Annotated in this window: 53 protein-coding genes (2 of these 53 only partly in view); 26 read left to right on the top strand and 27 right to left on the bottom strand. The window is 53.2% G+C overall.

The features are described from left to right. Positions 1-323 carry the beginning of a cytochrome c oxidase subunit II gene (gene coxB, locus ACFOSD_RS05330; protein WP_380692765.1) on the bottom strand. Its footprint begins 832 nt before the window's first position, so 323 of the gene's 1,155 nt are visible here — the first part of the coding sequence; the start codon lies at positions 321-323; its stop codon lies off the left edge, out of view. A 282-nt stretch (positions 324-605) separates the two neighbouring features. Between coxB and ACFOSD_RS05325 the strand changes: the two genes are divergently transcribed. The 8 genes from ACFOSD_RS05325 (at position 606) to ACFOSD_RS05290 (ending at position 9,262) form a co-directional block, all read left to right on the top strand. Next, positions 606-1,856 carry an MATE family efflux transporter gene (locus ACFOSD_RS05325; protein WP_380692766.1) on the top strand — a complete coding sequence of 417 codons (1,251 nt, stop codon included), beginning with the start codon at positions 606-608 and terminating at the stop codon, positions 1,854-1,856. 74 nt (positions 1,857-1,930) lie between these two features. Continuing rightward, entirely contained in the window at positions 1,931-2,497 is a 567-nt protein-coding gene (locus ACFOSD_RS05320) for a hypothetical protein (RefSeq protein ID WP_380692767.1), read from the top strand. A gap of 56 nt (positions 2,498-2,553) precedes the next feature. After that, the gene (locus ACFOSD_RS05315) at positions 2,554-3,435 is read left to right on the top strand and encodes an alpha/beta fold hydrolase (RefSeq protein WP_380692768.1); all 882 of its coding nucleotides are present in this window, start codon (positions 2,554-2,556) and stop codon (positions 3,433-3,435) included. After that, positions 3,374-5,344 carry a sensor histidine kinase gene (locus ACFOSD_RS05310; protein WP_380692769.1) on the top strand — a complete coding sequence of 657 codons (1,971 nt, stop codon included), beginning with the start codon at positions 3,374-3,376 and terminating at the stop codon, positions 5,342-5,344. The genes ACFOSD_RS05315 and ACFOSD_RS05310 overlap by 62 nt, the downstream gene beginning before the upstream one ends. A gap of 70 nt (positions 5,345-5,414) precedes the next feature. Then, positions 5,415-6,329 carry a glycine betaine ABC transporter substrate-binding protein OsmF gene (osmF, locus tag ACFOSD_RS05305; RefSeq protein ID WP_380692770.1) on the top strand — a complete coding sequence of 305 codons (915 nt, stop codon included), beginning with the start codon at positions 5,415-5,417 and terminating at the stop codon, positions 6,327-6,329. 45 nt (positions 6,330-6,374) lie between these two features. After that, positions 6,375-7,541 carry an ABC transporter permease gene (locus ACFOSD_RS05300; RefSeq protein WP_380692771.1) on the top strand — a complete coding sequence of 389 codons (1,167 nt, stop codon included), beginning with the start codon at positions 6,375-6,377 and terminating at the stop codon, positions 7,539-7,541. After that, entirely contained in the window at positions 7,538-8,485 is a 948-nt protein-coding gene (locus ACFOSD_RS05295; protein ID WP_380692772.1) for an ABC transporter ATP-binding protein, read from the top strand. The genes ACFOSD_RS05300 and ACFOSD_RS05295 overlap by 4 nt, the downstream gene beginning before the upstream one ends. Next, on the top strand, positions 8,486-9,262 hold the full coding sequence (locus ACFOSD_RS05290; RefSeq protein WP_380692773.1) for an ABC transporter permease: 777 nt from the start codon (positions 8,486-8,488) through the stop codon (positions 9,260-9,262). 92 nt (positions 9,263-9,354) lie between these two features. Here the strand turns inward: ACFOSD_RS05290 and cynS are convergent, their stop codons facing one another. From cynS to ACFOSD_RS05270, 4 genes are read right to left on the bottom strand one after another with little or no spacing between them, the layout of a single operon-like run. Next, the gene (gene cynS / locus ACFOSD_RS05285) at positions 9,355-9,795 is read right to left on the bottom strand and encodes a cyanase (protein ID WP_380692774.1); all 441 of its coding nucleotides are present in this window, start codon (positions 9,793-9,795) and stop codon (positions 9,355-9,357) included. Positions 9,796-9,835: 40 nt separating this feature from the next. Beyond that, complete coding sequence (locus ACFOSD_RS05280) at positions 9,836-10,711, bottom strand: ABC transporter ATP-binding protein (protein WP_380692775.1); 876 nt, start codon at positions 10,709-10,711, stop codon at positions 9,836-9,838. Between the two features lie 14 nt (positions 10,712-10,725). Continuing rightward, positions 10,726-11,556, bottom strand: a complete 831-nt coding sequence (gene ntrB / locus ACFOSD_RS05275; protein ID WP_380692776.1) for a nitrate ABC transporter permease — start codon at positions 11,554-11,556, stop codon at positions 10,726-10,728. Between the two features lie 2 nt (positions 11,557-11,558). Beyond that, positions 11,559-12,983 carry an ABC transporter substrate-binding protein gene (locus ACFOSD_RS05270; RefSeq protein WP_380692777.1) on the bottom strand — a complete coding sequence of 475 codons (1,425 nt, stop codon included), beginning with the start codon at positions 12,981-12,983 and terminating at the stop codon, positions 11,559-11,561. A 288-nt stretch (positions 12,984-13,271) separates the two neighbouring features. Between ACFOSD_RS05270 and ACFOSD_RS05265 the strand changes: the two genes are divergently transcribed. Continuing rightward, on the top strand, positions 13,272-15,152 hold the full coding sequence (locus ACFOSD_RS05265; RefSeq protein ID WP_380692778.1) for a sigma 54-interacting transcriptional regulator: 1,881 nt from the start codon (positions 13,272-13,274) through the stop codon (positions 15,150-15,152). Between the two features lie 7 nt (positions 15,153-15,159). Here ACFOSD_RS05265 and ACFOSD_RS05260 read toward each other — a convergent pair whose 3' ends face one another. The 3 genes from ACFOSD_RS05260 to ACFOSD_RS05250 are packed head-to-tail and all read right to left on the bottom strand — an operon-like array spanning position 15,160 to position 18,345. Next, a complete protein-coding gene (locus ACFOSD_RS05260; RefSeq protein WP_380692779.1) occupies positions 15,160-16,683 on the bottom strand; it encodes a cryptochrome/photolyase family protein in 1,524 nt (507 codons plus the stop codon). Continuing rightward, positions 16,680-16,841: a DUF2256 domain-containing protein gene (locus ACFOSD_RS05255; protein ID WP_380707533.1), complete on the bottom strand. Its 162-nt coding sequence runs from the start codon at positions 16,839-16,841 to the stop codon at positions 16,680-16,682. The genes ACFOSD_RS05260 and ACFOSD_RS05255 overlap by 4 nt, the downstream gene beginning before the upstream one ends. Beyond that, the gene (locus ACFOSD_RS05250) at positions 16,834-18,345 is read right to left on the bottom strand and encodes an FAD-binding domain-containing protein (protein WP_380692781.1); all 1,512 of its coding nucleotides are present in this window, start codon (positions 18,343-18,345) and stop codon (positions 16,834-16,836) included. Before ACFOSD_RS05250 ends, ACFOSD_RS05255 begins: the two co-directional genes overlap by 8 nt. An 88-nt stretch (positions 18,346-18,433) precedes the next feature. Here ACFOSD_RS05250 and ACFOSD_RS05245 point away from each other — a divergent pair, with 88 nt between their 5' ends. Then, the gene (locus tag ACFOSD_RS05245) at positions 18,434-19,708 is read left to right on the top strand and encodes an FAD-binding domain-containing protein (RefSeq protein WP_380692782.1); all 1,275 of its coding nucleotides are present in this window, start codon (positions 18,434-18,436) and stop codon (positions 19,706-19,708) included. Between the two features lie 5 nt (positions 19,709-19,713). Here the strand turns inward: ACFOSD_RS05245 and ppiC are convergent, their stop codons facing one another. From ppiC to rpmH, 7 genes are all read right to left on the bottom strand, one after another. Then, positions 19,714-20,058 carry a peptidylprolyl isomerase PpiC gene (gene ppiC, locus ACFOSD_RS05240; protein WP_449329088.1) on the bottom strand — a complete coding sequence of 115 codons (345 nt, stop codon included), beginning with the start codon at positions 20,056-20,058 and terminating at the stop codon, positions 19,714-19,716. Further along, entirely contained in the window at positions 20,059-21,318 is a 1,260-nt protein-coding gene (locus ACFOSD_RS05235; RefSeq protein ID WP_380692783.1) for an AMP-binding protein, read from the bottom strand. 25 nt (positions 21,319-21,343) lie between these two features. Further along, positions 21,344-21,721 carry a photoactive yellow protein gene (gene pyp / locus ACFOSD_RS05230; RefSeq protein ID WP_380692784.1) on the bottom strand — a complete coding sequence of 126 codons (378 nt, stop codon included), beginning with the start codon at positions 21,719-21,721 and terminating at the stop codon, positions 21,344-21,346. 148 nt (positions 21,722-21,869) lie between these two features. After that, positions 21,870-23,228, bottom strand: a complete 1,359-nt coding sequence (mnmE, locus tag ACFOSD_RS05225; protein WP_380692785.1) for a tRNA uridine-5-carboxymethylaminomethyl(34) synthesis GTPase MnmE — start codon at positions 23,226-23,228, stop codon at positions 21,870-21,872. A gap of 3 nt (positions 23,229-23,231) precedes the next feature. Continuing rightward, positions 23,232-24,911: a membrane protein insertase YidC gene (gene yidC / locus ACFOSD_RS05220; protein WP_380692786.1), complete on the bottom strand. Its 1,680-nt coding sequence runs from the start codon at positions 24,909-24,911 to the stop codon at positions 23,232-23,234. A gap of 57 nt (positions 24,912-24,968) precedes the next feature. Further along, a complete protein-coding gene (gene rnpA / locus ACFOSD_RS05215; RefSeq protein WP_380692787.1) occupies positions 24,969-25,373 on the bottom strand; it encodes a ribonuclease P protein component in 405 nt (134 codons plus the stop codon). A 6-nt stretch (positions 25,374-25,379) separates the two neighbouring features. Continuing rightward, positions 25,380-25,514, bottom strand: coding sequence for a 50S ribosomal protein L34 (gene rpmH, locus ACFOSD_RS05210; protein ID WP_380692788.1), 135 nt, complete (start codon positions 25,512-25,514; stop codon positions 25,380-25,382). Between the two features lie 456 nt (positions 25,515-25,970). On the opposite strand from rpmH, the gene dnaA reads away from it, so the two are divergent. From dnaA to gyrB, 4 genes are all read left to right on the top strand, one after another. After that, complete coding sequence (gene dnaA / locus ACFOSD_RS05205; protein ID WP_380692789.1) at positions 25,971-27,401, top strand: chromosomal replication initiator protein DnaA; 1,431 nt, start codon at positions 25,971-25,973, stop codon at positions 27,399-27,401. An 18-nt stretch (positions 27,402-27,419) separates the two neighbouring features. Further along, positions 27,420-28,520, top strand: a complete 1,101-nt coding sequence (dnaN, locus tag ACFOSD_RS05200; RefSeq protein WP_380692790.1) for a DNA polymerase III subunit beta — start codon at positions 27,420-27,422, stop codon at positions 28,518-28,520. 189 nt (positions 28,521-28,709) lie between these two features. Further along, on the top strand, positions 28,710-29,834 hold the full coding sequence (recF, locus tag ACFOSD_RS05195) for a DNA replication/repair protein RecF (protein WP_380692791.1): 1,125 nt from the start codon (positions 28,710-28,712) through the stop codon (positions 29,832-29,834). 3 nt (positions 29,835-29,837) lie between these two features. Further along, positions 29,838-32,246, top strand: a complete 2,409-nt coding sequence (gene gyrB, locus ACFOSD_RS05190; RefSeq protein WP_380692792.1) for a DNA topoisomerase (ATP-hydrolyzing) subunit B — start codon at positions 29,838-29,840, stop codon at positions 32,244-32,246. A gap of 20 nt (positions 32,247-32,266) precedes the next feature. Here gyrB and ACFOSD_RS05185 read toward each other — a convergent pair whose 3' ends face one another. The 8 genes from ACFOSD_RS05185 to def form a co-directional block, all read right to left on the bottom strand. Continuing rightward, positions 32,267-33,037 (bottom strand): lysophospholipid acyltransferase family protein, encoded by a 771-nt coding sequence (locus ACFOSD_RS05185; protein ID WP_380692793.1) that lies wholly within the window; start codon positions 33,035-33,037, stop codon positions 32,267-32,269. A gap of 214 nt (positions 33,038-33,251) precedes the next feature. Continuing rightward, the gene (glyS, locus tag ACFOSD_RS05180; RefSeq protein ID WP_380692794.1) at positions 33,252-35,330 is read right to left on the bottom strand and encodes a glycine--tRNA ligase subunit beta; all 2,079 of its coding nucleotides are present in this window, start codon (positions 35,328-35,330) and stop codon (positions 33,252-33,254) included. Further along, positions 35,327-36,274, bottom strand: coding sequence for a glycine--tRNA ligase subunit alpha (glyQ, locus tag ACFOSD_RS05175; protein WP_380692796.1), 948 nt, complete (start codon positions 36,272-36,274; stop codon positions 35,327-35,329). The genes glyS and glyQ overlap by 4 nt, the downstream gene beginning before the upstream one ends. Positions 36,275-36,380: 106 nt before the next feature. After that, positions 36,381-37,829 carry a TrkH family potassium uptake protein gene (locus tag ACFOSD_RS05170; RefSeq protein ID WP_380692798.1) on the bottom strand — a complete coding sequence of 483 codons (1,449 nt, stop codon included), beginning with the start codon at positions 37,827-37,829 and terminating at the stop codon, positions 36,381-36,383. A 15-nt stretch (positions 37,830-37,844) separates the two neighbouring features. Further along, positions 37,845-39,221: a Trk system potassium transporter TrkA gene (gene trkA, locus ACFOSD_RS05165; RefSeq protein ID WP_380692800.1), complete on the bottom strand. Its 1,377-nt coding sequence runs from the start codon at positions 39,219-39,221 to the stop codon at positions 37,845-37,847. 12 nt (positions 39,222-39,233) lie between these two features. After that, positions 39,234-40,529: a 16S rRNA (cytosine(967)-C(5))-methyltransferase RsmB gene (gene rsmB, locus ACFOSD_RS05160; protein WP_380692801.1), complete on the bottom strand. Its 1,296-nt coding sequence runs from the start codon at positions 40,527-40,529 to the stop codon at positions 39,234-39,236. Then, on the bottom strand, positions 40,529-41,473 hold the full coding sequence (fmt, locus tag ACFOSD_RS05155; protein ID WP_380692802.1) for a methionyl-tRNA formyltransferase: 945 nt from the start codon (positions 41,471-41,473) through the stop codon (positions 40,529-40,531). The genes rsmB and fmt overlap by 1 nt, the downstream gene beginning before the upstream one ends. Positions 41,474-41,525: 52 nt before the next feature. Further along, positions 41,526-42,029, bottom strand: a complete 504-nt coding sequence (gene def, locus ACFOSD_RS05150) for a peptide deformylase (protein WP_380692803.1) — start codon at positions 42,027-42,029, stop codon at positions 41,526-41,528. Between the two features lie 162 nt (positions 42,030-42,191). On the opposite strand from def, the gene ACFOSD_RS05145 reads away from it, so the two are divergent. The 4 genes from ACFOSD_RS05145 to ACFOSD_RS05130 all read left to right on the top strand — a co-directional run bounded on the left by ACFOSD_RS05145 (position 42,192) and on the right by ACFOSD_RS05130 (position 46,485). Further along, a complete protein-coding gene (locus ACFOSD_RS05145) occupies positions 42,192-43,250 on the top strand; it encodes a LysM peptidoglycan-binding domain-containing protein (protein ID WP_380692806.1) in 1,059 nt (352 codons plus the stop codon). A gap of 69 nt (positions 43,251-43,319) precedes the next feature. Continuing rightward, a complete protein-coding gene (gene dprA / locus ACFOSD_RS05140; protein ID WP_380692808.1) occupies positions 43,320-44,417 on the top strand; it encodes a DNA-processing protein DprA in 1,098 nt (365 codons plus the stop codon). Between the two features lie 107 nt (positions 44,418-44,524). After that, the gene (locus ACFOSD_RS05135; RefSeq protein WP_380692810.1) at positions 44,525-45,193 is read left to right on the top strand and encodes a potassium channel family protein; all 669 of its coding nucleotides are present in this window, start codon (positions 44,525-44,527) and stop codon (positions 45,191-45,193) included. Then, positions 45,163-46,485, top strand: coding sequence for a TrkH family potassium uptake protein (locus ACFOSD_RS05130; protein WP_380692812.1), 1,323 nt, complete (start codon positions 45,163-45,165; stop codon positions 46,483-46,485). The genes ACFOSD_RS05135 and ACFOSD_RS05130 overlap by 31 nt, the downstream gene beginning before the upstream one ends. Here ACFOSD_RS05130 and ACFOSD_RS05125 read toward each other — a convergent pair. Then, entirely contained in the window at positions 46,482-47,186 is a 705-nt protein-coding gene (locus tag ACFOSD_RS05125; protein ID WP_380692814.1) for a response regulator transcription factor, read from the bottom strand. The two genes, ACFOSD_RS05130 and ACFOSD_RS05125, sit on opposite strands and share 4 nt — an antisense overlap. After that, positions 47,183-48,277 (bottom strand): sensor histidine kinase, encoded by a 1,095-nt coding sequence (locus tag ACFOSD_RS05120; RefSeq protein WP_380692816.1) that lies wholly within the window; start codon positions 48,275-48,277, stop codon positions 47,183-47,185. Before ACFOSD_RS05120 ends, ACFOSD_RS05125 begins: the two co-directional genes overlap by 4 nt. A gap of 86 nt (positions 48,278-48,363) precedes the next feature. Between ACFOSD_RS05120 and ACFOSD_RS05115 the strand changes: the two genes are divergently transcribed. From ACFOSD_RS05115 to rph, 4 genes are all read left to right on the top strand, one after another. Continuing rightward, positions 48,364-48,912: an L-threonylcarbamoyladenylate synthase gene (locus tag ACFOSD_RS05115; RefSeq protein ID WP_380692819.1), complete on the top strand. Its 549-nt coding sequence runs from the start codon at positions 48,364-48,366 to the stop codon at positions 48,910-48,912. A 22-nt stretch (positions 48,913-48,934) separates the two neighbouring features. Further along, complete coding sequence (hemF, locus tag ACFOSD_RS05110; RefSeq protein ID WP_380692822.1) at positions 48,935-49,834, top strand: oxygen-dependent coproporphyrinogen oxidase; 900 nt, start codon at positions 48,935-48,937, stop codon at positions 49,832-49,834. Further along, the gene (gene aroE / locus ACFOSD_RS05105; RefSeq protein ID WP_380692824.1) at positions 49,831-50,661 is read left to right on the top strand and encodes a shikimate dehydrogenase; all 831 of its coding nucleotides are present in this window, start codon (positions 49,831-49,833) and stop codon (positions 50,659-50,661) included. Before hemF ends, aroE begins: the two co-directional genes overlap by 4 nt. Positions 50,662-50,737: 76 nt before the next feature. Then, positions 50,738-51,457, top strand: coding sequence for a ribonuclease PH (gene rph / locus ACFOSD_RS05100; protein ID WP_380692826.1), 720 nt, complete (start codon positions 50,738-50,740; stop codon positions 51,455-51,457). Between the two features lie 72 nt (positions 51,458-51,529). Here rph and ACFOSD_RS05095 read toward each other — a convergent pair whose 3' ends face one another. Further along, complete coding sequence (locus tag ACFOSD_RS05095; protein WP_380692828.1) at positions 51,530-52,708, bottom strand: peptidase C39 family protein; 1,179 nt, start codon at positions 52,706-52,708, stop codon at positions 51,530-51,532. 95 nt (positions 52,709-52,803) lie between these two features. On the opposite strand from ACFOSD_RS05095, the gene ACFOSD_RS05090 reads away from it, so the two are divergent. Then, positions 52,804-54,300 (top strand): RimK family protein, encoded by a 1,497-nt coding sequence (locus tag ACFOSD_RS05090; protein WP_380692830.1) that lies wholly within the window; start codon positions 52,804-52,806, stop codon positions 54,298-54,300. A gap of 2 nt (positions 54,301-54,302) precedes the next feature. Continuing rightward, entirely contained in the window at positions 54,303-54,917 is a 615-nt protein-coding gene (locus ACFOSD_RS05085; RefSeq protein WP_380694946.1) for a MarC family protein, read from the top strand. A 151-nt stretch (positions 54,918-55,068) separates the two neighbouring features. Here ACFOSD_RS05085 and ACFOSD_RS05080 read toward each other — a convergent pair whose 3' ends face one another. Next, entirely contained in the window at positions 55,069-56,091 is a 1,023-nt protein-coding gene (locus ACFOSD_RS05080) for a helix-turn-helix domain-containing protein (RefSeq protein WP_380692832.1), read from the bottom strand. A gap of 138 nt (positions 56,092-56,229) precedes the next feature. On the opposite strand from ACFOSD_RS05080, the gene ACFOSD_RS05075 reads away from it, so the two are divergent. Together ACFOSD_RS05075 and ACFOSD_RS05070 are read left to right on the top strand one after the other, a co-directional pair. Continuing rightward, on the top strand, positions 56,230-57,285 hold the full coding sequence (locus tag ACFOSD_RS05075) for an alpha/beta hydrolase family protein (protein WP_380692834.1): 1,056 nt from the start codon (positions 56,230-56,232) through the stop codon (positions 57,283-57,285). A gap of 167 nt (positions 57,286-57,452) precedes the next feature. Then, positions 57,453-57,671, top strand: the beginning of a protein-coding gene (locus tag ACFOSD_RS05070) for an extracellular solute-binding protein (RefSeq protein WP_380692837.1). It continues 1,626 nt past the right edge of the window; 219 of the gene's 1,845 nt are visible here — the first part of the coding sequence; its start codon is at positions 57,453-57,455; the stop codon falls past the right edge of the window.

Below are 57,671 nucleotides of genomic sequence, written 5' to 3'. Positions count from 1 at the left end.
ACCGCCATGCCCAGCAAAATAAGCAACGGAATGATGGTCCAAACCACTTCGAGTTTATGATTCTCATGCCACGTTTCTGCCACCGCGCCGCGTGATTTACGATGCGCCCACATGGCGTAGAACATGACACCAAAAACCAGCACGGCGATGATGCAGCAGATGATGAAGATCAACATATGCAGATTGAAGACGTCGTTACTGATTTCGGTGACCCCACGGGTCATATTCACCTGCCACTCAGCGGCGGCACCACCACTGAGCAGGCCAGCAACGATCAGTACCATCGCTGCTGTCAGGCTCCGGAATCGAAGTCGGTTTAACATGCTTTACCTCGGCTCGACACTTTTCTTAATTCTGACGGATGGCCTTTGAACGAATTCTCGACCGGTTAGGATACTATGACCGCGCAGTATATACGGGCTTGTTTTTATCTGACAGCCTTGCGCAGGCGCGCCATTTAAGCGTCTTGTCAACAAAAGGTCAACTTTCCTTTAATATTCAACGGCTTATTCTCTGCAATAGGAAGTGAAAAAATTTTCTACAGACGCGTTAAAAAAGCTCATGCCAAAAACCGGCAGCGTATTTGGTCCATTGCTTGGCCCTTGATGCTCGCGAATGTCAGTGCACCCTTATTAGGCTTGGTTGATATTGGCTTAATGGGCCATCAAACGGATAGCCGTTATTTAGCCGCCGTAACCTTGGGCGCTAATTTGTTTGCCGTGGTAGCTTGGGGTTTCAACTTCCTCACCATGGCGACCAGTGGCAGCACGGCCTGGGTGTTCGGGCGCAGTGGCCTAGCGGGCGCGGTTGCTTGGCTGAAACGCTTGGTTCCACCGACGCTTGGGCTTGGCTTGCTGTTGGTGATAGCAAGCAGTGCGCTAATACACTTGGGGTTAGCCTTTTACAGCCCTTCGGCGGAACTGGCTGCCGGCACTGAAGAATATCTGCACACACGGCGCTGGAGTGTGCCACTGGTCTTAATGAATCTATTGTTAGCCGGTTGGTTTGTTGGCGTCCAAAACACGCGCGTTAATTTGTGGGCAACGGTTTGTGCACAGGTTGTGAATATCCTGTTGAGCGTTATCTTTGTCTATGGCTTGAAGCTCGGTATTACGGGTGTTGCGCTCGGCAGCGCCTTAGGCGATGCGGCGGCGTTTACAATCTATAGTTACACCGCTTATCAACAGTTTAAACAGCATAAAAACACAGATTACGCACAGGTTGTCCCCAAACTGACGCATTACTTTGGACTGGCTATCTCCCTGATTGTGCGCACCTTGACGCTCCTGTTTGCGTTTAATTACTTCAATCGCCTCGGCTTGTCTTTCGGTACCGATGTTTTGGCGGCCAATGCCGTGCTGCTGAGTTTTCTTTTGGTGGTCTCGACGCTGTTGGATGCGTTCGCCAACGCGGCTGAAGCCTTGGTGGGTGAGGCCAAAGGCGCCCAGAATCGCTCGGCGCTGCACGATGCGGTGTTAGCGACGGGGGTTTGGTCGGGTCTTGGGGCGGTCATACTGTGTGTGGTCTTTCTGCTCGTTCATCAGCCGGCGATCGCGCTATTGACCGACCTACCGAACGTTCGAGCACCGGCTAATCAATACGCGATATGGATGATTACGTTGCCCTTATATACGTGGTGGGCCTATTGGTTGGACGGTGTGTTTATCGGCTTGCAGTGGGTGAAAGCCATGCGCAACATTTTACTGATCAGTGTGTTTGCGGTGTTCCTACCACTCAGTTGGCTCCTGTCCTTGCCCAATAATCATGCTATTTGGGCGCTTTTTGCCCTAATGATGCTGGTGCGCAGTGGCTTGATGGTGGGGTGGCTAAGGTATCGTTGGGCGGCCATTACATAATTTTACGGAGCCGTCCACGACAGTGGCACAGCCTTGACTATACTTCGTAGACGCGCCTGATTCCGAGAAAGCTCATGACCATCGCCGACATTGAACGCACCATATTGCTGGCCCGCATGTGTGACGAACAGCGAAACGAGGAACGCCTCGAACCGCGTGCCGATGTGGCCACCACAACCCATAACCATGCGGACTTTATTGCCCGCTACGTGAACCAACTACCGCGCTCGCTCAGTGCAACGGAGATGGGATTGCGAGCACTTGAACTGGAAGATACCGTCGAACCTATTCTGAATACCATTGAAAGCTTTTTTACCACCGGCTGTGAATTGAGCCAGCACGGCGGCTTAGCGGCGTTGCTGGACCGGGCCTACTTGGGCCACCGCTTATTGGAAGAACTCAATGACCATTTACACGTCCGCACCGGCACCTGGGTACTGCACACCGACATGACAGAAGCGAACGTGCAGGCGCACCAACTGCTGGGCGAGCCTTACGCCAGCGAATTGGACGATATTGTGCTGCAAGTGATGGATGCCTTCAGCCACGCGCTGTCCATTCAAACTGAGGTACCGATCTTAGATAGCGCTATAGAAACATTGAAACCCTTTGCAGTGTCGGGTGACCAGCGTCTAAAGTAGAGGGCCTATAGCAACCCCGACGATTGGAATACAGGACTTCTCATGAAGGACAACGCATGAAAGGCTTTGATTGGCAGTGGCACAGCGCCAGCAGCGCAACCCCCAAAGGCATGATGGTGATCTGTCATGGTATGGCTGAACATCATCGGCGATATGGCGCCATGGCCGCGTTTCTCAACCAGCATGGTTGGCACGTACTGACCTATGACCATCCCGGCCATGGCCCACAAGCCGATACCTTAGGGGATTTGGGTCAGGATGGCTGGGCGGCAATGAACAACCGCTTACAGAGGGTATTGGATTACGCCCTAGAGCAAGCACCTGCACTGCCACTGTGGCTGATGGGGCATAGCATGGGTTCGTTTACCGTCCTGGATCACGCCTGTCGCTTTTCACTGCCAGCACAATTGAAAGGCCTCATTCTGACCGCAACCGATTTGCCGCCGACGGCCGACACCTTGGCGTTACGGCAGGTGAGCGGTTTGCTGGCGCGCCTTTATGGCCCGACACACCGCAGTGCGTTACTGCAAAAACTTACCTTTGGCCGGTTTAACAGGGCGTTCAAGCCCAACCGTACCGAGCATGACTGGGTATGCGGTGACCCCGCCGTCGTCGATGCCTACGAGGCTGACCCGTATTGCGGGTTTCCCTGCAGCGTGGGGTTTTGGCATGAATTTTCCGCCGTATTGCAACGCTTAGGGCGTAAGTCACATCTCCAAAACTTACCCAAAGAACTGACCTGTATTTTATTGGCGGGCGGCAGAGACCCAGTAGGTCACTTTGGCAAAGGCCCACGCCAGTTGACGCAGCGCTTCCGTGCCCTTGGCTACAGTGCCGAATTAAAACTTTACCCCACCCTGCGCCATGAGATTCTGAATGAAAAAGATAATGCCTTGGTATGGGCGGATTTACAGCGCATGGCGGCGGATTTTACCTAAAGCCTGCCTCCTATTGCTGGCATTGTCGGCCTGGACGGCCAATGCGGATGTATACCTAACGCCAGACGTCGAACGGGTAGATTTACATCGGTTGGATGGTGGCACGTGGCACCCCGACTGGGTAAATGAGCCATCTTCGGAACCGCGCCTGCCGGGCGCGGGTGTACCGAACGCGGGGTTTTCAGCGGACATTTACCACTGGCACGCTACGCTGCACAACACCAGTGCGGAAACCCGTTGGCTACTGGTGATCCGAAACCCATCACTGGACATCGTGCGCGTTAGCCTCGATGGTCAGGACGCGGTACAGACCGGGGACTACCAAACACCCCGAGCACGCCCCTGGTTCAGCCATCATCTTGCTCTACCGTTGACCTTGGGGCAGCAATCCAGCGCACTATCCATTACCGCCACCAGTGACGATTGGCAGTTCTATCCCATGATGCTGGTCACCGAAAGTGGCTATCAACGTTATGTACAGCAAGAGATGCTGGCGGTCGGTACGGTGACCGGCCTGCTCCTAGCCGTGTTCCTCTTTAATCTCGTACAAACCCTGCTTAAAGGCCATTGGTCCTTCGTCTGGACGGCGGCAACGGCCTTGCTTTGGTCGCTTCATATTTGGTTTTGGTACGGCCTTGGGGCGTTGTGGCTTTGGCCAAATCAACCCTGGTGGCAGCAACATGTTTGGTACATCACCCTAATCGCCACAGCGTTGGGTATTCTGGCTTCCATGATCAGCGCTGTCGGCGAACGCTGGCCACGGGCTGTTCGGCCTTGGTTGAATACAGGTTTACTGGGCGGCGTGGGCGCGCTCACTTTACTCTTGCTGCTGGCACCAAAAGGCCTATTTTTAAGCATTCTCTGGGTTTGGTTTGCTGGTATGGTCGTGGCGCTGATCCTGTGCAGTCGTCGCTTACCGCGCATGCGAACGTTGCATACGATGTTGGGGGGTTATGCACTGCTGTCCGGGCTGTTTTTTGCCTACATGGCGTTTAGCCCTTACCTGATCAACAGCCATATGCTGACCTTGTTCTTATTTTTCTCTGTGATAACCGGCTTTCATTCGTTTGCCGTGTACTGGCAGTATCATACGAGAGAGCAGCAAGTGTGGCATGACTTACAAGTGCGCTCCCAGCGCTACGAGGATGAAGTCGACGAAGGGCGGGAACAACTGGCGCGCTACCGCAGTGCTTTACAGTCCGGTCGCTCGTGGCGTTATGCTTTCACGCGCAATTTAGCGCAACGGTTTGCCACCATCGAGCAGTCCATGGGGCAGCTGCGACAGTCTGTTTTGGCAGAAGAGCGCCAAGAACTGCTGAACTTAGCCGTACAAGCCAGCCACGAGGGGCAACGCTACATTCAAGATTTAGGTCAGCTCGAACAGGTATTGGTGGACGACTACGCCCCGGTCCTGACCCACCAACGCCTGACCGATTGGCTGGCCCAATTTAATGACTGGGTAGAGGAGCAAGATGTATCAGCCCGGGTATTCTTCCGCGCTGAAGCCTTGGGTCCTGCGGCTGATTTACCTACATTACAGCTACCCGGCGAAGCCTTGACCATTATCTGTCAACGCTTGCTGGACAATGCGTTTCAGCACACCAGCTCCGGATTCGTAAAACTGGTGGTGGAACAGGAAGCCTCGACCATGCACTCCGTTCGTTGTGCCTTTGAAGTTCGAGACTCCGGCAGTGGCATGAATGACGCGCTTTTAGGCGCCGTGCAGGCGTTTTGGAACCAAACGGCGAATGCCGACCAACAGCATTTGTTGGGCTCAGGCCTGACGATCGCGCTGACCTTGCTGCGGCGCCTGGATGCCTCTTTGCGCGTGCAAGCGGCTGAAAATGCCGGTACCAGCGTGCGCTTTTCTCTCGACTTAAACGCATCTACAAACCAAGACGACACGTAACCCGACTTTATTCACCGGAAGGCCTCTCCTATACTGGGTCAGCCAAACCGACAACTAAGAGGGACATACCATGTCCAGATCAACCCCATTGCTGACCTCAGCATTCGCCACCTTAACGCTGTTGACCAGTTCCATGACCTTTGCCGCTGACCCCGTGGTCGTATCCTCCAAAATCGATACCGAAGGCTCGGTCTTAGGCCATATCATCATCCAATCGCTGGAAGCAGCGGGCATCCCCACGACCAATCGCATTCAATTGGGCGGTACCCCGGTGATGCGGGCGGCTATTACGTCGGGCGAAATTGACCTCTATCCAGAGTACACCGGTAACGGGGCCTTTTTCTTTGATGAAGCCGACAGTGCTGTTTGGAAAGATGCCGATGACGCGTGGGCGCGCGTGCAAGAGCTGGACTACCAAGCCAACAACCTGATCTGGCTGCAACCAGCCAATGCGAACAATACCTGGGCCATGAGTGTCCGAGGTGACGTGGCGCGCGCCAACAACCTGCGCACACTGGATGACTTAACACGCTACCTTGCCAACGGTGGAACCTTCAAATTTGCCGCCAGTGCCGAGTTTGTTGAGTCAGCCAGCGCCTTGCCAGCTTTTCAGGCCGCGTACGGGTTCAACCTGAGTGCAGACCAACTGTTGGTGTTGTCTGGCGGCAATACGGCAGCCACCATGCGTGCTGCGGCGCAGCAAACCAGTGGTGTTAATGGCGCCATGACGTATGGCACCGATGGCGGCTTGGCCGCGTTGGATTTACTGGTCTTGGAAGATACCCGGGGGGTGCAGCCGGTCTATCAACCTGCACCGCTGATTCGTGCCGAAGTTCTGGCTGAATACCCGCAAATTGCGGAAATTCTGGAGCCTGTCTTTGCTGGCCTCAGCCTGGAAGTCCTGCAACGCCTGAACGGTAATGTGGCCGTGAACGGTGCCGATCCGGCACAGGTCGCCCGCGACTATTTAAACAGCCTGCGTTAAGCGTTTTGCTCAGGCAGGGCGCAGCGCCCTGCCTGAGGTTGCTTCATGACCGTTAAGAGTTCTGCATCCTCACCCGTTATTCCCGCCTTGTGTGTGGTCATGCTGCTGTGCCTGGTAACCTTCGACTATGCAGCCTTTCAAGCCAACCGCATCGTCGCAGGCGAAGGGTATCGCTTATGGGCAGCACTCGGTACACGTTGGGCCGGTCTGATCATCTTGGTAGTGGCAGGTATAGCGTTGTGCAGTCGGCTAACGCGCATACCACCAGCGGTACCCTATGTGTTGGTGGTGGTGTTACTGGTGCAAATGCCTTTCAGCCTCAGCTGGTTTGGTCAGCAGTATGTGTCCGACGCGCAGCCGTTTGCCCGCAGCGCCCCGGCGGCCGGTTTTTGGCTTAATCTCTTTTTCGCCCTGCTTCTCGCTTTGGAAGGGCATCGTCGCCTAGCACAGCGTCGGCTCGCCACCCTCGTCTCGACCGGCGTTATTCTGCTGGCTTGGGGGCTGTGTCTTCATTGGGGCTGGCTCGACAGTCTGGCGCTGGTGCGTGAATACCGCACGCAAGCCGGGCCTTTTCGCCAAGCGTTCAGTACGCACCTATTTTTGGTGCTCGGTGCGGTCGGGGCCAGTGCCCTGTTCAGCGCCTGTTTGACCGCTCTGGTTTTGCGCATGCCGCGCACCCAACAGGCCGTGTTCGCCGTACTCAATTTTTTTCAAACCATCCCCAGCCTCGCGTTGTTCGGCTTGTTGATTGCGCCATTGAGCGCTTTGTCCGCGCAGTTTCCTTGGTTACAAGCCTTAGGTATTCGGGGCATTGGCTGGGCACCGGCCATGATTGCGTTAATCGCCTACAGTCTACTGCCGATGGTCCGCAACACCACCGTAGCCTTGCAGGAAGTTAATGCCAGCGTGCTCGACTCCGCACGCGGCATGGGCATGAGCCCGCAACAGATATTTGTGCGCGTACGCTTGCCGTTGGCCTTGCCCGTTATAATTGAAGGCATTCGCATCACCACCGTGCAGGCTATTGGTCTGACCGCTGTGGCGGCCTTAATTGGCGCAGGCGGTTTCGGTACGTTTATTTTTCAGGGGCTAGGACAAGCCGCCATGGATTTGGTATTGCTCGGAGCACTGCCTACCATTGCTTTGGCCGTTCTGGCTGATGTCTTGTTGAGCACTCTGGCGCGCCTCACCAGCAGAGGACAACACCAATGATTGAGTTACAACAGGTCACCAAACGCTTTGGCATGACGGTAGCGGTCGATGCCATTGACCTGACCATAGAAACTGGCGAGCTCTGTGTGCTCGTGGGCACCTCCGGCTGTGGCAAATCCACCACGTTACGTATGATCAACCGGCTGATTCCGCACAGTGCCGGAGACATACGTATCGACGGTACAGCAGTAACCGACCTCGACCCCGTCCAGTTACGCCGCCGTATCGGTTATGCCATTCAAAGCACTGGACTGTTTCCGCATTGGACGGTCGCACAGAACATAGGCTTGGTTCCCCAACTCTTAGGCTGGCCGAAAGCCAAGATCCAGGCCCGGATTGAAGAGCTACTGGCGCTGCTCGGACTAGACCGCACCGAGTTCTGGACCAAGTACCCGCACCAGTTGTCGGGCGGACAAGCACAGCGGGTAGGGGTAGCGCGTGCGTTGGCCGGTGATCCGGACATTCTGTTGATGGATGAACCCTTCGGCGCACTTGACCCCATCACCCGTGAGAACCTGCAAGACGAGCTGCTGCGTATTCAACAGGCCGTGCGCAAGACCATAGTCTTTGTCACCCACGATATTGACGAAGCGTTAAAATTGGCCAACCGTCTGGTCATCATGGATCAAGGGAAGATTATTCAACAAGGCGAGCCTTGGTACGTATTAGAACAGCCGGCGAATGCCTTTGTGGAAAATCTGTTAGGAAAAGCCGATCGTGGCTTGAAACAGGCCAGCCTTACCTTGGTCACGGCGTTGATGGATACCTTGGATGAATCGTCCCGACAGAACAACCCACCACCTATTGATGCTACCGCAACGCTCAAAGACGCAATGTCCGCCATGCTGTGGCACCGTACCGACAGGCTGAACGTCGTCAACGCGCAGAAGGAGCTCATCGGACAGCTTCGACTCGACCGCATGCTGCGGCCGAAGGAGCGCTAAATGCTCGCGTCTGTAAAACCATGGCCTAACAAGCATAACCTGCAAGCCCTATGGGTTCCGGTCAGTTTGATGCTGCTCCTCGCTTGGGTGGTGTGGTCTATGCCAGGTTGGGAGCCCTGGTTTCAACAACTGCAACCGAATACTCGCACGGTGATCTACGAGCGCGACACCTTCGCCTATTTATTGTGGCAACATCTTCGCTTGGTGGCCATTGCCACCGTGGGCTCGGTGATGTTGGGCCTCGGCGCTGCCATTGTCGTCACCCGACCTTGGGGGCGTGATTTTTTGCCCTTGGTGAACCAAGTGGCTTCGATTGGCCAAACCGTGCCCCCTGTTGCTGTATTGGCGTTGGCCGTTCCCGTACTGGGCTTTGGCAATAACGCCACCATTGTGGCGTTATTGCTCTATGGTTTATTGCCCATTGTACGCAACAGCCTAGCCGGACTGAGCGGAGTAAACCCGGCGGTACTGGAAGCTGCACGCGGGATGGGTCTGTCGGCCAGCCAGATACTCTGGCGCGTGGAACTGCCCTTGGCGTCGCGGGTAATTTTAGCCGGCGTACGCACCACCGTGACCTTCGGTATCGCCACCGCCGCCATTGGTTCAACCGTGGGCGCCCGCACTTTGGGCGATCCCATTATTTCCGGTCTGGTCAACGGCAACAATGCCTATATTCTGCAAGGAGCCATTTTGATTGGATTATTGGCGATAACGTTGGATGTTTTACTCGGTACGCTGCATCGCTGGCTACCGGGTGAAAACATTAGCGCGTCTTAATGATTCGCCCTGAGTGCTTGATGCAACCGCTTCCAATGACGGCATCCCTGCCGCCGATGATTGGATGAAAGAGCACTGAAAAAGCAGTCTAACTACCAAGCCTTATACGGCAGGAACTTCCCGTTCAGCGTCAGTACTACGCGGTCACCCGCCGGGTTTTCTTCTTTGTCCACGGTCATGGTGAAGTCGATGGCACTCATGATGCCATCGCCAAATTTCTCATGGATCAGCGCTTTTAAGGTGTCGCCGTACACACCCACCACTTCGTACAACCGATACACCAAGGGGTCTTGCGGTACAGCGTTGTCCCACGCTTTATGCGGGCAAACTTGCAGGGCCTGTGCGACGTCTTTGTCCAAACCCAAGGCTTCACACAGCATAAAGGCTTTATCTTCCGTCATACTGTTCATGCCCAAGCAGGCAGAGGTGGTCCATACGGGCGACATGCCCACGGCCTCGGCCAAATGCTCCCACGTTAAGCCTTTCATTACTTTGGCTTCCAGAATGCGCGCCGTCATCAATTCTTTGTTCATGGTTAATTCCTCACGGTTATTCACAGTTTTATTAAATGGGCTAGACCAGCACCGGCTTGATGCGGCTGGCGCTGGGCGCTGATTGCAGGGTAGGGTCAACCTGATGCGGGCGGCCGTCGGCTTGTGGGCCAGCGGTTCCGCTGCGATTAACCAAGAAATCCACAAGATAGTTGCGTACTTGGGTGTAAGCCGGATCCTGAAAAATGGTCGCCCGCGTTCGAGGGCGTGGAATATTCACCTGCACACTTTCCGCAATGCGGGCGTGCGGGCCGTTCGACATCAGGAAAATTCGATCCGACAACAAAATGGCCTCATCCACGTCATGGGTGATCATGAACACCGTTTGCTGGGTGTCTTGCCAGATTTTTATCAGCTCGTCCTGAATCACCCCACGGGTAAGAGCATCCAGAGCGCCGAAGGGTTCGTCCAAGAGCAACAGTTCCGGCTGGGTGGCAAAGGCCCGGGCGATACTCACCCGTTGTCGCATGCCGCCGGACAATTGCGAGGGCTTGCGCTGCATTGCATGCTCCAAACCCACCATTTTGAGGTAACGCGCACTGTGGTCGCGTACTTGCTCTTTGGTCCAACTCGGGAACCGTGCTCGCACCCCGAACATGATGTTGTTGAGGGTGGTCATCCACGGTAACAAGCTGTAGTTTTGAAATACCACGCCGCGCTCAAGGCTGGGTCCTTTTACCTCTTTGTTGTTCATCAACACTAGGCCATCGGAGGCTTCATCCAACCCGGCCAGCACATTCAAAATGGTCGACTTACCACAACCGGAGTGGCCGATGATGCACACGAATTCGCCTTTATCGAGCGCGAACTGCACTTCATCAAACACCGTCAAGGCACCGCCGCTCCCATCAGGGAAGCGTTTGGCCAGTTGTTCTACTTGTAGAAAAGGCTTTTTCATGGGAAATCTCCTCGCTATTCCTGGTATTCCACCAGCCGCTGTGCTTTGCCTAACGCCAAGTCCAACAACATGCCAACCAAACCAATCATGAGAATGGAAAAGATCACACTGGCCAGATCAAGGTTGTTCCACTCGTTCCAGACGTAGTAACCGATGCCGGTGCCACCCACGAGCATTTCCGCCGCCACGATGACCAACCAAGCGATCCCAATGGAAATGCGCATACCGGTTAGAATGGTGGGTGCCGCCGCCGGTAAAATCACCGTAATGGCGGTGCGCAGTGGGCTGAGTTCATGAGTACGCGCCACGTTCACCCAGTCTTTCCGCACGTTGGCGACACCAAAAGCGGTGTTCAGCAACATAGGCCAGATCGAGCAGATGAAAATCACAAAGATGGCCGAACGCTCCGAATCTTGAATAATGAACAGTGCCAACGGCATCCATGCCAGCGGTGAGATGGGTCGTAACACCTGAATAAAGGGGTTTAGGGCCTTGTACATCAAAGGCGACATCCCAATCACAAAGCCTATGGGCAGGGCTATAGCCAGCGCCATGGCATAGCCCGTCAGCACGCGGTACAACGAATAGGCCAGTTGTGTGCCGATGCCTTTGTCGTTCGGGCCATTGTCATAGAAGGGGTCTGACAACTCCTCCACAGCGCGCACGAAAATGGCCGACGGTGGGGGTACGCGGGCTTGCTGCCCGCCGCCACCCATCATCATTTCATACTCCGACAATTCCGCCGTACTGGTTGTGCTTTGCGTGCCCAGCTCCCAAGCGCCTAATGAGACCACCAGCAGTGCTAACGACAACAGCAAGGCGCGCAACGTTAACGATGAAACCATGATCAACTCCGGCGAATGGCAAAACTGTTGATGTAGGCTTCCGGTTCACGGTAGTCGAACGTTTTGCCCATGATGGTGTGCTGCCGATAGGTGCTGTCGGGGACCGGGTAACCCATGTCGCGCATTAAATTACCGGTATCCGCCGCGCGATAGACTTGCTCGGCTATGGCCTGATAGTTCACCTCGCCATCGATGTAGCCCCAGCGCTTCATCTGAGTCAGAATCCATACGCCCATGGAGTGCCACGGGAAGGGGTCGAAGTCGATCCGGGCCCGGTCATCCTGGATGCTGCCCAAGCCATCGGCGAAACGACCGGTCAGTACCTGTTCGATGACGGGCACCGGCTGGTTCAGGTAAGCGCGCGGTGCGATGGCCTCGGCAATTTCGCTGCGGTTGTTGGTGTCGCGGGAATAAGCCGTCGCTTCCAACAGCGAACGCATTAACGCGCCAAAGGTGTTGGGGTTATTGGTGGCAAATTCCTGGCTGCACGCAAAGGCGCAGCAAGGGTGGCCCTCCCAAATCTCTTTGGTGAGCAGATGGATAAATCCAACCCGTTCCCACACCGCCCGTTGATTGAACGGGTCAGGCGAGAGATAGCCGTCGAGATTACCGGCGCGCAAATTGGCGACCATTTCTGGTGGTGGTACGACCCGGATTTGCACATCGCGGTCGGGATCCAAACCATGCTCGGCCAGGTAATAACGCAGCAAGAAGTTGTGCATGGAGAATTCAAAAGGCACGCCGAACTTGAACCCTTTCCATTGCGACGGATCACGTTTGTCCTGGTGATCGTTGCGCAGCACAATGGCTTGTCCGTTGATGTTTTCTACCGCCGGCATGATAAAAGGTGCTGAAGTAGAACCCACACCCATCGACATCGCTAAGGGCATCGGGGTGAGCATGTGCGAGGCGTCGTATTCGCCCGCCAGTGACTTGTCGCGCGCCACTGCCCAGCTCGATGTTTTGATCACTTCAACGTCTAAGCCGTATTTTTCATAGAAGCCCAGCGGGTGCGCCATGATGATCGGTGTGGCGCACGTAATGGGTACAAACCCTATGCTCAGCTTGGTTTTTTCTAACGGCCCCAGTGATTCTTGCAGCGCCGCTTTGGCTTTATCCAACGGGAACACCGAGGCCAACATGGCCGCTGCGGTGCCGCCACCAACCATTTTTAAAAAGCTGCGACGGCTGTGGTCATTGTGACCAAACACGGAACGTACGACCGCACTTTCAATCGCCCGATCAAGCATAGCTTCGGCGTTCATGGCCGGTTCTTCGGTATTGGTAGCGGTCGTCTGCGAAGTCGATCGCGCCGGCGAAAGCGGGCGCTGGTCTGCGCTGCCCAGGCAGGTTGCGCAGCCGCAATCGCGGGTGTGGATTAACGACGTATCACCGTCGAACGGGTTTCCAAGGCTTTTAATGGTCATCACACTGTCCTCTTTTGGGTCGCGTTTGGGCTAAATCAGTGCATGCGGTCGTTAGGTCGACGAAAGCAGCGCACGTCATTCCCTGTCTCTTTCCCTATCGCACAAGCTGTGCCAGCTCTGAAAAATTATTTATTTTTTGGAAAATCAATAAGATAGGAGACTTTGACGATTTTCCGAGGTCTACGAAAATTCGTAATACACGACATTTCGTAGTCTTAGATACGATATTTCGTAACCTGGCATGTAGGTTGAATAGCCTTTAACAACGTGCCTAACCCTGAGTGCCCCATGCTGCCAACATTGACCGACGCAACCGTGCCGACCGAATGGCTTAACCATCTACCCGACCCGGCGTTACTGGTGGACGGTCGGCTCGACCTTGTGCTGTACGCGAACGCCGGTGCGGCGCAACTGTCCGGCTGGTCGGTGGATAAATTGTGTGCGCAGCCCTGCACGCATTTATTCCGTGATCAACGAGCGAATTTGATTACCTTTACGGAAGAGACTCTGTTACGTGGCACGGCCTGGAGCCGCGATTTCAGCCTGTTGCATCATGACGGACGAATGATCGAACTGGAGATGTCATCGGCGCGGCTGGACGACGATCACGGGCACCATATCTTGCTGATCCTGCGTGATCGCGTGCTGCTTCGCACCTTGCGTGAGCGCCATGAGATCAACCGCTATCACAGTGGCGGATTGTTGGAATGGAACCGCGTGGCCGAACTGTTCCGAGGTATGGAACGGGAAAACCAGTTGATTCTCCATGCCGTGGGTGAGGGTATTTATGGGGTCGATGCGGAAGGCCGTACCACCTTTGTCAATCCGGCGGGTGAACGCATGCTGGGGTGGCGCGGTGAGGAATTGATGGGCCGGGTGATTCACCGGGTGGTGCATCATTCTCACGAGGACGGCTCGATTTTCCCACTGAATGAATGCCCGATATATGCAGCCTTTCGTGATGGCAGTGTTAAGTCGGTGGGTGAAGACTGGTTTTGGCGCCGCGACGGTACGGGCTTTCCGGTGGAATACACCAGTACCCCAATCATGGACAACGGTCACCCCGTTGGTGCGGTGGTGGTGTTCCGCGACATCAGCCAACGTCGAGCCACCGAACAGGAATTGCGGCAAGCGCTCAGTGAAGTGGAGAGCTTGAAGCATCGGCTTGAATTAGAAAACGCCTATTTGCAGGAAGAGTTAAGCGCCGAGCATCACTTTCACGAAATTTTAGGGCGCAGTGATGCCATTAAAGGCATTGTGCGCAAAATCGGGCTGGTCGCCCCGACCGACGCCAACGTGTTGATCAGTGGCGAATCGGGCACCGGCAAAGAATTGATTGCCCGCGCTATTCACCAAGCCAGCGCACGCCGGGATCGCCCGCTCATTCGGGTGAATTGTGCGGCCATCCCCAAGGATTTGTTCGAAAGCGAGTTCTTTGGTCACATCAAGGGAGCGTTCACCGGGGCGGTGAATAACCGAATCGGGCGCTTTGAATTGGCCGACGGTGGCACATTGTTTCTGGATGAAGTGGGTGAAATTCCGCTGGAGCTGCAAGGTAAGTTATTGCGCGTGTTGCAGGAGCAGCAATTTGAACGAGTCGGCGAGAACAAGACCCGGCATGTGAACGTGCGCGTCATTGCGGCCACCAACCGGGACCTGACCGAAGAAGTGCAGCACAAACGCTTTCGTGAAGACCTGTATTTTCGCTTGAACGTTTTTCCCGTTGAGTCGGTGCCCTTACGACGGCGGCCGGAAGATATTCCTCTGCTGGCGCAAGAATTTTTACGCCGGGCCTGTCAGCGTGCCAAACGCCCATTATTGACCTTGCGCGTCAGTGATGTGGAACAACTGCAGCGTTATTCCTGGCCGGGCAATGTCCGTGAACTGGAAAATGTGATTGAACGTCAAGTCATTACCGCGCAACGGCATCTGGACTTTAAGTTTCCCAACAGCCAGGAACTGACGCCGTCAGCCCATACGCATCCGGTGGCGAAAGACGAACTACTGACCGATGCCATGCTGCGCGACTTGGAAAAGGCCAATACCCTCCGCGCCGTGCAGGCCGCTAAAGGACGTTTATTCGGCGCGGGCGGCGCGGCCGACTTGCTGGGCATTAAGCCCACCACACTCGCCTCACGATTGAAGAAGTGGGGACTAGACGGACATTAAACGGCGGCTATAGATCATCCAGATGCGCCAAGTAATCGTCTGCAGTGGCTAATATCGCGGTTTTTTGTTCCTCGTCTTGCTTAGCCCAATTGGCATACACCAAGCTCATGCGCGGGTTCTTCGCAAAGGTATCACGATGCCGGTCGATAAAATGCCAATACAAGGCATTGAACGGGCAACTGCCAACGCCCGAGCGAGCTTTGACGTCATAGTGACATCCCGAGCAGTAGTCACTCATTTTCTTAATGTATTGGCCGGATGCTGCATAAGGTTTGCTGGCGATTACACCCGCATCCGCGTACTGGCTCATACCGCGTGTGTTGGGCATTTCTACCCACTCAATGGCATCGATGTAAATGCCCAAATACCACGCATCCACCGCGTCCGGATGCACACCCGCCAAGAGCGCAAAGTTACCCGTGACCATTAAACGTTGAATGTGATGGGCGTAGGCGTAATCAAGCGACTGCTGAATACTGTGTGCCATGCAGGCCATCCGGGTGTTGCCGTCCCAGTAATAACGCGGCAACGGCCTGTGTGCGTTCAGCGTGTTGCGCTGCGCATAGTCCGGCATATGCTGCCAATAGACCGCTCGCACGTATTCACGCCAACCCAGTATTTGCCGAATAAAGCCTTCGACTTGCGCTAGACTGATGCGTTCCGGCGCCGCTCGCCATGCCGCTTCGGCAGCGCGAATGACTTCCATCGGGTGCAACATTTTAGTGTTCAGGCTAAACGACAAACGGCTGTGCAGTAGACTCCAGCCTTGGTCGGTCATGGCGTCCTGATAGGCGCCAAATTCCGGCAAACCATGATCGACAAACCAACCCAACAGATCACGGGATTCACGTCGGGTGATGGGCCAGATCAGGGCCTCAGCATTAACCGTGCCCAGTGTTTTTACGCCGTGGCGCTGTAACATCGTTTCAATATCGCGCACGTCGTGAGCAAAGGTCAGCGGGTTCGGTGGCGGCTTGCCTTTTGGCCAACGTTGACGATTCTCGGCATCAAAATTCCACCGTCCACCTTCCGGTTGGCCATCGCGGGTCATCAAGACCTGATATTGCTTGCGTAACGCACGGTAGAAGAATTCCATGCGATGGTGGGGGTATTGGGTCCAGGCGTCACGCGGGGTTAAGAAGTGCTCACTATCGTCCATGACGGTTGGAATGGGTAGGGCGGCCGTAAATTCTTGTAACTGCACGTTGAGGCGATATTCATCGGGCGCTTGATAACGCAACGACTGCGCCTGTTCGTCGGTCAATACCCGAGCCAACCAATGGGGTAGATCGGCGTCTTCCGCAGTGTCGTCCAAGGTATCGTAGCGGACCTTATGCCCGGCGGCGCGCAACGCCGCAGCAAACTGGCGCATGCTGGCAAAAAAAGCCAATACCTTTTGCAGGTGATGCTGGGCGTAATCGGTTTCCTGCCGCAATTCGGCCATCACATAGAGTACATCGGGGTCTACGCGACGAAACCACGAATGCGCAGCATTGAGCTGATCACCCAGTATTAAGCGAATTTCTTTCATGCTGTGGGCACCTCCTTGGTGTTTTGGGCCTTCGTACGGCGGCACCGCTCGCTGCAGTAACGTACATTGGACCAGTCTTTAGCCCACTTTTTCCGCCAGGTGAACGGTCGTCGGCAGACCGGACACTCTTTAGTCGGTAGATCCGCTTTCTTACGCATGAGTAACCGCCTGATTTTTAAGTAAAGCTGGCACATGCGACTGCACCGCAGGGTCCCGCCGCCAGGCCCACAGCCGCTCGCGCGCAAGACGTCCGGTTACTTCGTGGTCGAACAAACGGTCTGGATAGGTCCAGACACGACCGGTATCAAGCCACTGTGCTTCCAGCGGTGATATTTGCCAGGGCGCGTGCCGCAGATGTTGCGGCGCTTCTGCCAGTTCCGGGACATGGCGCGCGATGAATCTGCCCTGTGGATCCTGCCGGGTCGATTGCTGCAAAGGGTTGTAAATCCGCAGGGTATTGTAGCCGGTTAAACCGGCTTGCATTTGAATTTGCGGGTAGTGTATGCCGGGTTCAAAATCGAGAAAACAACGTGCCAGATGGTGAGCGACCGGCAACCAGTCCAAACTGAGGTGATGGCAGGCCACACTGACCAACATGGCGCGCATGCGAAAATTCAAAAAACCGGTATTCAGCAAAGATCGCATGCAGGCATCCACCAAGGGATAACCGGTTTCACCCTGAGCCCAGCGTTGGAAACGTTCGCTCTGTTGGTCGGTGGATAAGGTCGCTTGGTACTCCGCCCAGCGTTCACCCAAAACCGGATTTAACGGCTGGAATTCCATCGCGGTAGCGGATTCGAATTTTTGTATAAAATGGCAATGCCACCGTAACCGCGAATACAGCGCACTGACCGGCACACCCTGTTTTATTGCTTGCTGAACCTGCTGACAGGCATCACGAATAGACAGGCAGCCGTAAGCCAGATAGGGCGACAGACGTGATCCATGTTGCTCCGCCGCCCATGGCTTCCCAATGCTCCGGCGATAATGTGGCGCTGAGTGCTGCAAAAAGGTGTGTAATCGCTGCCGGGCGTGGGTTTCGCCGCCCAATTGAAAGGACGAATCTTCTGCCAGCCATGTTTTGGGTAAGCGAGCGCATACTAACCGTTGCAGCGCCTCGTGGTCTGCTACCGATACAGGCGGCAATTGGCTAACGTCAGCCTGTGCGAGCGGTGCTGTTAGAAATTCGTTGGCAAAGGTGGTCCAGCCCTGACGGCCATGCTTCCCGCGCTTTACGGCACATTGGGGTTGTTGATGCCAGATGACACCCTGCATAGCGCACCAACGGGCAACCGCCTGATCTCTTCGGTAGGTGTTGGTTAGACCGATTTCTTCATGGCTGAAAAGTGTATGTAACCCCCATATTTGCTGCAAAGCATGCAGAACTTCCTCAATCTCTGCCCAAAACACCACCAAGCGGTGACCATGCTGGCGCAGTTCAGACGCCAGATTGGCTAAGCTTTGGATCAGAAAGCGATGATGAGGTAGAGCAAAATGTGGATCATTCAAATACAGCGGTTCAATGCAGTAAAACAAAAGGGTAGGCCGCCCGACAGCACAAGCGGATGCCAAGGCAGGATGGTCACGCAACCGCAGATCACGCTTAAACCATACCGCATTGATGCGGGTGTCGGGTTGAGAGTTGCGCAACGAAAGGCTCATGGCCTATTAACGCATCAACCTCCGCTTTAGATCATCTACCAACGCTAAGATCGCGTATCTGTCATCATATTGTTGTTCCGGACCCATCATGTCTCAATCCATTACTCTGCTTTGGCTCGACCGCTGTTTAACCCTGTACCCGAATGACGCATTGCAAGCCGCTGTGCAACACGCTCGCCAACACAATCAGCCCTTATTGGCTTTTTACAGTGTGCATCGTACCAGTTGGTTGAATAGTCGCTTACCAGCCCCTAACTGGGTTGAAAATATCGCTCATCAAGCGCGTATTCGGGTAGCGTTTGACGCGCAACAAGAACTGGCTGCGCATGGCATTGAACTGCACATTACCGATTTGCCTGCGATCGAAGTGATTGCGCAAGTACATCAACATACACCTTTGCAGATGGTCTTTACCGACGCCTATGCGGATGTCTACAAAGTGGACAACCTAAGGGCTCTTGAGGAGCGCGGCATTCCAGTGCAGCGCATGGGCAGCAATACCCTATTGGATGACACCACACGTCAAGAACTGCCGGATGCCTTGGTCGGGCGCTTTACCAAGTTTTATCATCGGGTCAAACACCTTCCTACGATCATCAAACCGGGAGCGCACGTACAGTCTTTAGAGCCGGGACTCTTGCACGCCCGTTGGCCCTTCGAACGGACCGAACCCATTCTACCGACCTATCAACCGATGCAATGTGTTTTACCCCTTACACAAGCGGATTTGTCCGCGTGGTGGGACGAATACCTTTGGCAAACGGATGCTATAGCGGCATACAAACATACGCGAAACCAACCCTTCGGTCGCACCGCTTTCAGTCGATTAAGTGGTGCACTGGCACTGGGTACGCTCTCCCCACAGGCGATCTGTGCACAGATCGATGCTTACGAAGAACAACGGCAAAAGAATGCGTCCACCGAGTGGCTGCGGTACGAACTGTACTGGCGAGAATATTTTCATTGGGTCGGAGAGCGGCTGGGTGATCGCTTGTTCCAAGCGCCAGTACCTGCATTAACACCGCAGCAACAAGCCAAATTTACCGCCTGGTGTGCCGGTGAAACGGGCGAAGGTATAGTGGATGCGGGATTGCGTGAATTGTGTCATACCGGCTTCATCAGTAACCGCATTCGGCAACTGGTCGCCAGCTATTTGGTGCATGATATGGCTGTTCCCTGGCAGTATGGCGCGGCCTGGTTTGAACGTCATTTGATCGACTTTGATGTACACAGCAATTATGGCAACTGGGCCTACATTGCCGGGCGTCACCCGCTCAGCGCCGAACCGCACCGCTTTGATATTGCGTGGCAAACACAACAGCACGATGCATCAGGGGCTTATCGTGCGCGTTGGTTATCTTGATTCCTCTACTTCCTGTACAGCACCTTAATCAAATGGTAGCCGAATTTCGTTTTTACCGGGCCCAGAATGCCGACGGCTGTTTCGGAAAAAACGGCTTTATCGAAGGCTGGGACCATGGTGCCCCGTCGAAATTCACCTAAGTCACCGCCTTGTTTAGCCGATGGACAGATGGAATGCGCGCGCGCTAGCTTGCCGAAATCGGCGCCATTGTTCAGCTCACTCAACAGCGTTAAAGCTTTTTGCTCATCGCGTACCAAAATGTGCAACGCGGCGGCCGTCGTTGCGCCTTTTTTACCCAACCGTGCTTTTTGGTTGGCGGCCGCGATTTGTGCTTTGATGGATGCTTTCACCTAGGAATCCTGCTGATGAATGATGGACCAGTCGGCTGCCTTACCCATCGCATTCTGCGGTAAGGTTGCACCAAAGGTAAATACCTGTGGGCATTCGGCCGCGGATAGATGCGTCTTGCACCAAGATGTTAAGTGCTGCCGCAACACGCTTGCTGCAACGGTCGAGTCTACCGGCACCACAAAAGCCTTTAACCGGTCTCCTTCGGCAGCCGACATCAAACGCACGGTCACCGCCTGAACTTCGGGTAGCTGGCGCAGCTTTTCAGCCACTGCCTCAGGAAAGACATTGGTTCCCGCCACCTGCACCGCATGGTCGCGTCGGCCTTGCGGAAAAAACTGCCGTTCGGTTTGCCAAGCAAGATGATCGTTTAGCGGGAACTGCACGTGCGTGCGCCGGTCCATCAGCGTATCCGCGCGTCCATCAACGGGTTGCCAACGTGGCAATAATTCAAACGCGTGGTCGGGGTGAAGGCGATACCCCAAGCCACTGGTTTCACTGGAGCCGTATATTTCAATCAGTTGTTCCATGCCTTGGTTGAACAACTGTAAGACGACAGCTTTGTCACAGGGTCCGGTTGAGGTAATGCCCATAACCCCCTTTGGAAACGGTTGTTGGCTGCGGCTGATTTGCTTCCAAATAAACGGGAAACCAATCACCAGATCGCCCGCTTGCACGCGCCGCCCTTGCACCATGCTGAAGGCAGATAATCCGCGGACGACCGGCACCGCCAAAATACTGGGCAAAAGGGCCGAAAACAGGAAACCGTAAATATGGTGACAGGGACTGAGGGCAATAATGCGCTTAACGGAGCTTAAACCTGTGCTCTGTTCGGTTAATACCTGACGAAAGAACGCCATCTCTTCGACCAGATCATTCCAGTTCTGCAAACAGGCTTTGGGGTCACCCGTGCTGCCCGAGGTTAAAAACAGCAGGTTTTTGGTCCCGCGAACACGGGCTTCTTTTATCAGTTCAACCCATTCACCCAGGGTGTTGAAACGCAATAAATAATCTTCTAGACCGCTTTCGCGGATCTGGAAAAAATCAGCCACGCGAGTGGCAAGGGAAAAGCGTTCCAGGGAATCCGCCTGCAACGATATCGGTGGGGATTCGGCGTGCGCTGGACGAATTACCGTGTCCAGATCCCAATCTTCAGGAAAGTTGTCCTGTTCTGTCACACGCCGCAGACGTTTAAGCTCATCGGCCAGCAGCGCTTTCAGCACTGCGAAAAGGTCGGTATCGCGTAGCTCAAAGTCGCTCATACCTATCTCTAAAACGTTGTTGATCTTACAGGCGTTTTACGAATACCCAATAGCTGTCGCCGCTCAAGGCTTTTTTCATGTGCACTTTAACCTTGGTAGGCTTCATTTCGTAGTCAAAGGTGTATTCAAACATGACGTTCAGATCGCCTTTTTTTACCCCTTCATCGAAACGGCCTTTAAACTCCGGGCGGTTGGTGCAGGGCGCCACTTCTTTAAAGAAGCTTTTACCCATCACATCATTGGGGTTACGACCGGTGATATCACCTTCCGCAGCGTTGTATTTAAGAATTTTGCCTTGAGCATCCAATTGAATGGCACCGAAGGCGACTTTGTCCAATTGATTCTTGTCCATTGCAGCCAAGCTGTTTTCAATATTGTCCGAACCGAACGATAAAATTTCCACAGTCTTCTCCTAACATTGGTTTATGACCTAACCCAGCATAGACCATATCGCTTAGGTTAACTTGGCCTATATACGGCTTTACTGAATTACTAGACCATACCGTCAGAAAAAATTTGAAGAGAGAGTGAAGATTAACGCCGAAAATGTGTTATTTGCCGATGCAAAAACTGGAGAAGATACGCCCCAATAAGTCATCCGAACTGAAGGCACCAGTGATTTCATTTAACGCGTTTTGTGCCATGCGCAGATCTTCCGCGACCAATTCACCCGCGGCCGCTCCCTGCAATTGAGATACGGCATCGGCAACGGCCAGTGCGGCACGTTGCAAGGCATCTAAATGGCGTCGTCGAGCAATAAACCCACCTTCCAAGGTGTTGTCATAGCCCATGATGCGCTTGAGATAGTCACGCAACACCTCCAGACCCAAGTGTTCGCGCGCGCTGAGGGTTATGACGTCAGGCTCACCATTGGCCAAACCCGGTACTTCACCACTTAGATCACATTTATTGCGAATGAGCAGTACCGGCACCTGCTCCCGGATGCGGGCCAATAAATTGGCTTGTTCCGTAATAGCCTCAGCGTTCGTCTCGGCACGACTGTCGACCATCAGGAGTACCAAATCGGCTTTTTCTATCTGTGCCCAAGCCCGCTCGATACCCATACGTTCAACCTGATCAGCGGTGTCACGCAAACCAGCGGTATCTATGATATGCAACGGCAAGCCATCTATCTGTATGGATTCACGTAATACGTCGCGGGTGGTGCCTGCAATGTCCGTGACGATGGCTGAGTCCTGTCCGGACAGGGCATTCAGCAAGCTGGATTTACCAGCGTTGGGTCGCCCGGCAATCACGACCGTCATACCTTCTTGTAACAGCGTACCGCGCTGCGCCGTGGCTAAGGTTTCCTGGAGTTGTGTTTGAAGGCGCGTTAATTGTTGGCCGACATGGCCGTCGGTTAAAAAATCGATTTCTTCTTCCGGGAAATCTATCGCTGCTTCGACATAAATCCGCAGTTGAATACAGGCTTCAACCAAGGCATGAATGGCTGTGGAAAACTCACCCTGCAAAGACCGCACCGCACTGCGTGCCGCTTGTTCGGACGATGCTTCGATAAGATCGGCAATGGCTTCGGCCTGGGCTAAATCCAATTTATCGTTTAGAAAGGCCCGTTCGCTGAATTCACCCGGCCGTGCAAGGCGGGCGCCACACGCCATAACGCGTTGTAACAACAAGTCCATGATGACGGGTCCACCGTGGCCTTGGAGCTCCAAAACATCTTCGCCGGTAAACGAGTGGGGGTTCGGGAAAAACAGTGCGATGCCTTGATCCAACGCCCGGCCTTCCGCATCGTAGAAGTTACCGTAATGTGCGTATCGGGGCGTTAGCGGGTGTTGAACGATTTGCTCGGCGATCTCAACGGATTTAGAGCCTGAAATGCGAACAATGCCAACACCCCCTCGGCCAGGGGGCGTGGCAATGGCACAGATGGTATCTGTGGCAGTCATGGGTTAACTCGCGTTGGGTTTAGCCGCCGCTTTTTCAGCGTCTTCTTTTTCTACCCGCCAGTTAATGTATTGCTGCTGGGAAATCGACAGGGTGTTGTTGACTACCCAATACAGCACCAAACCAGAAGGGAACAGTAAGAACATGGCCGTGAAGATGATCGGCATGAACTTCATGACTTTCTGTTGGGTTGGATCCGTCGGTTGTGTACCCAATTGCATTTGGATAAACATGGATGCACCAAACAACAACGGCAGTATAAAGTACGGGTCGCGCGTTGATAGGTCGGTCAACCAAAAGATAAACGGCGAATGCCGCAACTCCACACTTTCCATAAATACCCAGTACAGCGCGATAAACACGGGCATCTGCACCAACATGGGTAAGCAGCCGCCGAGTGGGTTTATCTTCTCTTTCTTGTACAGTTTCATGGTTTCTTGGGCGATTTTCTGCCGGTCGTCGCCGTACATGTCTTTTAGCTTCGCCAGTTTTGGCGCGAACTTACGCATGCGTGCCATAGAACGGTAGCTGGCAGCACTGAGCGGTGAAAAGATGATTTTCACGGTCAGGGTGAGCAAAATGATGGTTAGACCCCAGTTTCCCGCAAAACCATGGATAAAGGTCATTAGCTGGAACAGGGGCTGGGCTGCCCACCATAGCCAACCGTAGTCAACGGTTAAGCCGAGGAACTCCGCCAATTCATTCAAATCGTCCTGATATTTTGGTCCTACGTACAATTGGGTTGACCACTCCTGCTGTTCACCAGGTGCTACGGACTTGGATGACGATGAGAACCCGGCGACATAAAAACCGTTAACATTGCGTGCCTGATAGCGGTGGGTTTCATTTTGTGGTGGTACCCACGCACTCACGAAATAATGCTGGAGGAAGGCAATCCAACCACCGAATTTTTGTGTGGTAAAGGCACTTTCATCCATATCATTGAAGGTTACTTTACGGTAACGGTCTTCATCCGTGGTCGTCGCTACACCCAAATAAGAGGCCATAGCAAAGCCCTGACGTTCGGCACTGTCTGGACTACGATCACGGCGCAAGGTGCCATACAAGGAGTAGCGATTTTCGGCTTCGGCATTGTTTACGAGTGCAAATTCAACGTCGATTACATATTCGCCACGGGTGAATACCAGTGTTTTAGTCAGAATCGAGCCATTGTCTAAGGTCAAGGTTAACGGAACACGCAAGGTGTTCTGTCCTTCTGACATTTCAAAACGACTGGCGGGTGCGCTGTATTGCCCAGACCGGGTGATGAACTCGCCATTAGCATCAATCAAACCACTCTGTGCGATGTACGTACGCATGGCATTGGTTTCGAGAATACGCAACGGCTCATCGCTGTCCACTTTGACCGTGTGCCGCTTAAGCGCTAACTCTGTGATATCACCACCTTGCAGTTGCACGGTAGCAATGACCGAATCGGTTTCTATGGTGATTGCGGCATTTTGATCATTGACGGGCGTAAATGACGGCGCAGTTTCACCGCTGCTGGTATTACCACCGTCAAAAAATTGCACCCCTACATCATCATTCGCGACATTGGGTGACGTTGTGGCCGTAGCCGTTTGCCCGGTTGATTGGGCAGATGATTCGAATTCAGACCAACTGAGTACCAGCATATAGCTGACAATAGCCAGACCAACTATGGGGAGCGCGCGTCGCCAATCCATAAGTTTACCTATTACAAGCATGAAAAAAGATGGGCGGTATGCTACCGAGTACAGCCGCTATTGGGAAGCGGAACTGTGCTTTGGAGCAGCCTTTATGCGTTTATTAAGTTTGTTGAACAGGTAGCTAACTGTGCTATGCAAGGTTTTGGGTTCCAAGCGATCAGCCCCTTTGCGAGCCATCACAATGATATCAAAGGATGGATAGTCTTTTGGGAGGTGCCTGAACTGTTCTCGTACAATACGTTTGATACGATTACGGGCAACCGCTCGTCGGACATTTTTACGCGAGATGATGAAACCAATTCGAGGGGTAGTAAATTCAGTGGCGGGGGTCGCCAAAAGAAATAACTCTGCAGTACCTGCTTTAACCGTTGCACGGTCAAAGACCGTACGGAAATCCCCGGCGGTCAGCAAGCGCTTTGTCCGAGGAAACCCGTAGGTCGTCGTGATGAGCTCAGTCATTGAGACTTAAGCGCACAATACCTTGCGGCCCTTTGCACGACGAGCTGCTAAAACTTTACGTCCGTTCTTGGTAGCCATACGTGCACGGAAGCCGTGGGTACGTTTACGTTTCAGAACACTGGGTTGAAATGTTCTTTTCATGATGTCGTCTCACTTCGTTGGAGAATTCGTTACTCACGATTAATTCGTTTTAGGTTACAACGACATTAAGCGTGGATTGACCAAAATTTGGATGCGGGATTCTAGCTGATGCTAGGCAGTCTAGCAAGGATATTTTAATGCAGGTCATCGTTCACCAGGACAGTGTTTAACTTTATTGTTCTTATATGTTTTATGTATTTAGAACTTTGTTGTTATGGTTATTATTAGTGCACGCATTTTCTGTGGATAAACGGCTTTAAGCTAGACGTTACGGGCGACCTAAGGGTTGGTTAAAGCGTGGATAAGGGGTCAGATACCTGCGTATGGTCGGTGGATTGGTTGGGGATAAACTGGCATACTGTCCACAGGCTGAATTTGCCGCCCTTTTATGCACCGGATATCCTGACGTTTTCCCTTCGTTAGACACAGGTTATACACAGATTATGGAGTACATGAGTGACGGATTTGGTTTGGCAAACATGCAGTTCGGTGTTGGAAGCGGAGTTGCCACCGCAACAATACGCGACCTGGATCAAGCGGCTGCAGTGTGAAGAGGATGCTCAGGGGTTGATTCTGGTTGCACCGAATCGCTTTGTAGCGGATTGGGTGCGCGACAAGTATTTGGATAGAATCGCTCAGCTGGCGAAAGAAGTCAGTGAGAACCCCGGCTTTCTGGTGGATGTTCGTATGGGCGATCAATCGAAGCCGAATGCGGTTCACCGCCGCGCTACTGACTCAGTACCCTCGGTTGCATCGATGCCATCCCCCAGCAGTAAGGAAGCAGTGAGTGGGGCATTTAATGGAGAACCCAATACCCGAGTAGGTGGTGGTAATCCGAATGTGCGGGTTGAAGGTGGTTTGCGGCATCACAGCTTTTTAAACCCCGGTTTTACCTTTAGCAGCTTTGTAGAAGGTAAAGCGAACCAAATGGCGTTGGCGGCATCGAAGCAAGTCGCAGCGAATGAAGGGGGTGGTTATAACCCCCTATTCATCTACGGCGGAGTGGGATTAGGGAAAACGCACTTGATGCATGCTATTGGTAATGAGGTGGTGCAACGCAACCAACATGCGCGGGTGCTGTATATCCACTCGGAACGTTTTGTGGCGGATATGGTAAAGGCCTTACAACAAGGCGCGATGAATGATTTCAAGCGGTTCTATCGCAGTCTGGATGCGCTGTTAATAGACGATATTCAGTTTTTTTCCGGGAAAGATCGGACACAGGAAGAATTCTTTCATACCTTCAATGCGCTTTTGGAAGGTAACCAACAGGTTATATTGACCTGTGACCGCTTCCCGAAAGAGATGGATGGTTTAGAAGATCGGTTGAAGTCCCGTTTTTCCTGGGGCTTAACGGTAGCTGTCGAACCGCCGGATCTTGAAACGCGGGTGGCGATCTTAAAGAAGAAGGCCGAACGGGAAAAGGTTCGCTTGTCGGACGAGGCGGCGTTTTTTATTGCCCAACGCATTCAATCGAACGTACGTGAGTTGGAAGGTGCATTAAAGCGGGTGATCGCCAATGCGCAGTTCACGCGCAGCCGCATTACGCTTGGGTTTATCAAAGATACGTTGAAAGATTTGCTCGCTGCGCAAGACAAGCAAATCTCCATTGATAACATCCAACGTATGGTTGCCGAGTACTACAACATTAAGATCAATGATTTGTTGTCAAAGCGCCGTAGTCGTTCCGTTGCACGGCCTCGACAAATGGCCATGGCACTGGCGAAAGAACTCACGTCGCACAGTTTACCGGAAATTGGTGGTGCATTTGGTGGTCGAGATCACACCACGGTATTGCATGCCTGCAGAAAGGTGAAAGAGTTATTGGAAACATCGTCGGAACTTCGTGAAGATTATGCGAAAATACACCGATCATTGACCAGCTAACCGAGTCGAGAGAAGGACATGAATTTACAAGTTTCCCGAGAAGAACTCCTCAAACCCTTGCAATTCGTTGCAGGGGTAGTGGAGAAACGCAATACACTCGCCATATTGGCCAATGTGCTCTTGGAAGTTGAAGGCGATGTCCTGACGCTGACTGGTACCGATTTAGAAGTGGAACTGGTGGCCCGGGTTCCTTTACTGTCAGAGAGTGCACATAGCGCGATTACGTTACCAGCGAAGAAGTTGCTCGATATCTGTCGATCATTACCGGCGGAGTCGGTGTTGAATCTGGTATTAGAAGGTGATCGTGTGATTATTAAGTCCGGTCGTAGCCGTTACAATTTATCGACCTTGCCGGCGGTTGAGTTTCCCAATATTCAAACTGATGAAGCCACACAACCGGTCACCTTGCCACAGCGTGTGTTGCGCAAAGTTATCGATTCCACCACCTTTGCGATGGCGGTTCAGGACGTTCGTTACTATTTGAACGGTATGTTATTGGAACTGAAAGACAAACAGTTACGGTCAGTGGCGACCGACGGCCACCGGTTAGCGATGGCGTTAACACCGTTGGAGAACAGCGTTCCACATGCACAGGTTATTGTGCCGCGTAAAGGTATTCTTGAGCTACAGCGTATTGTGGAAGATTCGGAAACCCCGATTGCGTTGGAACTGACTCCCAATCACATGCGTGCCACACTGGATCAATATACCTTTACGACCAAATTGGTGGACGGCAAGTTCCCAGATTATGAGCGGGTAATACCGCGCGGTGGCGATAAAGAAATCATTGCCGATAAAGAAAGTTTCAAAATGGTTCTGTCACGTGCCGCCATTTTATCCAATGAAAAGTATCGTGGGGTTCGTCTCCATTTCAGTGAAGGTAATGTTCAGGTTTTGGCCAATAACCCGGAACAAGAAGAAGCTGAAGAAAATCTAGCGGTGGACTATGTTGGCGATCCTTTAGAAGTGGGCTTTAACGTAACGTATCTCATTGATGTATTGAATGCTATCAAGGGCGAGCAGGTAATGATTAAGGCCTCGGATGCTAACAGCAGTGCACTGGTGCGTGATTTCGATGATGATACAGCGGTGTATGTAATTATGCCTATGCGTCTTTAGGCCATAGCGATAGCCTCCTTGTTAGCTGATAAGCTCGGTTAAACCTATGTCGCCCTTTCGCTTGTTTATGATGGGTAGAGAGCACCTTGCGGTTGGCTTTCGCCGAGCTAATGGCCCTTGCCGTTTTTTTCCAAATTTTCTCAGTGTGTTTGGGTTTCTCTGGCGTTCGAATCTCAAGGAGTCGATGGCGTGCCGCTGAAGCGTATCGATATCCATAATTTTCGTAATCTTACGCGCGTGTCGTTTCGGCCGGTTCATGGCTTCAACATAATCGTTGGTTGTAATGGCTCCGGTAAGAGTTCCTTACTGGAAGCCGTATACGCCTTGGGTTCCGGCAAGAGTTTTCGTGTTACTCAGGTTAAGCCTCTTGTTCAGTTTACTGCAGACCGATTCTTGCTCTACGGCGAGGTGCAGCGTAAAGATGGACAGCATTCCTTGGGTTTGGAGAAGCGCCTCAATGGTGAAGGCTCGGTGGTGATTGATGGGAGCAGAGCAACGACGACCTCCGAGCTGGCGTTACTGTTGCCTATTCAGCATGTCGGATTGGATGATTTCCAATTATTTGAGGGCGGCCCTCGTATTCGTCGTCGATTTATCGACTGGGGCGTGTTCCACGTGGAACATGGAAAAAACTCGGCGTTATTCAGACGCTTTGAGCGGGCAATTAAACAACGCAATAGTGGCCTAAGATCTGTTAAAATATCGGGTGGCGAGCGAGATGCCTGGGATAGCGAATTCCTGCGTTGTGCAACGTCACTGGATGACGCCAGGCAAGCATACTTAGATCGTTTAATGGCCGCCTACCGGGATCTATGTGCACGATTTGGTGATGTGCCCTACGCCAATCAGTTGATGATTCATTACAGCCCTGGCTGGGATCAGAAGCTAACGTTAAAGGAAGCCTTACAACGGCCCGGGTCGATGGAGCGCGAGCGTAAAACTGGCATTACCCAAGCAGGTCCACATCGGGCAGATTTACGCATGGTAATCGAAGGTATACCGGCAAGGGACATTTTGTCCCGGGGTCAAATGAAGGTGCTAGGGCATTTGTTGAAATTGGCGCAAATACGGGTATTGGCCAATCAACATAACGATCAACTACCCGTCATCTTGTTAGACGACTTGGTGGCAGAACTGGATGAGCGCAATGTGAATAAATTGCTCAATACGGTTCGAGAATTCAGTGCGCAAGTCTTTCTTACTGTACTTGACACAAAACAGCTTCCCTCACAGCAGCATTGGTTGGGCGAAGCAGAAATCAAATTGTTCCACGTGGAACAAGGTCAATTGACCGAACAACCGTTTCAGGAGTAAACCATGGCAGAGAATTATGATTCGTCGAGTATTAAAGTACTCAAAGGCTTGGATGCCGTACGCAAACGCCCAGGCATGTACATAGGCGATACTGACGATGGCACCGGATTGCATCACATGGTTTTTGAGGTGGTCGATAACTCCATTGATGAAGCATTGGCCGGACATTGCGATGACATTCGCGTCATCATCCACCCAGATGAATCTATATCGGTTTCCGATAATGGGCGCGGTATTCCGACCGAAATGCACGAAGAAGGTAAGTCTGCCGCCGAAGTCATCATGACGGTACTGCACGCAGGCGGTAAATTCGACGACAACAGTTATAAAGTGTCCGGTGGTTTGCACGGTGTTGGGGTTTCCGTAGTGAATGCACTGTCGCGCGAACTGACGTTGACCATTAAACGTGGTGGAAAAATCCATCAACAAATTTATCGACATGGCGTGCCGGATTCGCCCCTAGCCATTGTTGGCGATACCACGGATACCGGCACAGCAGTTCACTTTAAGCCATCGGCAGAGACCTTCACTAACATCCACTTTGTCTACGAGCAATTGGCCAAGCGGCTACGGGAATTGTCATTCCTTAACAGCGGCGTATCCATTCGCTTAAAAGACGAACGTTCAGGCAAAGAAGATCACTTCTGCTATGAAGGCGGTCTGCGTACCTTTGTCGATTACTTGAACAAAAACAAAACAACGCTGAATAAAACCTTTCACTTCTCCGTACAACGTGAAGACGGCATCGGTGTTGAAGTGGCGTTGCAGTGGAACGACAGCTATCAAGAACAGATTCTGTGCTACACCAATAACATTCCCCAGCGTGACGGTGGCACACACCTGGCGGGTTTCCGAGCCGCCATTACACGGAACTTGAACAACTACATCCAACAAGAAAGCATTCAAAAGAAACAAAAAGTCGCCACCACGGGTGATGATGCGCGTGAAGGGCTCACGGCCATCATTTCAGTAAAAGTGCCAGACCCTAAATTCAGCTCTCAGACCAAAGATAAACTGGTGTCCAGTGAGGTGAAAACAGCGGTCGAGCAAGAAATGGGCACGTCGTTCGCCGAATACTTGTTGGAAAACCCGGGTGAAGCGAAACAAATCGTTCAAAAAATGATTGATGCCGCAAGGGCCCGTGAAGCCGCGCGTAAGGCCCGTGAAATGACCAGACGCAAAGGCGCTTTGGACATTGCGGGATTGCCGGGCAAACTGGCCGACTGCCAGGAAAAAGACCCAGCGTTGTCAGAACTCTACTTGGTGGAGGGTGATTCTGCCGGTGGTAGCGCCAAACAGGGGCGTGATCGGCGGACCCAGGCAATTTTGCCGTTGAAAGGTAAAATCCTTAACGTCGAAAAAGCCCGTTTTGACAAAATGCTTGCTTCAGCCGAAGTGGGTACGCTGATTACCGCCCTGGGTTGTGGTATCGGGCGGGAAGAATTCAACATCGAAAAGCTGCGTTACCACCGCATCATCATTATGACCGACGCCGATGTGGATGGTTCACACATTCGTACACTGTTGTTAACTTTCTTCTTCCGCCAAATGCCGGAGTTGATTGAGCATGGTTATATCTACATTGCGCAGCCACCCTTGTATAAGGTGAAAAAAGGCAAGCAAGAGCAATACATCAAAGATGACGACGCGTTGAATCAGTATCTGACCCAAGTAGCCATTGATGGTGCGAGCCTTTCGCCGTCCGATGGCGCGCCACCGATCAGCGGTGAAGGCTTAGAAAAGTTGATTCTGCATTATCAGGCCGTGATGAAGGCTATTCGTCGCCTAAGCCGGGTCTACCCTGAAGCCGTATTGGAAAACCTACTGTATTTGCCAACGGTGGACCGTACGGTAATGGCTGACCATGATGCCATGGCGGACTGGGTGGCAAAAATGGATGCCATGTTACAGTCGTACAACACATCGACACGTGCTTACAGCACCGGCATTACGCAGCATGCCGAGACCGGTTTGTGGATTCCGAGTATTACCTCGGTGCAACATGGCACCCAGCATCAATACGTGCTGTCACCGGAATTCTTTGCAGCCGATGATTACACCAACATCAACAGCCTAGGTATCACCATGGCCGATTTGTTCAGTGGTGGCGCTGAAATTAAACGTGGCGAGAAGGTCTTTGCGACTGAACGCATGAACGAAATGATGAGTTGGTTGATGCAGGAAGCACAGCGCGGTTATTACATTCAACGTTATAAAGGCTTGGGTGAAATGAACCCTGAACAGCTCTGGGAAACGACGATGGATCCTGAATCACGCCGAATGCTGCAAGTTTCAATTGAAGACGCTATTGGTGCCGATCAAATCTTCACCACGCTTATGGGCGACGATGTAGAACCCCGTCGTGACTTCATCCAAACCAATGCCCTATTGGTGGAAAACCTCGACTACTAACGACCGCAGGGAAGCACGTTTTAACGTGCTTCCGGCTCCACAGTAGATAAAGATACGTCCTCGTTCGTTACACTGCTGTGCAACAACGCGCCTTTAATATGGGCTTCAAGCTCATGCGTGACGGTTGTCGCATCTCGATCTTTGGCAACGACCAAGGGATGCAAGGTCACCGTAATGGTTCCGGGCATCTTAGGTTGCTTCAGCGACGCGGGCCAAAAACGACCCGCATCCAGACTGACGGGCAAAACAGGTACATTAGCGGCTTTTGCCAACATGGCCGCGCCCTTAGAAAAGCGTCCTAATTGATCAGGATTGCGTCGGGTACCCTCTGGAAAAATCAATACATGAATCCCCTCCGCCAAGACCTTAGTGCCCTGTTCAATAACCTGGCTCATGGCTGATTTCTTATCTGAGCGGTCAATGGCTATTGGACGCACCAAGCGGTAGGTCCAGCCAAAAAAAGGAATACGCAGCAAGGATTGTTTAATCACCTGACTTTGCGGATTAATTAATACCTGCAGAAAGAAGGTCTCCCAAGCGCTTTGATGGTTCGCAGCAATCACCACCGTTTCTTTGGGTAAGTGCTCCAAGCCGACCACCTGCCAACGAATACCCAACACCCAACGGGCGGCGTACAAAGAAAACCAAGACCACGTAAGAATGATATAGGGGTAGCGCCACGTTTTTGGCAATATCCAACTGGTCAGGCCAGCGAAAATGGCCCAAAAAATGGTGAAGGGGCCATAAAAGAACGCATAAAAAATAAAGGTTCGAACCCAAGCCAACCACATAAAAAATCCTCAATCAGTGCACCAAAGGCTTTGGTGGCTGAACATCGATGAGCGCAAGGCTAAATGGCTGGCCATGAGATAAGCCAGCATAATGCCACAACGCTAACATGGTAGGGTGAACAAACGATGAAAAACAGGCGAGATCAGGCAGTTGTATTGTGACCATTCGGCATGACTGGCGGGCCGAAAAACCCGCCTGTCAGCCGATAAAGCTTTACAACTGCAGCAAGGATATATCGGCAATCTGCATAAACAATTGGCGTATTGCCTGCAATAAAGCCAACCGCTGCTGCCGAAGGGCGAGATCGTCAGTCATGATCATCACATCCGAAAAGAACTGGTCTAGGGGTTCTTTCAGCACACTGAGATGTTCCAACGCCAACGCATAGTCGCCATTTGCTACTGCCGCTGCAACCTGACCTTCTAGGGTCGTCAGCAAGGCCAGTAAGGCTCGCTCAGTGGGCTCCACCAGTACGTCCGGTGCTAAGGTGTCGGGCAGACTTTCAGTGTGCTTACTGAGTAAGTTGGCGACGCGTTTGTTGGCCTCAGCCAGGCTTTTCGCCGCTGTTCCGGCTTTGAACGCGGCAACACCCAAGACCCGATGTTGAATATCCAACGGCTCGGAAATGTTCAATGCACGCACCGCATAGAACACATCGGTATCGATGTTTGCGTCCTGATACCATGCCCGGAAACGTTCTAGTGCATACGCTACTACATCCGCCTCTACCGTTGAATGTTCAGGCAGTGCCGGGTATTGGCGATGCGCTAATGCCACCAATTCAGCCAAATCCAAGGGCAATTCTCGTTCTACCAGCAGACGCAGTACACCTAAGGCCGCCCGACGCAGCGCATAAGGGTCTTTTGTGCCCGTGGGCTTTAAGCCGATACCAAAGATACCTACTAAGGTGTCAAGACGGTCGGCCAAAGCCACCACACAGCCTTCCAGCGTCTCCGGTAAGGCATCACCAGCATAGGCAGGCCGGTATTGGTCACGAATGACTTCGGGCACGCCGTCTGGCTCGCCGTCTTTTTGCGCGTAATAGTAACCGGCTAAACCTTGTAGGTCGGCAAACTCAAAGACCAAATCGGTGACCAAGTCGGCTTTGGCCAACCGTGCGCCACGCTGAGCAATGGCAGAATTAGCGCCTACGCGTTGGGCAATCAAACCGGCTAAGGTTTCCACGCGCTGCGACTTCTCACGCAATGTGCCGAGTTGTTTCTGGAATACAATATCGTCCAAGCGAGATAGCCGATCGGCCAAGGGGGTCTTTTGATCAGTTTCCCAGAAGAAGGCTGCATCGGATAACCGTGGCCGAATTACCTTCTCATTGCCACTCACGACCGCTTTCGGGTCTTTACTCGCAAGGTTGGCAATAAAGAAGAACCGGGCTACTAAATTGCCCTGTGCATCCACCGCTGGAAAATACTTCTGATGCTCTTGCATGGAAGACATCAAGGCTTCTGCCGGTACATCCAGGAAACGGGTTTCAAATTCACCACTCAAGGCCACTGGCCATTCATTGAGACTGGTGACTTCGTTCAGTAAGTCGTCGTCCAACAGCACGGTCACCTGATGCATTTGCGCCAAAGCGAGCAGATCCTGCTGAATTTTGCGTCGCCGTAGCGAAAAATCGGCCAATACAAAGCCTTGCTTGGTTAGGGTATCGGCATAGTCCTGCGGTTCGGCAATCACCAGCTCTCCGGGCGCGTGAATACGGTGTCCACGAGTGGTATTGCTGGCCGATAAACCAAATAGTGATAACGGCAGAACGTCTGTACCCCATAAGGCCAGAATCCACTTGACCGGTCGGACGAACTCGAACCGGTGGGCACCCCAACGCATACGTTTTGCTACCGGCAAAGCGGCCAGTGCATCGGCAATAATGGCGGGTAACAGTTCCGCAGCCTGTTGGCCGGGCTCAACCCCTTGATACACCAAGTAATCGCCTTTATCGGTCTTCTCAATGGCTAAGTCCGCCATCGTTACGCCACATGAACGAGCAAAGCCTTCTGCTGCTTTGGTTGGATTGCCAGATGCATCATAAGCCGCCTGAACCGCCGGGCCGCGCCGATTAAAGGTGCGGTCAGCCTGTTGTACTTGTAACGCATTGATTTGCAAAGCTAAGCGACGAGGTGCGGCGTAAGACTGCACGCCAGCAAAGGTCAGGTCAGCCTTCTGCAGTGCCGTTGTCACGGACTGTTCAAAGGCTTGTGATAGGGTCAAAAGCGACTTCGGGGGCAATTCTTCCGTGCCCAACTCAAACAAAAAGTCTTTTACTTGGGCACTCATGCTTGGCTCTCCTGTGCTGCGGCAGCCGCTAACGCCGCCTCCCGAAGGTCTTCCGGCGCCATGGGGAAGCCTGCTTGTCGACGCGATTCAAAATACGCTTCCGCCACGGCGCGTGACAGCGTGCGAATGCGTAAAATATAGGCCTGCCGTTCGGTGACCGAAATGGCGTGGCGTGCATCCAATAGGTTAAAAGTATGCCCGGCTTTCAAAATTTGCTCATACGCCGGTAAGGGCAAGCCTGCGGCGATCAAGCGTTGACTCGCCGCTTCGTGTTCTTCGAAGGAAGCAAATAAAGCCGTGGTGTTAGCGTGCTCGAAATTGTAGGCCGATTGTTCTTTTTCATTCTGCAGATACACATCGCCATAGGTCACCACTCGGCCATCCGGGTAGCGCGTCCAGATCAGGTCATAGACGTTATCTACTTCTTGAATGTACATGGCAAGCCGCTCAAGACCATAGGTGATTTCACCGGTCACCGGAAAACATTCCAAGCCGCCAACTTGCTGGAAGTAGGTGAATTGCGTAACTTCCATGCCATTCAGCCACACTTCCCAACCCAAGCCCCACGCGCCCAATGTCGGATTTTCCCAGTTATCTTCGACAAAGCGAATGTCATGAACTTCCGGATCGACGCCTAAGGCTTTCAACGAGCCAAGGTAAAGCTCTTGGATGTTGTCTGGTGACGGTTTTAAAATCACTTGGTATTGGTAGTAGTGCTGGAGACGATTGGGGTTCTGGCCATAACGACCATCGGTCGGGCGACGACTGGGCTGCACATAAGCACAGTGCCAGGTTTCTGGGCCGATGGCGCGCAAGAAAGTGGCGGGGTGCGACGTTCCTGCACCGACTTCCATATCCAGAGGTTGCAGCATCACGCACCCCTGATCGGCCCAATACTGTTGTAGGGTCAGAATTAACTGTTGAAATGTAGGCTTATCAGACACAGGGCACCCGCGGTCATGAATGAATTCGAAGAGCCCGTTGTACGACACAGTTTGGCCTGTGCCACAACGGCAGACCGGGCATTATAAACGTGGGTGCAGGCGTTGCCTACCGTCGCCAGAACATTGGGCTGAAGATAACAATCAAGGTGAATATTTCGAGGCGACCCAGCAACATCGCAAAACATAAAATCCACTTCGCGGGGTCATTGATGTTGGCGTAGTTAGCACTGGCCTCACCCAAGCCGGGCCCTAAATTGTTCATTGCGCTGCCAAGCACCGACCATGCTGTGAGGAAGTCGAGTCCGGTGGCCAATAACACCGTCAATAATACAGTGAATGTGAACATAAAAACGGCGAAAAAGCCCCAAACAGCGGCTAAAACACGCTCAGGCATTTCCTTGCGCCCTACTTTAACGGGGAAGACACCGTTTGGGTGAATCAACCGTTTGATCTCGCGGATACCTTGTTTCCACAGCAAAAGAATTCGAATCGACTTCATGCCCCCGGCGGTAGAGGCCGCCGAACCGCCAATAAACGACGATAAAAACAGCAGGAATGGCAGAAACAACGGCCAATGTGAAAAACCACTGGCCGCAAAGCCAGATGTTGTCATGACCGACACCGCTTCAAAGGAACCCATGCGCAACGCGCGCCAGCCGGTTTCTGTACTGGTGAGCCAAAGGCCAAGCGACATCAGCAGCATTAACCCACCAATGACCAGCAGAAAGAACTGGTATTCCGGGTCTTGAAAATACCCGCGCAGGCTTTTGCGCCGAAAGGCGACAAAATGCAGGCTAAAATTCGCCGCTGATAAAATCATGAAAACGATGGCGATGGATTCGATCAGTGGGCTATCAAAATACCCGATGCTGGCGTCTTTGGTTGAAAACCCACCAATGGCTACCGTGCTGAACGAATGCCCGATGGCATCAAACAGGCTCATACCCGCGGCCCAGTAAGCCAACGCACAGACCACCGTAAAACCGAGATAAATATACCACAGCGCCTTGGCGGTCTCGGCAATGCGCGGGGTCAGCTTGTTGTCTTTCACTGGGCCGGGTGCCTCGGCGCGGTATAGCTGCATACCGCCGATACCGAGCATAGGAAGAATGGCAACCGCTAATACCACGATGCCCATGCCGCCCATCCACTGTAATTGCTGACGATAGAACAGAATGGACTTCGGTAGGTCGTCCAATCCACTGATCACCGTGGCGCCGGTGGTGGTTAGGCCGGAGAAGGATTCAAAGAATGCATCGGTAAAACTCAAGTTGGGTGTGGCGGCCAGATACAACGGCAACGACCCGGCGGTACCCAGCACCACCCAGAATAACGCAGTGACCAAGAAACCCTCACGGGTGCGCATTTCTTGCTTACTGCCAAACGAAGGCAACCAAACCAGAATACCTACGACAAAAATGACGATAAATGAAACGCCGAACGGGAAGACGCTGCCGTCGTTGTACCACAGGGAAACGCCCATGCTGGGCAGCATGGCCAGCGAGAACAGCATCAACAAGATACCGAGAATGCGAAGAATAACGCGAAACTGCATGTGCCGTTTCCCTGCTTAGAAAAAAGTAAGGCCCACCTGAAACAAGCGTTCCACATCGGCGGTACGACGTTTATCGACCAGAAAAAGAATCACATGATCGTCGGATTCAATCACCAAGCGATTGTTGGCGATGATGACTTCGTCGTTACGCACCACAGCGCCGATGGTCGTGCCTTCCGGCAGGTCGATATCCTCTACCGCTTTGCCGATGACCTTGGAACTGGCGGCATCCCCATGCGCTACGGCTTCAATGGCTTCCGCCGCACCACGTCGCAATGAGTGTACATTGACAATATCGCCACGGCGCACATGCGCCAACAAGGTGCCGATGGTGGCTTGTGACGGTGAAATGGCTACGTCAATTTCGCCGCCTTGCACCAAATCCACATAGGCGGGGTTGTTGATCAGCGCCATGACTTTGCGCGCACCCAGACGTTTGGCGAGCATGGATGACATGATGTTGGCTTCATCGTCATTGGTCAGCGCCATAAAGATGTCGGTGTCTTCGATGTTTTCGCTCAGCAGCAATTCCTGATCGGAAGCATCGCCCTGCAACACCAGAGCCTGATTAAGGTTTTCCGACAGATAGGCACAGCGCTCGGTATTGCGCTCCAATACCTTCAGGCGATAGCGTGATTCGATGGCGGTGGCCAAACGAAAGCCGATGTTGCCACCGCCCGCAATGATGATGCGCCGATAGGCGGTTTCCTTGCGCCGCAATTCATTCATGACGCCTTTAATGTCTTCTTTAGCGGCGATGAAGAACACCTCGTCATCGGCTTCGATGATGGTGTTACCCCGTGGCAGGATGGCCCGGTCTTTACGGAAGATGGCCGCTACACGCGTCTTGGCGTTGGGCATATGTTGCCGTAAATAGCCCAGCTCCTGGCCCACCAGTAGCCCACCATGAAAGGCTTTTACCGCTACGAGCTGTACCTTGCCATCGGCAAAATCCAGTACCTGCAAGGCGCCAGGGTGTTCAATCAGGCGTTGAATGTAATCGCACACCACCTGTTCCGGGCTGATTAAAACATCAATGGGTATAGCGGAATTCTGAAACAATTGATCCGCGCGGCGCAAATAATTCGGGTGGCGGATACGGGCAATTTTAGTCGGCGTGCGAAACAGCGAATGGGCCACCTGACAGGCCACCATGTTGACTTCATCGCTGTTGGTCACCGAAATGATGATATCGGCATCATCGGCACCGGCTTGCATCAACACATGTGGGTGCGAAGCCAGCCCCTGCACGGTACGAATATCCAAGCGGTCTTGTAGCTCGCGCAAACGCGTTGCATCGGTATCGACCAAGGTGATGTCGTTGTCTTCATGTGACAAGGTGCTGGCGAGTGATCCACCCACTTGCCCCGCACCCAATATGACTATTTTCATGGTGTCGTCCGCTTAACCGGGAAGCTTCTGTAAACGCGCGAAATAAAATCCATCCGAAGCGCCTTTTTGCGGTAGCCATTGTTGACCGTATTTCAACGGAAGTCCATGCGACGTTGCCGGGATAGCGGCAGGTGCTACATCCTTCGTACGCGCTATAAATGAAGCCATCTGGGCTTCATTTTCCGCGGGTAGCACGGAACAGGTGGCGTACAACATATAACCGCCCGGTTTCAGCAGCGGCCAAACGGCATCTAAAATACGCCGTTGCGTTTCGACCAAGGCATGGATGTCTTCCGGGCGGCGCAACATTTTTATGTCCGGGTGGCGGCGAATCACGCCGGTGCCGGAGCAGGGGACGTCCAGCAAAATGCGGTCAAAGGGTTTGCCGTCCCAATAGCTGGAAGTATCCTCGGCGGCGGCACAATGCAGCATGGCGGGCAAGCCAAGGCGCGCCAGATTTTCTTCAACCCGCACCAAGCGACGGCTGTCTTGGTCAACAGCGATCACATCACCCTGACCTTGGATGAGTTCCAATATATGCCCAGTTTTACCCCCGGGTGCGGCGCAAGCATCCAGAACGCGTTGACCGGGTTGTGGGTCTAACCAATACGCGGCCATCTGTGCCGCTTCATCCTGTACCGACAATTCACCGTCCAGGAACCCCGGCAAGGTGGTCACGTCCATACCGCCTTCCAGCGTAACACCGAACGGACTGACGATGGTGGGGCGGGCAGCGATCTCCCATTCCTGCAAGCGCGCTAAATAGGCGTCGCGGCTTTGCTTGTGCAGGTTCAGACGCAGGGTTAAAGGCCCCGGTTCTTGGTTGGCTTGCAATATGGCTTGCCAGTCATTGGGCCACGCACTGCGCAAGGTATCTATCAACCACTGCGGGTGGTTCCAGCGCGCTGGCTCTTTAAAGTGGGCTTGTAAATGGCCCAACGTGGCCTTGCGTAAAACGGCATTGAGCAGTCCCCGCGCCCAGTCTTTCTTTAACAAGCGCGCCGCATCAACCGTTGTGGTGACTGCGGCATGATCGGGGATGGACAAAAAGCGTACCTGACATAAGCCGACCAACAGTAAACAGAACACATCCAGATCTTTTTTACGCAGTGGTTTACTGAGTGCACTGTTGGCTAAGGCTTCCAGCTCCTGAAAATGGCGAATGGTTTGATACACCAAGGCTTGCAACAGCCCTTTATCGCGTGCCGGAACTTCAGCCAAAGCAGCGGGCAGAGCCTCGCTCAGGGATGTGCGATCTTGCCACACGCGCAGTACGGTGCGAGCAGCGGCCAAACGGGTTCGGGCCATTAGGATAAAACCTCGCCATGTTGCAGTGCTTGCCCTTGGCCTCGTCGCCACGCGGCGATGTCCATGCTTTTTTTGCCCGGCGGTTGAATGTCGAGCAACGTTAGCCAGCCCTCCGCACACGCGACCTGAACCTGATCGCCCTTTAAATGCACCGTGCCCGGTGCGGCCGCAGGACCATCCGTAGCGCGAGCCGATCGCACGCGATAGATTTGGTCACGCCAACGGAAAAAAGTCACCGGCCATGGGTTAAAGGCCCGCACTCGGCGTTCCAAAGCCACGGCCGACTCTTGCCAGTCTAAGCACGCGTCGTCTTTCGTAAGTTTGTGCGCATAGGTAACACCAATCTCGGGTTGGGCTTGCGCTTTAGCCAGCATCGTGTCGGCCCGTGGTAAAAAATCCAACAATAACGCCGTGCCCGCTTCGGCCAGGGCATCGTGCAAATCACCGGCGTTCATATCCGCAACAATACTGACCCGCTGCTGGCTGATAACGGGGCCGGTATCCAGCCCGGCGTCCATCTGCATCAAGCAAACGCCGGATTCAGTATCACCCGCTTCAATGGCGCGTTGAATCGGCGCGGCACCGCGCCAACGGGGTAACAGTGACGCATGCACATTCACACAACCCATACGTGGGGTGTCCAATACCGCTTGTGGCAGTAACAAGCCGTAAGCGATCACAATCATCAAATCGGCGTGGTAGGCGTGTAAACGTTCCAGAGCGTCGCCATTGTCGCGCAAGCGCTCCGGTTGTTCGACCGGAATGCCCGCCAGCGTGGCTACCGTTTTCACCGGCGATGCGGTCGGCTGTCGGCCTCGGCCTGCTGGTCGGTCCGGTTGGGTATACACAGCGACCGGGGAATAGCCGTGCGTAATCAAGGCTTGCAATGGGCGGGCAGCAAATTCAGGTGTACCCGCAAATATAATACGCGGAACCGAAGACATAGCGACTACCTTAGGTAGAAAGAGAAGAAAACAACTGCGCGGCGGGCCTTAATCAGCCCGCTTCCCGATGTGCCTTTTCCAGCTTCTTGCGGATACGATTGCGCTTGAGTGTGGACAAATAATCCACAAACAATTTGCCATCCAAGTGATCGCATTCGTGTTGGATACAAATAGCGAACAAATCTTTGGCTTCCAAGGTAAAGGACTCACCTTGGGTATTCAGCGCGGTGACCCGAATATGGTTGTGCCGGGACACTTCTTCATAGTAGCCCGGCACTGACAAACAGCCTTCGGGGTAAAGAATCTCATCGCCCAGGCGTTCAATTTGCGGATTGATGAAAACGTGTGGATCATTTTGTTCTTCCGACACGTCCACCACGATGACCCGTTGATGCACATTGACCTGCGTTGCCGCCAGGCCAATACCGGGTGCCTCATACATGGTTTCCAGCATGTCGCTGGCAAGTTTGCGAATGGTGTCATCCACCACGCTCACCGGTTTGGCCTGAGTTCGTAAGCGAGGATCAGGAAACTCGAGGATGTCTAAAATAGCCATAATCTGTGTAAAAACTCCCAGGCTCCGGGTAAGAAACCGGAACCGCTTCGCAATATGGACGCTGTCTCGTTTGCAGACCGTCTAATATGGTTTAAAGTAGCTGCATTGATCACAAATGATATAGGGAATCGCACGATGAGGAAACGTCTTATCGGACTCCTCTTGGCAAGTTGTCTTGCCGGAATAGCCGTCGCCGACGTCACGGCGCTGCGCGAAGATGTTCCTGAGCGCTATGTAGTGCAATCCGGCGATACCCTATGGGACATCGCCAACCGGTTTTTGCGCAGTCCTTGGCGCTGGAGCGACCTATGGTATCAAAATCCACAGATCGATAATCCCCATTTAATTTATCCCGGCGATGTCATTGGCCTGCAATGGGTGGACGACAGCCCAAGAATCACCACCTTGGCCCGCAGCCCAGAGGCCGACACGGTGAAACTAACGCCGGACATGGCGGAAGACGGTGTCGTGCGCTTGCAGCCCGCGGTGCGCTTTTTCCCGGTCGATCAAGCCATTAATGCCATTCCGCGTGAATACATTCAGCCTTTTCTGTCCAGCAACCAAATTGTCGATGGTACAGAGTTGGCAGAAGCGCCATATGTGATCAGTGGCGAAGAGGGGCGCATTGTATTGGGTGGCGGTGATCGCTTTTTCGCTCGGGGTGATTGGTCACAAGAAGGCGTATTGTACGAAGTGTTTCGCCCGGGCACCACGTACCGCGATCCGGTAACCGATGCATTTTTGGGCATTGAGGCGATAGCGCTGGGGCAAGCTGAAATTGAAACCCTGCAAGGTGACGTTGCTCGCCTGTACCTCATAAATAGCCGGACCAATGTACGGCTGGGTGATCGCTTGTTGTTGAGCGAGCGGCAAACCAACGCGTCACGCTTTATTCCATCCACACCGCCGGAAGGCTTAGCAGGCCAAATTGTGGATGTTGCCGACGGCTTGAGCATGATCGGTCAATTCAATGTGGTGCTGTTGAATCAGGGCGCGTCAGCGGGTATGGAGCCCGGTCAGGTATTCGACATCGTGCGCCAAGGCGCCGTGGTGGAGGATCCTATGACCAATGAAATGATACGTCTGCCAGAGGCGCAGGCCGGGCGACTGATGGTATTTCGCGTCTTCGAACGTATGGCGTATGGCTTGGTGCTGGAAGCCACCAACACTATGGCGGTCGGGGATCGGTTTCAAATGCCCGCCATTCGTAATCTGCCGTAACGGACATAACGACTGCGCTGTGCCCTCGGGCACGGCCGGTTAAGGAAGATACATGCACAAGGGATTCTTATGCTTGAACAACAAACGCTGCAGTGGCTAATACTGCACCTGGTGCCCGGTATTGGTGGGCGCCGTCTAACCCAATTTCTCAGTGCCTTTGGTTCACCGAACTGTCTAGCCAACCTCCAACCCGATGCCTTGGCGTTATTGCGCTGGCCAACCGATGTTCAACAACGGTTACTCGCAGCTGTGCGTGACCCGTGGGGCGAGCTGCCCGAACTGAAACGCATCATGAATTGGCAAGCTATGCCCAATCATCATCTGCTTACACCATCCCACCCGCTCTATCCATGGCAATTAACCCAAACGCTGCATGACTTTCCGTCCGTGCTGTACGTGCAGGGTGACCCCGGCGTTTTGGCCATGCCGCAACTGGCGGTGGTAGGGAGCCGACGACCCGGTGCACCCGCCAAACAATTAACGGAGGACTGGTGTCAGTTCTTGGCGGCACAGGGCGTGGTCATTACCAGCGGATTGGCAGCGGGTATCGATATCACCGCGCATCGAGCGGCGCTCGCGGTTAACGGGCGTACTGTGGCGGTTATGGGCAGCGGCTTCGAACGAATATACCCCCCAGCCCACGCGCGGTATTTGGAAGCCATGGCCGAACGCGGCGCAGTGGTCACCGAGCATTGTCCATCGACACCGCCTGCCCCGGGAAATTTTCCGCGCCGAAATCGCATCGTTGCCGCTTTGGCGCAAGCGATTCTGGTCGTGGAGGCCGCCCCCAAAAGTGGTTCCTTGATTACTGCCCGCCTGGGTGCAGACTATGGCCGCGAGGTCATGGCCGTGCCCGGTCACCCATACTACCCGGGCGCACAAGGTTGCAACCAATTGATTCGGGACGGAGCAGAGTTGGTGCAGCAGGTCCAGGATGTGGCCGAACATTTTGGCTTGCAAGATGGACCATTGGAGACCGATGCACGCGCGCTTGACTCGCTACAAGAGCAACTGTTGCACCTTATCGGTACAGAACCGACCGCACTCGAAACCTTGGCCAGCACCCTAGACTGTGCACCCAATGCCTTATATGAATCTCTATTGGATATGGAATTGAGTGGTCTGATTCAGCCGCAAGGAGGGTCCTATGTGCGTTTGGTGCCCTAAACCGTCGCATTGATACGCCATTGATACAGGCAAACCGAATTACGTAGCGGAATTGATACGCCTCAGGCGCGTACACTGGCGACTTACATCATAACGGAGCCGGTGTTGTGGCAAAAAATCGAATTGCAGTGATTGGGCTGGGTCGCTTCGGCGCAACGCTCGCGGAAGAGGCACAGAAGAATGGCCTTGAAGTGCTCGTGGTCGACAAAAATGAGCAAAAAGTGAATGACATGGCCGATGAGGTCAGTGAAGCCATCATCGCCGATTGCACCAACCCAAGAGCCATAAAAGCCATCGACTGGCTGCAATTCAAAACCGTCGTGGTGGCCATTGGCAGCGACATTAAGAACAGCTTAATGACGGTCATCAACCTCCAAGAAGCCGGTGTGACCAACCTATGGTGTAAGGTACAAGACCGCTATCATGCTGCTTTGATCACCCGTTTAGGCGTACAGAAAGTGATCAGTCCGGAAGAAGAAATGGGACGTCGGGCCGGACGTACCCTTCGTCATCCAGATATGGCGCAGCAAATGCAGCTGAATGATGCGCAATATGTGGCCGAAATCGACATCTACCAACGCACCTCACGCAGTGACTTTATGCGCGCGGTGAAGCGGCAAGGCATGAACTTACTGGCCGTATCGCGCAAACATAATGGCCACTACGAACCGCTGTTGGAAGCACCGGAATGCTTGTACCCCGGTGACAAGGTATTACTGTTAAGTACGACGGGAGAGGGTTTTGCATGGCCATCACTCATGTCGTCACCCGCTTAAAGTTTTGGGATACCCCCGGTGGTGCATTGCTGCAGTTTTTTGTGGCAGGTGCTGTGGTGGGGACACTGCTGTTGGCCTTGCCCTTCAGCCGCACCACGCCCATTCCGTTACTGGATCTTCTGTTTACCGCCATGTCGGCCATTACGGTAACCGGCTTGATTACCATGGACACCGCCGGGGATTTTACGGCCTTTGGCCAAACCGTCATCGCATTCCTGATACAGGTCGGCGGCCTCGGGTATATGCTGATCGGTACGCTCCTCCTATTGGGTTACAAACAGGGAATTTCCTTGCGTGCCCAATCGACGCTCGGTGTCACGGCGCAATTGAGCGAAAACGTGTCGTTGTTTGTCTTAATTCGTTTCGTGGTGTTGTTCAGTTTGGGCTCGGTCACCTTGATGACCCTGATACTGGCCACGGTTTGGTGGCCGGTTAAGGGTTGGGGAGCATTGGGCTATGGTCTGTTTCATGCCATTTCTGCGTTCAATAATGCCGGATTCGCCCTGTATTCCGACTCGCTAATGTCGGTACCGGGTGGTCAGCCCATTATCTGGTTGCACGCCATGGGGTTTATTTTTGGCGGGCTTGGCTTTGTGGTGGTGTTTGAATGCGTGATGCCAAAAACAGCGTTGAGCATCCATACCCGCATCATGCTGTATGGCACCTTGGGTATGCTCTTATTGGGTACGGTGTTGTTGTTATTTTTTGAACGGAATAGTCCGGTACTGGGCGAAGGCAGCTGGCGGCTTACCCATGCCTTTTTCCAAGCGGCCACGACCCGCACGGCAGGATTTAACTCGGTCGACATCGCCGAGATGAGCCACGCCAGTCAGGCTTTTATGATGATCAATATGGTGATCGGTGCAGGCCCTGGCTCCACCGCAGGCGGTATTCGGTTGACCACCTTTGTGTTGCTACTGACTGGTTTGGTGGCGGCGGTACAGGGGCGGAACAGTACGCGGCTACTCGGACGCACGTTACAGGTTGAACAGTTATTGCGGGCGTCCGGTATCCTCGTACTGACGCTGGCCTTGTTGTCGTTCATGTGCATTTTGCTGTTGGCACTTGAGCCGGAGCTAAGCCCTGTAGCGGTGATTTTTGAAGTGGTGTCGGCCCTGGGTACGGTGGGCCTCTCGCTGGGAATTACCGGCAGCTTGGGTGATCATGGCAAATTGTTGATCATCGTGATTATGCTGGTGGGTAAGGTATCTCCAGTTATGTTGTTTGCGGCGCTGGCCGGGCGTCCTGAGCGGCCACTGCGGTATGCCGGTGGCAACTTAAACCTCGGCTAAGAAGCACTGCGATCCGGCGCATTGGAAAGGGGTGGGTTAAAGCGATAGCCAACCCCGGGTTCGGTTTCGATACACTGCGGCGACAGCCCGTGGTCGGCCAAACGGGCCCGTAAACGGCCGACCAGAATGCGCAAGTTGTGCGTTTGGTCTTGATACGCACGGCCCCAAATGTGGTGCAGTAGATGTTCTTGCGTCAATAATCGGCCGGGATGTTCCACCAACGCTTTTAACAAGGCAAATTCCTTGCGCGAGAGATGAACGGGCTGCCCGGCATAGGTCACCTTATGCTCCAGCGCGTTTAATGCGAATACCCCATCATCATAGCCTTCCTGAACGGTCATTACGCGGTCACGCAGCAGTCGGCGGATGCGTGCGAGTAATTCTTTAACGCTGAAAGGTTTCTCCACGTAGTCATTGGCGCCGTGATCAAGCGCCTCGACTTTATCGTGCTCGCTGGCGCGGACGGAAAGCACAATAACGGGTGTTTGACGTTCCAAACGCAACGTTTTGAGTATGTGTTGACCGTCCACATCCGGCAGGCCGAGGTCGAGTAGAATCAAATCCGGTTGCGCCACCGCAGCTTGTACGAGGCCTTCCTGCCCATTCAGCGCGCTCACCACTTGATACCCTTGCGAGCGCAAACTAATGGCCAAAAAGCGCTGTATTTGCGGTTCATCATCAATGATTAAGATCGTGGTCATGACGTTGCTGCGACAATTCTAGGCATAACGATACGAATACAGGTGCCTGATTCGTATTTTACCGGGTCGAGAATCAACAATTGCCCACCATGCGCCCCGATCATCCCGTTGGCGATGGCTAACCCAAGGCCATCGCCCGCCGCATGGTGGTCACCGCGACCAAGGGTATCAAACCACGCGAGTGCGCGCACCCGCAGCGCCGGTGGTATGCCGGGACCCTGATCAATAACGTCAATTTCTATCGCCTTTGCAGTGACCCGAACATTCAACGTCACTGGTAAATCTTGCGGCGAAAATTTAAACGCATTATCCACCACATTAAACAGTGCTTGTTCGATCAGTGCCGGGTGTACATAGAGTTCAGTGGGTTCGGATGGGACATGAACCTCAAGACGGGTATCCGGCCACGCCTTGTGAACCCGGCGTTCTAGGGCATGAATGAGCGTGTGGATGCCGATCCATTGTCGATCCAAGGCCAGCTCGCCAGTCCCCAAGCGCGTAATGTCCAACAAATTGCCAATGTATTTGTGCAGCCGGTGTGTTTCGCTGAGGATGGCGTCGACCAAGTCTTCCTGATCTTGCTCGGATAAGTCTTGGCGCAGTTCCTTGAGGCTACTGGCGGAGCCCATCATGGTGACCAGTGGAGTTTTTAGGTCGTGTGATAACGACGACATTAAGGCAAACCGCAGTTGCTCGCGTTCGTTCTCGGCACGTTGCGCTAACAATAAACGGTCCGCCTGCAGACTTTTTTCTGTTTGTTCGCGCATCCGTTGCGTTTGTTGGCTAATCAACGCAGCACAGGCTAGAAACACCAGAATGGTGACGATATCAGGCAAGTGCGTCATGGTCAGGCTGCGTACCGGCGCGGTAAAAAAATAGTTAAAACATAGGGCACTGATGAGTGCGCAGACCCAACCCGACCAACGCGGGCCATTGATGGATACCAACACCACACACAATAAGCACAGCAACAGCGGCACAGTGTAGGCTTGGCTATCCAGCCAGCGCAGAGAAAGCAAAGAAAGGGCGATCGGCGCTGCTGTGGAAAATACCGCTGCTGACCCGGCTTTTACGGTTGATGCGTTTTTCATATTGGGCACGACGGCTGTATCATAAGGCGTAGATTGGGGGTCAAAAAATACCCCCTCAGTATAGAACCTAATGCGTAGTAAAAACCATGAGACAAAACTGGCAACAGATTCGCCGCGCGTTTTATAACGGACAACTTCTGGCCTACCCGACCGAAGCTGTTTGGGGGTTGGGGTGTGACCCTTTTAATGAAGATGCGGTCCGTCGGCTGCAAGCGGTAAAAAACCGTTCCGCCGGTAAGGGCCTGATTTTGGCGGCTGGTACTTGGGCCCAACTTGAGCCAGTATTGGCGCACTTGTCGGAAGACGAAAAAAAGCCACTTTACGAAACCTGGCCCGGGCCGGTAACCTGGTTAATACCGCATCCGCCCAGCATGCCGCAGTGGATCATGGGCAATAACGACAGCGTTGCGGTGCGTTTGAGTGCTCATCCCGGCGTGCAGCGCCTGACCAAAGAATTGGACAGCCTCGTGGTGTCCACCAGTGCAAACCATTCCGGAAAAGAGCCCGCACGCAATGCGTTGCAAATTCGCCGGTGGTTTGGCCGTCACGTCCCCGTGGTGATTCCCGGTGCTTTAGGTGGGCAAAGTAAGCCCAGTAGCATCTTCGATTTAAGGACCGGACGGCAATTGCGCTGATGGTCCCCCGTAAGGAAAGTTCATGCAACTTAATGACGTAAAAACGTTTCTGCAACAATTGCAATCGCACATCTGTGCCACGCTTGAAGCGGAGGAAACCGGCGCTACTTTTGCGGCGGATACTTGGCAGCGCCCTGAAGGCGGTGGAGGCATAACCCGCATTTTGGCCGATGGCGATGTGTTTGAAAAAGCCGGAGTCGGCTTTTCCCATGTGTTTGGCCGCGAATTACCGCCCTCGGCCGCGGCGAACAGGCCCGAACTGGCGGGTCGGCAATGGCAGGCTATGGGCGTCTCCTTGGTTATCCATCCGCGCAATCCGTACGTCCCGACCTCACATGCCAATGTGCGCTTGTTTGTGGCCGAAGCACCCGGTGAAGACCCTATCTGGTGGTTCGGCGGTGGTTTTGACCTGACCCCTTACTACGGCTTTGACGAAGACGGCGAACATTGGCACAGGACCGCGCGTGACCTTTGCTTGCCCTTTGGCGAAACGGTTTACCCTAATTTTAAAGACTGGTGTGACCGCTACTTTTACCTACCGCACCGCAAAGAGCCGCGGGGTATCGGAGGCTTATTTTACGATGATCTGCATGAATGGGGTTTTGATACCTGCTTTCAATTCATGCAGGCCGTAGGGCACGGCTATCTAGAGGCTTATTTACCCATCGTACAACGGCGTAAGGACATGACCTATAGCGAACGCGAGCGCGCATGGCAAGCGTATCGTCGTGGTCGTTACGTCGAATTTAACTTACTACAGGACAGAGGCACCATTTTTGGTCTGCAATCCGGCGGTCGTACCGAATCCATCCTGATGAGCTTGCCGCCGAAAGTGGAGTGGCACTACAACCATCACCCCATTCCCGGCTCGGCTGAAGAGCGCCTGCTGGAACACACATTACAACGTAAGGACTGGCTATGAGCACCATGCACTGCGCGGTGATCGGATACCCCGTTGCGCACAGCAAATCGCCACGTATTCACAGCGCGTTCGCCTTGCAGTTGGGGCTCGATCTCGCCTACGGCGCGATAGAAATTACCCCGGGTACCTTTGCCGAGCAGGTACAGAAGCGTTTTCAGGAAGGCTATACCGGCTTGAACGTGACCGTACCTTATAAAGAAGAAGCCTATGTACTGGCCGACGAACTGAGTCCGCGCGCGCGTTTGGCCGCAGCCGTGAACACACTGCACCACACTCCGGACGGTATCGTTGGCCATAACACAGACGGCATTGGCTTAGTGCACGACCTCACCGAGCGCCAGAGCGTCGAGCTGCATGGTAAGCGAATCTTGGTACTGGGCGCCGGCGGCGCCGTACGCGGTGTCTTAGGGCCACTACTGGAGAAACAACCACGAGAGTTGGTGGTCACTAACCGTACGGTCCTTAAAGCCGAGCAACTGCGTGATATTTTTGCACCCTTTGGTCCCATTCACGCCGCCAGTATGGACGATCTATCGGGCACCTTTGATGTGGTAATCAATGGCACCAGTGCAAGTTTGCAAGGTGCGTTGCCTAATATGCCTGCGACAGTGTTAAGGCCAGATACCGTCACCTATGACATGATGTACGGTGCCAATGACACGGCCTTTAATGCCTGGGCCCAATCACAAGGCGTCACCCGTACCCTGGATGGGCTGGGTATGTTGGTATCGCAAGCCGCAGCGGCCTTTACTATTTGGACTGGCTTGACGCCGGATGCCGAGCCGGTGATGACCGCATTGCGGCGCGAACTTACCGCCGTCACCTAGACGAAATTTGGGATTAATCCCTACAGCCGTTAGACTGTCGGTTCTTACACCCCTCAACACAACGACAGGAAACCGCATGAGACCTAGTGGCCGCGCTCTGAACGAACTTCGCACCATCACTTTCGAACGTCATTTCACCAAACACGCCGAAGGCTCGGTGTTGGTCAGCTTTGGCGATACGCGTGTGCTCTGCACCGCCTCCGTTCAAGAAGGTGTGCCACCGTTCATGCGTGGCAAAGGTGAGGGCTGGGTTACGGCGGAATATGGCATGCTGCCACGCGCCACCAACACCCGTAACATGCGTGAAGCCGCCAAAGGCAAACAAAGTGGCCGTACTGTAGAAATCGGTCGGCTGATCGGGCGTGCCCTGCGCAACGCCATCGACATGAAGGCTTTGGGCGAAAACACCATCACCCTCGACTGCGACGTGTTGCAAGCCGACGGTGGCACTCGCACGGCGGCCATTACCGGTGCCTGTGTTGCATTGGTCGACGCCTTACGCCATCTGCAGCGCAATAAAATCATCACAACCGACCCGCTTAAACACATGGTGGCTGCGGTGTCGGTCGGGCTTTACCAAGGCCAACCGGTGTTGGATTTGGACTACGCCGAAGACGCCAATGCCGATACCGACATGAACGTCATCATGACCAGTACAGGTGGCTTTGTGGAAGTTCAGGGCACGGCAGAAGGTGAACCCATGACGCCCGAACAGTTGAACAGTTTGCTGAGCTTGGCAGCGGAAGGCATTCGCACCCTGCTGGACCAGCAAACCCAAGTGCTACGCGACGCCTAGTCGGACGCTTCCGGAGTATTATCTGTATCGTAGAGATAAGCACTGGCGGTTAAGGTTAAGTCGGCACAGGCTTCATTGTTCGGTGCTTGATGGAACCGCCAGTACACCCGATTGCGAGAGCACCACGGTGGTGCGGAGGGCGTTTTGCCCAAACCGTGCCATGCGGTCGAAGTCCGCGTATGGAACAGGGACATAGACGTTGTCTGTCGCCGACGCTTCATCATCATCTTCAATCTCCGGGTCGTGCAGGTATAAATAACGTTCATCTGCGGCCGAAACGACCACCCAATGCGGGGCTTTCTCGCGGGTGAAGCGGTAACTGCTGATCAGCACCAGCGGAATCGCACCCTGCATCACCCATTGAGCCAGGGTTGCCGCATCCGGCACCTGGGTATGAATCGGAATATGTTGTGCCGCCAATTCGGCAACAAAGGAATCATGCACCACCTCCAACACCGCTTTTTTGTCGGGATTCCGTACGCCTTCGGTGAATAATGGCCCGCTGTTGTTCACAAACAAATCCACGGTATAACCGCGTCGCCCAGCCGCAAGCGCTAACCCGTGAGGGCTGCAGCCACCGTGGCCCGAGGTCATAAAGATGGTGGTGGCTTCGCGCCAGAGCTGCAGCTCGAACGCCCGGTCAAAAGCCAGTTCCGGGGTTAGGGCGCGCATCGCCATCATCAATGAGGCCGGGCCGCAGGTAAATTCAGTGGTTTGGGCGTAAAACGTAATGGGGGTAACGGCGCGGCCCTGAAAACGGTGGATGCGCTTTTCAAAGCGTAACGCTGGGCTGTGGTCTTCATAATAGTCGTCTACGGCACCAAATTGACGGTAATTCATGGCCTTATACAGCCGTAAGGCCGACGCATTATCCTGCCGTACTTCCAAGCGCATGTGAATACAACCATGCTCATCAGCGGCTTGTTCGGCATGTTGCATCAGCACGCGACCTAAGCCTAAACCCTGGGCCGCCGGGGAGACGGCCAAGGAATATACCCGCGCCAGCGCCGTGCCCCGACGGTAAAGCACCAGTACATAGCCCAGCAATTCGCCGTCCCGCTCCGCCAGCCAGCAATCGGCGGTGTCACGTTGAATCAAGCGCCGAAAACTGCGTTTACTTAACCGGTCGGTTTGGAAACACTGTTGTTCTAAGGTCGCTAACGCCCCGATATCGGCGCTGGTGGCTTGCCGAAGTGTTGGGTGGGCTACCGCAACGGTCGGGGTTGGGGAAACGGTATGGCGCTGAGTCATTTACTCACCTATGATTACGGCATCACAGTAGATTACGCTGTGCTGATGTAGAAAAACATCCTGCTTATTCATTCATTTTTCGTCAAGGCAGATTCATGGCCGATTTACTCATTGTGGTCGACAAACTGAAAGACTGGAAATCCTATTATCCGACCGATAATGTGGTGACCTTTCAGGATTACTTAACCCAACCGGAAGGCAGTCGCCCCACCGGAACGCGGGTGTTGAACCTGTGCCGCAAATACCAATACCTGAGTAATGGCTATTACTGTTCGTTGCTCGCTGAGGCGCGCGGGCAAAAAGTGCTACCCAATGTGCGTACCTTAAACGACCTCGGCCGTAAGGCCATCTATAGCTTGCAAATGGATGACCTCAACAGCACCTTGAAAAAGCTGAGCCAGGACAATGCGCTCTCGGACGTACGGCAGGTAGAGGTAGCCTTTTACTTCGGTCAGTCACCCATAGAAGCGCTGGCATCCCTTGGCCGCCAGTTGTTTGAACAATTTTCCGCGCCGATTTTGCGTGTGGTGTTCGAGCAGGATTCCGCCAACGCTTGGCATATCCAAAATTTGAAAGCCGGTGCGTTGTACCAACTGGCAGAACATGAAGAAGATGCTTTCGCTCAAGCTTTAGACCAATTCAGCCGCAAAGTGTGGCGTAAACCACGTTCGCGGCGCAGTGCACGCTACGATCTGGCCATGTTGGTGGACCCGAACGAAGCCATGCCGCCGTCGGACCGCGTGGCGCTGAAAAAATTCATCGCAGCGGGCAAACGGTTGGGCATCGACGTTGAAACCATTGGCAAAGCCGACATTGGCCGCTTGGCTGAATTTGACGGCTTGTTCATCCGCGAAACCACCGGCATCGACAACCACACTTATCGTTTTGCTAAAAAAGCCGAAAGCGAAGGCATGGTGGTGATGGACGATGCAGAATCCATTCTAAAATGCACCAACAAGGTGTACTTGGCCGACCTCTTAGCTACCCATAAAGTGCCTGCCCCGGCGACCCGCATCATCAGTAAAGACCGCCCGCAGGACTTGGCCGCCGCCGCTGAAGCCTTGGGTTACCCCTTGGTGTTAAAAATTCCCGATGGCAGCTTTTCGCGCGGTGTGGTGAAGGTAAAAGATGAAGCGGAATTTAAAGCGCAAACGGCGGCGCTTTTCAAACGCTCGTCGTTGTTGTTAGCGCAAGAGTTTATGTACACCGACTACGACTGGCGCATCGGCGTGCTGAACGGCAAACCCATTTTCGCCTGCCAATACTTCATGACCAAAGGCCATTGGCAAATTTACAACCACCAAAGTGGTACCGGCAAAGTCCAAACCGGCGGGTTCCGCACCATGGCCGTGCATGAAGCGCCGCCCAAGGTGGTGAAAGCCGCTGTTAAAGCCGCCAGCCTCATTGGCAACAGCCTGTATGGCGTCGACTTGAAACAAAGCGGTGACAAAGTCGTGGTGATTGAAGTGAACGACAACCCGAACGTAGATTCCGCCGTGGAAGACAAGTTCCTCGGCGATGAACTCTATACCCTCATCATGGAAGAATTTTTACGGCGCTTGGAGTTGAAGCGTACCGGGAGCCGCCGCTGATGTTGAGTTTGTTTTTCACCACCTGGATACAGTTTTTCTTTCTGTTCGCCCCGTTCTTTGTAGTGTCGATGTTTCTGGCGCTGACCAAAGGCGACAGTGCCAACGAAAAGCGCCGTATCATCCGCCGGGCTATAGGCTCGGCTGCGGTTATCGTGGTGATACTGTTCTTTTTCGGCACGGCCTTGTTTGCCATGTTGGGCATTACCTTGGATGCGTTTCGGGTGGGTGCTGGGATTCTACTGTTCTTGTCGGCGGTGAGTTTGGTGAGCAGTGGCGAGCGCAGTCACGCCACCGATTTACCGCAGTCCAGCGGCCCGCGTGATGACGTTGCCGTCGTGCCCTTAGCGGTTCCGACCATTATTGGACCAGCCACCATCGGGGCAATTTTGGTCATTTCGGCCGACCTACCCACCTGGCTGGAAACCTTCGTCGGTTTGCTGGCGGTGTTTGGCGCGTTAGGTGCCTTAATGGTATTGCTGTTGCTGGCCTCGAGCATCGAGAAGATTCTGGGCAAAACCGGCCTGAACATCCTCAGCAAAATCACCGGCTTGGTGCTGGCGGCCATGGCGTCGCAGATTGTCTTTACCGGGGCGCGCAATCTGTGGTTTGGGGTTTAGCGCCAAGGGTAGAGGTGTTTTTTAATAGATGACGACTTCGTGAAATACGCTGTTCTTGTGCCGAAACAACGCAATTCGTAAGACTTCATGTCGCCGGTATGGTCAGAAGTATCAAAGTTGCTGCAAAAGAATACGATTTAAATGGAATCGCTTAAGCGCTTGATGTCATCGCTTTTCGATAGTCTGTTGGAGTAGATCCCACCTGACGAGCAAATTCCCGATGGAAGTTTGATTTCGTTTGAAAACCAGCTTCTAGGTATATTTCTGACACTGGTTTGTTCGACTGTTTCAGTAGTTTTTTAGCTTCTTCTATACGATACCCATTTATCCAGTGCGAGAGATTTCTTCCCTGGTTTTGATTTACTGCGCTCGATACTAGGCGACCCGGAATACCGGCCTTTCTTGCTAGACGGTTCAACGTTAGGTTAGGATCCAAAAACAATTTCTGTTCGCAGATTACGTCCTCTAAAAGAGAAATTATATGTTTTGCATCCTCACTAGAAAGTTTGTTTGCTCTTGATCCTTCTAGTTTATTTTGCTGCATCGAGTCTGCTTGAGTATTTGCACCTATCCAAACTACCGCCAACGCTAGTACTGGTAGCATGATGATATGACCCATAGATAGGAAAAACATTGAATAAGCACCGTCCCAAAAGATGAAATTCAATGATATGGCGACGTCCACCAGTGCAGTTGCCAACAGAGCCAGACTTGCCATTTGGGTATTAAATCTTGCAAGTGAGAGGTTGGTTAAAGGAACATTTTCCGGTGTATGTCGTTCCGACCTTGCTGCGCGCCAAAACGCTGTCGCGTAGAAGATGTAGGCGGTCATAAGCATAAGATCAATAGATGGCATCCACACTGCAGGCGCTAAAGACTTTACTGTTATGGATACTGGAATAATCCCATGCCACCAAGTCAAAGGTCGACCAGTATAGGCACGAGAAAAGACCCACCAAGCCATAACCGGAATAGCAGAAGCAGCAATAGGTTGGATGGTCCGAAGAATAGACCAATCCATTAACCAACGGAGGCCCACCAGCGTCGTCGTGGCTGCACACATGACCAGAAAGTATGCGGCCATATGTGTTGAACCGGTTCGGTGAACGAATATATTTCCGGCTAAAACAAGTAAAAGGATTGAAAGCACAAAAGGCAGAGGAATGGAAAGCATATAGAGAATTTCTGCATAAATGTGGGGAAATTATGTCCTAAAACAGCTTTTAGAACATCCTAAATCCTGTTCCAAGACGCATAAACTCGGCATCTCCGTCATGCTGAGGTCGAATCCATTCGAGAACGAGTTTATCTAATGAAAAAAGCTATACAGGCTCTGAATAAAACCGGACTGACAATTGCAATACTTCTTATTCCGGTCTTCATGTTGGCAGATGCGGCAGGTATATATGAAAACTCTGTATATGCTCCGCACCATGAGAAGGTAATGAATTATGCCGTTTGGTACCCAGTCTCTGAGCAAGAAATTACACAGCCATTCGGCGGCAATGCCGTATTTTTGCCCTATCAGGTGGCGCAAAATGCACCTATTAAACAAGGTCGATACCCTTTGATATTAGTATCACATGGGTTAGGAGGGCACTATGGTGCACAGGGTTGGTTAGCCTCCGCCTTGGCTCGTTCAGGCGCAATTGTCGTAGCTGTAAACCACCCCAATAGCACAGTTCTTGATTTTGATATGCGGGCTGGGCTCGAACACTGGACACGAACCCAGGATTTAAAATTGGTGTTGGACGCCATATTGAAGGATCCAGATTTTTCATCCTTGATTGACTCGACTCGAATATCTGTCGTTGGCTTCTCATATGGAGGTTGGACAGCACTTTCTATGGCAGGCGTTCGTGGCAATCTGGCAGGATATGTCAATCATTGTTCGGAACAAGCTACACAACACTGTAATGATATTCAGCGTGTAGGCATCGATTTAAACTCCTTGCACGAAAAGCATTGGGATGGATACTACGGTGACGCACGGATAAGCCAGGTAGTAGCGATTGATCCCGGTCTGACGTTCGGCATAGAGTCTGGAGATGTGGCAACACTCAGCGCTGATGTTCTTCTAATCCAGCTAGGGCGCGGTAAGGATCGATTAGATGCCACCAATATAGGCGTCGATGGTAGCGGTTTTTCTGCGCTTTTACCTTATTCAGAGATGATTGAAATCGCACCTGCGTACCACTTTTCAATGTTGCCACTTTGTACTCCTGCCGGTTCGCTCATTCTTGAAGAAGAAGGTGAGGATGCGGTGTGTGATGATCCTGAATACTCGAACCGCGAAGACATACATTTCCAAGTACAGTCTGCTGTGATTGACTTTCTGACCCTGAACGAAGGCCAAATAAAAAACTAAGCTCAACCTGTCTTGAACCCAAAAACCCGCCTTCATGGCGGGTTTTTTTTGCAGTGATTTTGAAAATACCCTAAACCAAAGTGCAGGTTTTTGTGTATCTTAAACAACAGAATAAAAAATGGCCGCCCAGCCAGAGTACGTCATTCATCGTTCAAAGGGGTCTGTTCATGTCACTGCGTAAAGCGTCCGTTCATTATGGGGTAGTCTTGTTTTGTCTGCTGGTTGGCCTACTGGGGTCGAATGCGGTGCTGGCCGACGAACACGAATCGGTCGACATCATCAAATCGCATGCCTTTGCGGTGCGTGGCGAAGCCAAATATCCGGCTGATTTCGCCCATTTCGAATATGTGAATCCGGAAGCCCCCAAAGGCGGTAGCATGCGGCTG

Origin of the sequence: Salinispirillum marinum, assembly GCF_042650105.1 — a bacterium.
GTDB classification, from domain to species: Bacteria; Pseudomonadota; Gammaproteobacteria; order Pseudomonadales; family Natronospirillaceae; genus Salinispirillum; species Salinispirillum marinum.
Note: the sequence above shows the minus strand (reverse complement) of the source record. Positions and strands in the feature narration are given on the sequence as shown.

What these genes read in the sequence shown, in the direction of transcription:
- rsmB (WP_380692801.1), bottom strand. Translation starts at nt 40,529, where the DNA reads ATGGCCCGAACCCGTTTGGCCGCTGCTCGCACCGTACTGCGCGTGTGG.
- osmF (WP_380692770.1), top strand. Translation starts at nt 5,415, where the DNA reads ATGTCCAGATCAACCCCATTGCTGACCTCAGCATTCGCCACCTTAACG.
- ACFOSD_RS05325 (WP_380692766.1), top strand. Translation starts at nt 606, where the DNA reads ATGCTCGCGAATGTCAGTGCACCCTTATTAGGCTTGGTTGATATTGGC.
- ACFOSD_RS05115 (WP_380692819.1), top strand. Translation starts at nt 48,364, where the DNA reads ATGAGACAAAACTGGCAACAGATTCGCCGCGCGTTTTATAACGGACAA.
- ACFOSD_RS05280 (WP_380692775.1), bottom strand. Translation starts at nt 10,711, where the DNA reads ATGAAAAAGCCTTTTCTACAAGTAGAACAACTGGCCAAACGCTTCCCT.
- yidC (WP_380692786.1), bottom strand. Translation starts at nt 24,911, where the DNA reads ATGGATTGGCGACGCGCGCTCCCCATAGTTGGTCTGGCTATTGTCAGC.
- rnpA (WP_380692787.1), bottom strand. Translation starts at nt 25,373, where the DNA reads ATGACTGAGCTCATCACGACGACCTACGGGTTTCCTCGGACAAAGCGC.
- ACFOSD_RS05130 (WP_380692812.1), top strand. Translation starts at nt 45,163, where the DNA reads ATGGCCATCACTCATGTCGTCACCCGCTTAAAGTTTTGGGATACCCCC.
- ACFOSD_RS05300 (WP_380692771.1), top strand. Translation starts at nt 6,375, where the DNA reads ATGACCGTTAAGAGTTCTGCATCCTCACCCGTTATTCCCGCCTTGTGT.
- ACFOSD_RS05095 (WP_380692828.1), bottom strand. Translation starts at nt 52,708, where the DNA reads ATGACTCAGCGCCATACCGTTTCCCCAACCCCGACCGTTGCGGTAGCC.
- gyrB (WP_380692792.1), top strand. Translation starts at nt 29,838, where the DNA reads ATGGCAGAGAATTATGATTCGTCGAGTATTAAAGTACTCAAAGGCTTG.
- cynS (WP_380692774.1), bottom strand. Translation starts at nt 9,795, where the DNA reads ATGAACAAAGAATTGATGACGGCGCGCATTCTGGAAGCCAAAGTAATG.
- ACFOSD_RS05295 (WP_380692772.1), top strand. Translation starts at nt 7,538, where the DNA reads ATGATTGAGTTACAACAGGTCACCAAACGCTTTGGCATGACGGTAGCG.
- ACFOSD_RS05260 (WP_380692779.1), bottom strand. Translation starts at nt 16,683, where the DNA reads ATGAAAGAAATTCGCTTAATACTGGGTGATCAGCTCAATGCTGCGCAT.
- rpmH (WP_380692788.1), bottom strand. Translation starts at nt 25,514, where the DNA reads ATGAAAAGAACATTTCAACCCAGTGTTCTGAAACGTAAACGTACCCAC.
- ACFOSD_RS05290 (WP_380692773.1), top strand. Translation starts at nt 8,486, where the DNA reads ATGCTCGCGTCTGTAAAACCATGGCCTAACAAGCATAACCTGCAAGCC.
- ACFOSD_RS05270 (WP_380692777.1), bottom strand. Translation starts at nt 12,983, where the DNA reads ATGACCATTAAAAGCCTTGGAAACCCGTTCGACGGTGATACGTCGTTA.
- ACFOSD_RS05080 (WP_380692832.1), bottom strand. Translation starts at nt 56,091, where the DNA reads ATGCTTTCCATTCCTCTGCCTTTTGTGCTTTCAATCCTTTTACTTGTT.
- ntrB (WP_380692776.1), bottom strand. Translation starts at nt 11,556, where the DNA reads ATGGTTTCATCGTTAACGTTGCGCGCCTTGCTGTTGTCGTTAGCACTG.
- ACFOSD_RS05075 (WP_380692834.1), top strand. Translation starts at nt 56,230, where the DNA reads ATGAAAAAAGCTATACAGGCTCTGAATAAAACCGGACTGACAATTGCA.
- ACFOSD_RS05090 (WP_380692830.1), top strand. Translation starts at nt 52,804, where the DNA reads ATGGCCGATTTACTCATTGTGGTCGACAAACTGAAAGACTGGAAATCC.
- ACFOSD_RS05315 (WP_380692768.1), top strand. Translation starts at nt 2,554, where the DNA reads ATGAAAGGCTTTGATTGGCAGTGGCACAGCGCCAGCAGCGCAACCCCC.
- dnaN (WP_380692790.1), top strand. Translation starts at nt 27,420, where the DNA reads ATGAATTTACAAGTTTCCCGAGAAGAACTCCTCAAACCCTTGCAATTC.
- mnmE (WP_380692785.1), bottom strand. Translation starts at nt 23,228, where the DNA reads ATGACTGCCACAGATACCATCTGTGCCATTGCCACGCCCCCTGGCCGA.
- glyS (WP_380692794.1), bottom strand. Translation starts at nt 35,330, where the DNA reads ATGAGTGCCCAAGTAAAAGACTTTTTGTTTGAGTTGGGCACGGAAGAA.
- ACFOSD_RS05170 (WP_380692798.1), bottom strand. Translation starts at nt 37,829, where the DNA reads ATGCAGTTTCGCGTTATTCTTCGCATTCTCGGTATCTTGTTGATGCTG.
- ACFOSD_RS05125 (WP_380692814.1), bottom strand. Translation starts at nt 47,186, where the DNA reads ATGACCACGATCTTAATCATTGATGATGAACCGCAAATACAGCGCTTT.
- trkA (WP_380692800.1), bottom strand. Translation starts at nt 39,221, where the DNA reads ATGAAAATAGTCATATTGGGTGCGGGGCAAGTGGGTGGATCACTCGCC.
- def (WP_380692803.1), bottom strand. Translation starts at nt 42,029, where the DNA reads ATGGCTATTTTAGACATCCTCGAGTTTCCTGATCCTCGCTTACGAACT.
- ACFOSD_RS05265 (WP_380692778.1), top strand. Translation starts at nt 13,272, where the DNA reads ATGCTGCCAACATTGACCGACGCAACCGTGCCGACCGAATGGCTTAAC.
- ACFOSD_RS05185 (WP_380692793.1), bottom strand. Translation starts at nt 33,037, where the DNA reads ATGTGGTTGGCTTGGGTTCGAACCTTTATTTTTTATGCGTTCTTTTAT.
- ACFOSD_RS05250 (WP_380692781.1), bottom strand. Translation starts at nt 18,345, where the DNA reads ATGAGCCTTTCGTTGCGCAACTCTCAACCCGACACCCGCATCAATGCG.
- fmt (WP_380692802.1), bottom strand. Translation starts at nt 41,473, where the DNA reads ATGTCTTCGGTTCCGCGTATTATATTTGCGGGTACACCTGAATTTGCT.
- aroE (WP_380692824.1), top strand. Translation starts at nt 49,831, where the DNA reads ATGAGCACCATGCACTGCGCGGTGATCGGATACCCCGTTGCGCACAGC.
- dprA (WP_380692808.1), top strand. Translation starts at nt 43,320, where the DNA reads ATGCTTGAACAACAAACGCTGCAGTGGCTAATACTGCACCTGGTGCCC.
- ACFOSD_RS05310 (WP_380692769.1), top strand. Translation starts at nt 3,374, where the DNA reads ATGAAAAAGATAATGCCTTGGTATGGGCGGATTTACAGCGCATGGCGG.
- ACFOSD_RS05320 (WP_380692767.1), top strand. Translation starts at nt 1,931, where the DNA reads ATGACCATCGCCGACATTGAACGCACCATATTGCTGGCCCGCATGTGT.
- ACFOSD_RS05235 (WP_380692783.1), bottom strand. Translation starts at nt 21,318, where the DNA reads ATGAGCGACTTTGAGCTACGCGATACCGACCTTTTCGCAGTGCTGAAA.
- ACFOSD_RS05120 (WP_380692816.1), bottom strand. Translation starts at nt 48,277, where the DNA reads ATGAAAAACGCATCAACCGTAAAAGCCGGGTCAGCAGCGGTATTTTCC.
- rph (WP_380692826.1), top strand. Translation starts at nt 50,738, where the DNA reads ATGAGACCTAGTGGCCGCGCTCTGAACGAACTTCGCACCATCACTTTC.
- ACFOSD_RS05255 (WP_380707533.1), bottom strand. Translation starts at nt 16,841, where the DNA reads ATGCGTAAGAAAGCGGATCTACCGACTAAAGAGTGTCCGGTCTGCCGA.
- hemF (WP_380692822.1), top strand. Translation starts at nt 48,935, where the DNA reads ATGCAACTTAATGACGTAAAAACGTTTCTGCAACAATTGCAATCGCAC.
- ACFOSD_RS05245 (WP_380692782.1), top strand. Translation starts at nt 18,434, where the DNA reads ATGTCTCAATCCATTACTCTGCTTTGGCTCGACCGCTGTTTAACCCTG.